General features: G+C 71.5%; 56 protein-coding genes (2 of these 56 running past the window's edge). 36 read left to right on the forward strand and 20 right to left on the reverse strand.

The window, feature by feature from the left end; genetic code table 11:
- Both HUT12_RS04410 and HUT12_RS04415 read left to right on the forward strand, forming a co-directional pair.
- Positions 1-547, forward strand: the end of a protein-coding gene (locus HUT12_RS04410) for a serine/threonine-protein kinase (protein ID WP_131053115.1). The gene continues 1829 nt to the left of window position 1, outside the view; only the last 547 of its 2376 coding nucleotides appear in the window; the start codon falls outside the window, past its left edge; its stop codon occupies positions 545-547.
- Between the two features lie 145 nt (positions 548-692).
- On the forward strand, positions 693-872 hold the full coding sequence (locus HUT12_RS04415; RefSeq protein ID WP_131053114.1) for a hypothetical protein: 180 nt from the start codon (positions 693-695) through the stop codon (positions 870-872).
- 80 nt (positions 873-952) lie between these two features.
- Here HUT12_RS04415 and HUT12_RS04420 read toward each other — a convergent pair whose 3' ends face one another.
- Both HUT12_RS04420 and HUT12_RS04425 read right to left on the reverse strand, forming a co-directional pair.
- Positions 953-1708 carry a GH25 family lysozyme gene (locus tag HUT12_RS04420; protein WP_176092561.1) on the reverse strand — a complete coding sequence of 252 codons (756 nt, stop codon included), beginning with the start codon at positions 1706-1708 and terminating at the stop codon, positions 953-955.
- A gap of 97 nt (positions 1709-1805) precedes the next feature.
- The gene (locus HUT12_RS04425) at positions 1806-2357 is read right to left on the reverse strand and encodes a Uma2 family endonuclease (protein WP_254876715.1); all 552 of its coding nucleotides are present in this window, start codon (positions 2355-2357) and stop codon (positions 1806-1808) included.
- A 131-nt stretch (positions 2358-2488) separates the two neighbouring features.
- Between HUT12_RS04425 and HUT12_RS04430 the strand changes: the two genes are divergently transcribed.
- A complete protein-coding gene (locus HUT12_RS04430) occupies positions 2489-3235 on the forward strand; it encodes a M50 family metallopeptidase (RefSeq protein ID WP_176092562.1) in 747 nt (248 codons plus the stop codon).
- 88 nt (positions 3236-3323) lie between these two features.
- Here the strand turns inward: HUT12_RS04430 and HUT12_RS04435 are convergent, their stop codons facing one another.
- Entirely contained in the window at positions 3324-4907 is a 1584-nt protein-coding gene (locus HUT12_RS04435; protein WP_131053111.1) for an acyl-CoA carboxylase subunit beta, read from the reverse strand.
- Between the two features lie 74 nt (positions 4908-4981).
- Here HUT12_RS04435 and HUT12_RS04440 point away from each other — a divergent pair, with 74 nt between their 5' ends.
- Together HUT12_RS04440 and HUT12_RS04445 are read left to right on the forward strand one after the other, a co-directional pair.
- Positions 4982-5857, forward strand: a complete 876-nt coding sequence (locus tag HUT12_RS04440; RefSeq protein WP_176092563.1) for a biotin--[acetyl-CoA-carboxylase] ligase — start codon at positions 4982-4984, stop codon at positions 5855-5857.
- A gap of 117 nt (positions 5858-5974) precedes the next feature.
- Positions 5975-6535 carry a PH domain-containing protein gene (locus tag HUT12_RS04445; protein WP_176092564.1) on the forward strand — a complete coding sequence of 187 codons (561 nt, stop codon included), beginning with the start codon at positions 5975-5977 and terminating at the stop codon, positions 6533-6535.
- Between the two features lie 80 nt (positions 6536-6615).
- Here HUT12_RS04445 and HUT12_RS04450 read toward each other — a convergent pair whose 3' ends face one another.
- Positions 6616-7335, reverse strand: a complete 720-nt coding sequence (locus tag HUT12_RS04450; RefSeq protein WP_131053564.1) for a GtrA family protein — start codon at positions 7333-7335, stop codon at positions 6616-6618.
- A 101-nt stretch (positions 7336-7436) separates the two neighbouring features.
- Entirely contained in the window at positions 7437-7964 is a 528-nt protein-coding gene (locus tag HUT12_RS04455) for a GtrA family protein (RefSeq protein WP_131053576.1), read from the reverse strand.
- 426 nt (positions 7965-8390) lie between these two features.
- Here HUT12_RS04455 and HUT12_RS04460 point away from each other — a divergent pair, with 426 nt between their 5' ends.
- From HUT12_RS04460 to HUT12_RS04470, 3 genes are all read left to right on the forward strand, one after another.
- Positions 8391-10241 carry a phosphoenolpyruvate carboxykinase (GTP) gene (locus tag HUT12_RS04460; protein WP_131053565.1) on the forward strand — a complete coding sequence of 617 codons (1851 nt, stop codon included), beginning with the start codon at positions 8391-8393 and terminating at the stop codon, positions 10239-10241.
- A 31-nt stretch (positions 10242-10272) separates the two neighbouring features.
- The gene (locus tag HUT12_RS04465; protein ID WP_176092565.1) at positions 10273-11133 is read left to right on the forward strand and encodes a hypothetical protein; all 861 of its coding nucleotides are present in this window, start codon (positions 10273-10275) and stop codon (positions 11131-11133) included.
- A 320-nt stretch (positions 11134-11453) separates the two neighbouring features.
- Positions 11454-12224 (forward strand): isoprenyl transferase, encoded by a 771-nt coding sequence (locus HUT12_RS04470; RefSeq protein WP_176092566.1) that lies wholly within the window; start codon positions 11454-11456, stop codon positions 12222-12224.
- 37 nt (positions 12225-12261) lie between these two features.
- Here HUT12_RS04470 and otsB read toward each other — a convergent pair whose 3' ends face one another.
- The 3 genes from otsB to HUT12_RS04485 all read right to left on the reverse strand — a co-directional run bounded on the left by otsB (position 12262) and on the right by HUT12_RS04485 (position 14128).
- Positions 12262-13086: a trehalose-phosphatase gene (gene otsB / locus HUT12_RS04475; RefSeq protein WP_176092567.1), complete on the reverse strand. Its 825-nt coding sequence runs from the start codon at positions 13084-13086 to the stop codon at positions 12262-12264.
- Between the two features lie 88 nt (positions 13087-13174).
- The gene (locus tag HUT12_RS04480) at positions 13175-13528 is read right to left on the reverse strand and encodes a hypothetical protein (protein WP_131053569.1); all 354 of its coding nucleotides are present in this window, start codon (positions 13526-13528) and stop codon (positions 13175-13177) included.
- 159 nt (positions 13529-13687) lie between these two features.
- The gene (locus HUT12_RS04485) at positions 13688-14128 is read right to left on the reverse strand and encodes a helix-turn-helix transcriptional regulator (RefSeq protein WP_131053570.1); all 441 of its coding nucleotides are present in this window, start codon (positions 14126-14128) and stop codon (positions 13688-13690) included.
- A gap of 264 nt (positions 14129-14392) precedes the next feature.
- Here HUT12_RS04485 and HUT12_RS04490 point away from each other — a divergent pair, with 264 nt between their 5' ends.
- From HUT12_RS04490 to HUT12_RS04510, 5 genes are all read left to right on the forward strand, one after another.
- Positions 14393-14737, forward strand: a complete 345-nt coding sequence (locus HUT12_RS04490) for a hypothetical protein (protein ID WP_131053571.1) — start codon at positions 14393-14395, stop codon at positions 14735-14737.
- Positions 14738-14765: 28 nt separating this feature from the next.
- Positions 14766-15098: a hypothetical protein gene (locus tag HUT12_RS04495; RefSeq protein WP_131053572.1), complete on the forward strand. Its 333-nt coding sequence runs from the start codon at positions 14766-14768 to the stop codon at positions 15096-15098.
- Between the two features lie 281 nt (positions 15099-15379).
- Positions 15380-16795: a PhoH family protein gene (locus tag HUT12_RS04500; protein ID WP_176092568.1), complete on the forward strand. Its 1416-nt coding sequence runs from the start codon at positions 15380-15382 to the stop codon at positions 16793-16795.
- 292 nt (positions 16796-17087) lie between these two features.
- A complete protein-coding gene (locus HUT12_RS04505) occupies positions 17088-17771 on the forward strand; it encodes a lytic transglycosylase domain-containing protein (protein ID WP_176092569.1) in 684 nt (227 codons plus the stop codon).
- Positions 17772-17886: 115 nt separating this feature from the next.
- Entirely contained in the window at positions 17887-18540 is a 654-nt protein-coding gene (locus HUT12_RS04510; protein WP_131053575.1) for a rhomboid family intramembrane serine protease, read from the forward strand.
- Here HUT12_RS04510 and HUT12_RS04515 read toward each other — a convergent pair.
- Together HUT12_RS04515 and glpX are read right to left on the reverse strand one after the other, a co-directional pair.
- A complete protein-coding gene (locus tag HUT12_RS04515) occupies positions 18470-19510 on the reverse strand; it encodes a DMT family transporter (protein ID WP_254877028.1) in 1041 nt (346 codons plus the stop codon). The genes HUT12_RS04510 and HUT12_RS04515 overlap by 71 nt on opposite strands.
- A 29-nt stretch (positions 19511-19539) precedes the next feature.
- Positions 19540-20571 (reverse strand): class II fructose-bisphosphatase, encoded by a 1032-nt coding sequence (gene glpX / locus HUT12_RS04520; protein WP_176092570.1) that lies wholly within the window; start codon positions 20569-20571, stop codon positions 19540-19542.
- 148 nt (positions 20572-20719) lie between these two features.
- Here glpX and HUT12_RS04525 point away from each other — a divergent pair, with 148 nt between their 5' ends.
- Together HUT12_RS04525 and HUT12_RS04530 are read left to right on the forward strand one after the other, a co-directional pair.
- Positions 20720-21382, forward strand: coding sequence for a DUF4245 domain-containing protein (locus HUT12_RS04525; protein WP_131055996.1), 663 nt, complete (start codon positions 20720-20722; stop codon positions 21380-21382).
- A gap of 94 nt (positions 21383-21476) precedes the next feature.
- Positions 21477-22310 (forward strand): hypothetical protein, encoded by an 834-nt coding sequence (locus HUT12_RS04530; protein WP_131055998.1) that lies wholly within the window; start codon positions 21477-21479, stop codon positions 22308-22310.
- Positions 22311-22391: 81 nt separating this feature from the next.
- Here the strand turns inward: HUT12_RS04530 and HUT12_RS04535 are convergent, their stop codons facing one another.
- Positions 22392-22613, reverse strand: coding sequence for an exodeoxyribonuclease VII small subunit (locus HUT12_RS04535; RefSeq protein ID WP_131056000.1), 222 nt, complete (start codon positions 22611-22613; stop codon positions 22392-22394).
- Positions 22614-22644: 31 nt separating this feature from the next.
- The gene (gene xseA, locus HUT12_RS04540; protein WP_131056002.1) at positions 22645-23895 is read right to left on the reverse strand and encodes an exodeoxyribonuclease VII large subunit; all 1251 of its coding nucleotides are present in this window, start codon (positions 23893-23895) and stop codon (positions 22645-22647) included.
- A gap of 120 nt (positions 23896-24015) precedes the next feature.
- On the opposite strand from xseA, the gene HUT12_RS04545 reads away from it, so the two are divergent.
- Both HUT12_RS04545 and HUT12_RS04550 read left to right on the forward strand, forming a co-directional pair.
- A complete protein-coding gene (locus HUT12_RS04545; protein ID WP_131051942.1) occupies positions 24016-25005 on the forward strand; it encodes a 4-hydroxy-3-methylbut-2-enyl diphosphate reductase in 990 nt (329 codons plus the stop codon).
- A 53-nt stretch (positions 25006-25058) separates the two neighbouring features.
- Entirely contained in the window at positions 25059-25514 is a 456-nt protein-coding gene (locus tag HUT12_RS04550) for a hypothetical protein (protein WP_176092571.1), read from the forward strand.
- Between the two features lie 222 nt (positions 25515-25736).
- Here the strand turns inward: HUT12_RS04550 and HUT12_RS04555 are convergent, their stop codons facing one another.
- Positions 25737-29003 carry a S8 family serine peptidase gene (locus HUT12_RS04555; protein WP_176092572.1) on the reverse strand — a complete coding sequence of 1089 codons (3267 nt, stop codon included), beginning with the start codon at positions 29001-29003 and terminating at the stop codon, positions 25737-25739.
- 161 nt (positions 29004-29164) lie between these two features.
- Positions 29165-30337, reverse strand: a complete 1173-nt coding sequence (locus HUT12_RS04560) for a DNA recombination protein RmuC (protein WP_131051945.1) — start codon at positions 30335-30337, stop codon at positions 29165-29167.
- Between the two features lie 109 nt (positions 30338-30446).
- Here HUT12_RS04560 and HUT12_RS04565 point away from each other — a divergent pair, with 109 nt between their 5' ends.
- Complete coding sequence (locus HUT12_RS04565) at positions 30447-31235, forward strand: hypothetical protein (protein ID WP_176092573.1); 789 nt, start codon at positions 30447-30449, stop codon at positions 31233-31235.
- 136 nt (positions 31236-31371) lie between these two features.
- On the opposite strand, the gene ppc is transcribed toward HUT12_RS04565, so the two are convergent.
- Positions 31372-34158 (reverse strand): phosphoenolpyruvate carboxylase, encoded by a 2787-nt coding sequence (gene ppc / locus HUT12_RS04570; protein WP_131051947.1) that lies wholly within the window; start codon positions 34156-34158, stop codon positions 31372-31374.
- Between the two features lie 250 nt (positions 34159-34408).
- On the opposite strand from ppc, the gene HUT12_RS04575 reads away from it, so the two are divergent.
- Positions 34409-35449, forward strand: coding sequence for a S66 peptidase family protein (locus tag HUT12_RS04575; RefSeq protein WP_176092574.1), 1041 nt, complete (start codon positions 34409-34411; stop codon positions 35447-35449).
- A gap of 46 nt (positions 35450-35495) precedes the next feature.
- On the opposite strand, the gene HUT12_RS04580 is transcribed toward HUT12_RS04575, so the two are convergent.
- Both HUT12_RS04580 and HUT12_RS04585 read right to left on the reverse strand, forming a co-directional pair.
- Positions 35496-36065, reverse strand: coding sequence for a hypothetical protein (locus HUT12_RS04580; protein WP_176092575.1), 570 nt, complete (start codon positions 36063-36065; stop codon positions 35496-35498).
- A gap of 141 nt (positions 36066-36206) precedes the next feature.
- On the reverse strand, positions 36207-37118 hold the full coding sequence (locus HUT12_RS04585; RefSeq protein ID WP_176092576.1) for a cyclase family protein: 912 nt from the start codon (positions 37116-37118) through the stop codon (positions 36207-36209).
- Positions 37119-37328: 210 nt separating this feature from the next.
- On the opposite strand from HUT12_RS04585, the gene mfd reads away from it, so the two are divergent.
- From mfd to HUT12_RS04605, 4 genes are all read left to right on the forward strand, one after another.
- Entirely contained in the window at positions 37329-41057 is a 3729-nt protein-coding gene (mfd, locus tag HUT12_RS04590) for a transcription-repair coupling factor (protein ID WP_176092577.1), read from the forward strand.
- Between the two features lie 22 nt (positions 41058-41079).
- Positions 41080-41823, forward strand: a complete 744-nt coding sequence (locus HUT12_RS04595) for a hypothetical protein (RefSeq protein ID WP_176092578.1) — start codon at positions 41080-41082, stop codon at positions 41821-41823.
- Between the two features lie 2 nt (positions 41824-41825).
- Positions 41826-42800, forward strand: a complete 975-nt coding sequence (locus tag HUT12_RS04600; protein ID WP_176092579.1) for a nucleoside triphosphate pyrophosphohydrolase — start codon at positions 41826-41828, stop codon at positions 42798-42800.
- 149 nt (positions 42801-42949) lie between these two features.
- Positions 42950-44569 carry a DUF885 domain-containing protein gene (locus HUT12_RS04605; RefSeq protein WP_176092580.1) on the forward strand — a complete coding sequence of 540 codons (1620 nt, stop codon included), beginning with the start codon at positions 42950-42952 and terminating at the stop codon, positions 44567-44569.
- Between the two features lie 67 nt (positions 44570-44636).
- On the opposite strand, the gene HUT12_RS04610 is transcribed toward HUT12_RS04605, so the two are convergent.
- Both HUT12_RS04610 and HUT12_RS04615 read right to left on the reverse strand, forming a co-directional pair.
- Positions 44637-44993: a hypothetical protein gene (locus HUT12_RS04610; protein WP_131056620.1), complete on the reverse strand. Its 357-nt coding sequence runs from the start codon at positions 44991-44993 to the stop codon at positions 44637-44639.
- Between the two features lie 83 nt (positions 44994-45076).
- The gene (locus HUT12_RS04615; protein ID WP_131056618.1) at positions 45077-45769 is read right to left on the reverse strand and encodes a hypothetical protein; all 693 of its coding nucleotides are present in this window, start codon (positions 45767-45769) and stop codon (positions 45077-45079) included.
- A gap of 221 nt (positions 45770-45990) precedes the next feature.
- On the opposite strand from HUT12_RS04615, the gene eno reads away from it, so the two are divergent.
- The 13 genes from eno to HUT12_RS04680 all read left to right on the forward strand — a co-directional run bounded on the left by eno (position 45991) and on the right by HUT12_RS04680 (position 57404).
- Positions 45991-47274: a phosphopyruvate hydratase gene (gene eno, locus HUT12_RS04620; RefSeq protein WP_131056616.1), complete on the forward strand. Its 1284-nt coding sequence runs from the start codon at positions 45991-45993 to the stop codon at positions 47272-47274.
- Positions 47275-47303: 29 nt separating this feature from the next.
- Positions 47304-47921, forward strand: coding sequence for a septum formation initiator family protein (locus tag HUT12_RS04625; protein WP_176092581.1), 618 nt, complete (start codon positions 47304-47306; stop codon positions 47919-47921).
- 37 nt (positions 47922-47958) lie between these two features.
- Positions 47959-48516 carry a DUF501 domain-containing protein gene (locus HUT12_RS04630; RefSeq protein WP_176092582.1) on the forward strand — a complete coding sequence of 186 codons (558 nt, stop codon included), beginning with the start codon at positions 47959-47961 and terminating at the stop codon, positions 48514-48516.
- Positions 48513-49046 carry an amino-acid N-acetyltransferase gene (locus tag HUT12_RS04635; protein WP_176092583.1) on the forward strand — a complete coding sequence of 178 codons (534 nt, stop codon included), beginning with the start codon at positions 48513-48515 and terminating at the stop codon, positions 49044-49046. The genes HUT12_RS04630 and HUT12_RS04635 overlap by 4 nt, the downstream gene beginning before the upstream one ends.
- Positions 49047-49099: 53 nt before the next feature.
- Positions 49100-50041 carry a Ppx/GppA phosphatase family protein gene (locus tag HUT12_RS04640; RefSeq protein WP_176095650.1) on the forward strand — a complete coding sequence of 314 codons (942 nt, stop codon included), beginning with the start codon at positions 49100-49102 and terminating at the stop codon, positions 50039-50041.
- Positions 50042-50172: 131 nt separating this feature from the next.
- Positions 50173-50859 (forward strand): dienelactone hydrolase family protein, encoded by a 687-nt coding sequence (locus HUT12_RS04645; protein ID WP_131055438.1) that lies wholly within the window; start codon positions 50173-50175, stop codon positions 50857-50859.
- A 19-nt stretch (positions 50860-50878) separates the two neighbouring features.
- On the forward strand, positions 50879-51592 hold the full coding sequence (locus HUT12_RS04650) for a uracil-DNA glycosylase (protein ID WP_176095651.1): 714 nt from the start codon (positions 50879-50881) through the stop codon (positions 51590-51592).
- 84 nt (positions 51593-51676) lie between these two features.
- Positions 51677-52402: a DUF4129 domain-containing protein gene (locus tag HUT12_RS04655; RefSeq protein WP_176095652.1), complete on the forward strand. Its 726-nt coding sequence runs from the start codon at positions 51677-51679 to the stop codon at positions 52400-52402.
- Positions 52399-52989: a hypothetical protein gene (locus HUT12_RS04660; protein ID WP_131055440.1), complete on the forward strand. Its 591-nt coding sequence runs from the start codon at positions 52399-52401 to the stop codon at positions 52987-52989. The genes HUT12_RS04655 and HUT12_RS04660 overlap by 4 nt, the downstream gene beginning before the upstream one ends.
- A complete protein-coding gene (locus HUT12_RS04665; protein ID WP_131055442.1) occupies positions 52989-53996 on the forward strand; it encodes a MoxR family ATPase in 1008 nt (335 codons plus the stop codon). The genes HUT12_RS04660 and HUT12_RS04665 overlap by 1 nt, the downstream gene beginning before the upstream one ends.
- A gap of 6 nt (positions 53997-54002) precedes the next feature.
- On the forward strand, positions 54003-55373 hold the full coding sequence (locus tag HUT12_RS04670; protein WP_176092584.1) for a DUF58 domain-containing protein: 1371 nt from the start codon (positions 54003-54005) through the stop codon (positions 55371-55373).
- Positions 55370-55924 (forward strand): hypothetical protein, encoded by a 555-nt coding sequence (locus HUT12_RS04675; RefSeq protein ID WP_176092585.1) that lies wholly within the window; start codon positions 55370-55372, stop codon positions 55922-55924. The genes HUT12_RS04670 and HUT12_RS04675 overlap by 4 nt, the downstream gene beginning before the upstream one ends.
- A gap of 154 nt (positions 55925-56078) precedes the next feature.
- Positions 56079-57404 carry an NAD(P)/FAD-dependent oxidoreductase gene (locus tag HUT12_RS04680; protein ID WP_131056744.1) on the forward strand — a complete coding sequence of 442 codons (1326 nt, stop codon included), beginning with the start codon at positions 56079-56081 and terminating at the stop codon, positions 57402-57404.
- A 36-nt stretch (positions 57405-57440) separates the two neighbouring features.
- Here the strand turns inward: HUT12_RS04680 and HUT12_RS04685 are convergent, their stop codons facing one another.
- Positions 57441-57442 carry a 2-nt sliver of a hypothetical protein gene (locus HUT12_RS04685; protein WP_176092586.1) on the reverse strand. The gene runs 1825 nt beyond the window's last position, so just 2 of its 1827 coding nucleotides fall inside the window; its start codon lies off the right edge, out of view; its stop codon straddles the right edge of the window (only 2 of its three bases are visible, at positions 57441-57442).

Raw genomic sequence — 57442 nt, forward strand, 5'->3', positions numbered from 1 at the left:
GGAGCCGGCCGCGCCACCACCGACCTCCGCCGCACCGCCCAGCGCCTCCCCGTCGGCGTCCCCGTCACCCACCCCGTCCGAGAGCGCCGCCGGTGGCCTGCCCGAGGGCTGGACGTTGCGGAACGACCCGGTGGGCTTCAAGGTGCCGGTGCCGGAGGGCTGGCGGCGCAGTTCCGGCTCCACCTGGGTCAAGTACCGCGACCCGAACGGCGTCAGCGAGCTGACCATCGACCGCACCTCGTCGCCGCAGCGGGACGCGGCGGCCACCTGGCGGCAGCTCGAACCGGGTCGGAAGAACGTCCGTGGCGTGCAGAACTACCGGTTCATCGACATCTCGACGATCGACTGCAAGTGGCGGACCTGCGCCGACTGGGACTGGAACCAGACCCGCAACGGGGTCGAGCTGCGGGTACGCAACCGGGGCTTCGTCACCGCCAGCAACCGGGGCTTCGCCCTGCGCTGGGAGGTGCCGAACAGCGAGTGGGACGCGCAGTTGCCGAACTTCGAGACGGCGTTCCGCGAGTTCGTGCCGGACCGTCAGGACTGAGGTCCGCCGACAGCAGGGCGGTCGAGACGAGGCATGACCGTCCGTCGTTCGGGGTACCTGATCTCGAAGGACGGAAGGGAGGCCCGAGATGGGTTACCGACCAAGGGATGCCCGAACCCGACTGACACTGTGGACGAGCGCAGTGGTGGGTGTCGGCGTACTACTGTTCGTCACCTTCGGAGTCGCACTGCTGGCCACGTTGCTGAGCGTCGTGACGCTCGCCGGGGCCGCGTACGTGGGGTGGGCCGTCACCCGTCGGGGCACGGTGGCCCGGCACGGCGGTGTCGGCGTACCCGTGGCACTCGCCGCGCGACGGCGGGCCTGAACCGGCGGTGGTCACGCCACGGCGGCGGGCCGACGTCCCGAATCCACTCGGTGGACGTCGACCCGCCGTCGTGACGTGTCTCAGGCGGTGTTGTTGGCCAGAGCGATCAGCCGGTTGCGGTCGCCGTTCCAGTAGTTGCGGTCGACCGCGCCACTGATGCCGGCGACGCTGCCCGAGTCGGTGTACTGCCAGAAGCTCCAGACCGGTGCGCCGGCCGGCAGCGCGCCGACCGAGGAGGACCAGCGGGCGACCCAGACCGGGTGGTTGGTCCATGGGCCGGTCCAACTGCCGGTGCACTGGTTCCAGAAGCTGGTGGTGGTGTAGATGACCGCGTACCGGCCGGTACGCGAGCGGTAGGTGTTCAGGAAGTCCTGCACCCAGTTGCGCATGCCGGTGGTGCTCAGGCCGTAGCAGTAGCCGCCGCTGTACGGGTTCGCCTCCAGGTCCAGCGCGGCGGGGAGCGTACGGCTGTCGGCCGACCACGCGCCGCCGTTCGAGGCCAGGTAGTTCGCCTGAACGGCGCCGGAGGAGATGTTCGGCCGGGCGAAGTGGTACGCGCCCCGGATCACCCCGGCGTTGTACGCGTTGACGTAGTTCGTGTTGAAGTTCGGGTCCTTGTAGCTCGTACCCTCGGTGGCCTTGATGAAGGCGAACTGGATGCCCGCGTTGCGCACGCTCGTCCAGTTGATGGTGCCCTGGTAGCGCGAGACGTCGATGCCGGGCACGGTGGCTGCCGCAGCGGGGGTCGCGGTGGCGACGAGCCCGGCAGCAGCGGTCGCGAGTACGGTGAGCGCGGCGGCGGTCAGCCGGCGCAGCGTTGGTCTGGTCCGACCCATGGCGTCCTCCTGAGACGACTGTCGATAGACAGACATCTTTGAAGGTGAATGCCTGCCAAGGCAAGAGATACTAAGAAAACTTTCAATGCGGAACGAGTCAACGCAGGGTGGCCGGGTCGACCTGCCACTGGAAGGGTTCGGTGAGAGCGAGCGTTTCGCCCGCCTTGGCCACCCGCTCCTCGACGTAATGGCCGCCGTCGAGCCGGTGCAACCGCAGCGAATGCGTCTCGCCGTCCTGCTCGACCAACAGATACCACGGGATGCGCGCGATCGCGTAGAGCTGCATCTTGAGCACGCGGTCCGCAGCGGCGTTGCCGGGCGAGACGAGCTCGCACACGAGCGTCACCTCGGCCGCCTCGATCACCGTGCCCTCGTCGTCGGTGTCCGCCACGACGATGTCCGGGATCGCGATCCGGTCCGGTCCGAGACGAAGGTTGACCGCCTCGAAGACCGTCAGTCCCGTCGGCTCGACCGCCGTGTCGATGCTGTTCGCCAACCGGCGCGACACGAGTTGGTGTCGCTTGCTCGGGGCAGGGCTCACGATCAGGCTCCCGTCGAGCAGCTCGATCCGGTCGTGGGTGTCGCCCATGGCGAAGTACTCGACCTCTGTCCAGAGGCCGACATGGGGTTCCAGAGGGGCCGCGCTCACCGCCGTTCACCTCCTGGTCCGATCGCCACCCGGTCAGTCTCACACGATACGGGCGGGTGCCCCGGCACCGACGCCGAAGGAGACGGCCCGCCCTGGGACCTTCGTGCCCTGCGGGCGTAGGCTGCCGCCCCATGGTGTCGATCGAGGGCATGACCGCGTTCTGGGACCGTCTGCTCGGCGCGCAGCCCGACCCGCTCCCGCTGCTGGTGCTGCTGACCGGCCTGGTCGCGCTGGTGGTGGTCTCCACCCGGATGCCGTGGCGGATCGCCCGCAACGCGATCACCATCGCGCACGAGGGCGGGCACGCGTTGGCGGCCGTACTCACCGGACGCAAGCTGCACGGCATCCGGCTGCACTCGGACACCTCGGGCCTCACGCTCTCGGCCGGGCGTCCCACCGGACCGGGCATGGTGCTCACCCTGCTCGCCGGCTATCTGGCCCCGCCGCTGGTCGGTCTGGGCGGGGCGTGGTTGCTCGCCGGAAACCGGATCACGCTGCTGCTCTGGCTCGCGGTGGTCCTGCTGCTGGCGATGCTGATCATGATCCGCAACGTGTACGGGGCACTGACACTGGTCGTCACGGGTGGCGCCGTGCTTGCGATCTCCTGGTACGCCAGCCCGCAGGTGCAGGCCGCCTTCGCCTGGACCGGCGTGTGGTTCCTGCTGCTCGGCGGCGTACGCCCGGTGGTGGAGTTGCAGCGGCTGCGCACCCGGCGCGGGATGCCGGCCTCCGACGCCGACCAGTTGGCGGGCATCACGCCGCTGCCGCCGTTCTTCTGGGTGCTGCTCTTCGGCATCGTCAACGTCGTCGTGCTGGTGGTGGGCGGCCGGATGCTGGCCGGGCCGCTGCTGACCGACGCCGGCATCGCCTTCTGGTGAGCTACGCCGGTGTGCGGCGCAGTTGTTAGGAGGGGTCCCCTGCTATACGCCAGGCGTTAGCAGGGGACCCCTCCTTGCACGCGACCCCCTACAGCGGGATGTTGCCGTGCTTCTTGGGCGGGAGCGTCTCGCGCTTGGTGCGCAGCACCCGCAGGGCACGGACGATCTGGAGCCGCGTCTCGTGCGGCGGGATGACCGCGTCCACGTACCCGCGTTCGGCCGCGACGTACGGGTTGGCCAGGGTGTCCTCGTACTCGGCGATCTTCTCGGCCCGGACCGCGGCCGGGTCCTCGGCGGCGGCCAGTTCCTGGCGGTAGAGGATGTTCACCGCGCCCTGGGCGCCCATCACCGCGATCTGCGCGGTCGGCCAGGCGAAGTTGAGGTCCGCGCCCAGGTGCTTGGAACCCATCACGTCGTACGCGCCGCCGTACGCCTTGCGGGTGATCACGGTGACCTTCGGCACGGTGGCCTCGGCGTACGCGTAGATGAGCTTGGCGCCCCGGCGGATGATGCCGTCCCATTCCTGACCGGTGCCGGGCAGGAACCCGGGTACGTCCACGAAGGTCAGCACCGGGATGTTGAAGGCGTCGCAGGTACGCACGAACCGGGCCGCCTTCTCGCTGGCCGCGATGTCCAGCGTGCCGGCGAAGTGCATCGGCTGGTTGGCGACCACGCCCACCGGACGCCCCTCGACCCGCCCGAAGCCGACCACGATGTTCTGCGCGTAGAGCGGCTGGACCTCCAGGAACTCCCCGTCGTCGAGGACGTGTTCGAGCACCCGGTGCATGTCGTACGGCTGGTTGGCCGAGTCGGGGACGAGGGTGTCCAGCTCCCGGTCGGCGTCGGTGACGGTCAGCTCCGCCGGGGCGTCGAAGACCGGCGGCTCGTCCAGGTTGTTGGCGGGCAGGTGGGACAGCAGCGCCTTGACGTAGTCGACCGCGTCGGACTCGTCGGAGGCGAGGTAGTGGGCGTTGCCGCTGCGGGTGTTGTGGGTGCGCGCCCCGCCGAGGTCCTCCATGCCCACGTCCTCGCCGGTGACCGTCTTGATCACGTCCGGGCCGGTGATGAACATGTGCGAGGTCTGGTCGACCATGACGGTGAAGTCGGTGACCGCCGGGGAGTAGACCGCCCCACCGGCGCACGGGCCCATGATGAGCGAGATCTGCGGGATGACGCCGCTGGCGCGTACGTTGCGGAAGAAGATCTCGCCGTAGAGGCCGAGCGACACCACCCCCTCCTGGATGCGGGCGCCGCCGGAGTCGTTGATGCCGACGACCGGGCAGCCGATCTTCATGGCCAGGTCCATCACCTTGACGATCTTCTGCCCGAAGACCTCGCCGAGGGAGCCGCCGAAGACCGTGAAGTCCTGGGCGAAGACACAGATCTGCCGGCCGTCGACGGTGCCGTAGCCGGTGATCACGCCGTCGCCGTACGGGCGGGAGCGGTCCAGGCCGAAGTTGGTGGACCGGTGCCGGGCGAACTCGTCCAGCTCGACGAAGGAGCCCTCGTCGAGCAGCATCTCGATCCGCTCCCGGGCGGTCTTCTTGCCTCGCGCGTGCTGTTTCTCGACCGCGCGGGCCGACCCGGCGTTCACTGCCTCGTCGACCCGTCGTGCCAGGTCCGCCAGCTTGCCCGCGGTGCTGTGGATGTTGGTCCCGGTCTCGGTAGTCACCCTGGGAATATAACGATGGTTCAGGTCGCCGCCGCTGTGCAGTTCGCCTCACCCGTGGCCCGTAGGCTGGCCGGATGCCGGATTCGCCGTACACCGACCTCGATCGTCCGCCGCTGTCGGCGACCCGGTTGCGCCGGGCGCTGGTGGCGCCGTACGGCCCGTGGACGCGTCTGGATCTGAGGGCCGAGACCGGTTCCACGAACGCCGACGTCGTCGAGGCGGCCCGGACGGGGGAGCCGGAGGGCCTCGTCGTGGTCGCCGAGCGGCAGAGCGCCGGGCGGGGGCGGCGGGGGCGGGCCTGGCAGTCACCGCCGCGCGCGGGCATCGCGACCAGCGTGCTGCTGCGGCCCGGCCAGGCCGTGCCGGACCGTGCCTGGTCGCCGGCACCACCGTCCGGGTACGGCTGGCTGCCGCTGTTGGCCGGTGTCGCGCTGGTCGAGGCGGTGACTCTGTTGGCGGAACTGGACGCCACCCTCAAGTGGCCCAACGACCTGCTGCTCGGGGACGCCAAGTGCGCCGGGATCCTCGCCGAGGCGGTGCCCGGACCGGGTCCGGAGGATCCGCCCGCGATCGTGCTCGGTGTCGGGTTGAACGTCACGCTGCGCGCCGACGAGCTACCGGAACATCCGACCGGACTGCCGGCCACCTCCCTGCAACTGGCCGGTGCGGTGGCCACCGACCGGGACCCCCTGCTGCGGGCACTGCTCCGGGCGGTCGCCGACTGGTACGCCCGCTGGCGTGCCGCCGGAGGGGACGCGGCCGCCTGCGGCCTGCGGGACGCGTACCTGGCGGTGTGCGGGACCGTGGGCCGCGAGGTGCGGGCCTTCCTGCCCGACGGCACGGAGCTCACCGGCACCGCCACCGGGGTCGACCTCGACGGTCGGCTTCTGGTCACCACCGCCGCCGGGGAACGCTCCCTGGCCGCCGCCGACGTCCTCCACCTGCGCTGACCCCGGCCGGGCCGAATCGTCGGCGGGGTACGCCGCCGAGGTCGGCCGCGTGGCGGATGTGAGGGGGTGGCACTGGGGGGTTACGGTCTGCGCGTCCGTTCCTGCGAGGAGGTTTCCGTGGCGTTCCCCGAGGACGTGCTCACCGAAGACGAGCATGTCGTGCTGCACCTGCATCCGCACTGGAAGACCATGGTCCGTCCGGTCGTGGTGCTGGTGTTCGCCATCGCCGCGGTGGCGGTCGGTGTGCTGTTCCTGCCCGCCGGTGGGGGCGGCTCGATCACGCTCGCCGTGATCGGCGGCCTGGCGTTGCTGGCCGTACTGGTGCTGACCGTCTGGCCGTGGATCGGTTGGCGCACCACGCACTTCCTGTTCACCAACGAGCGGGTGGTGCTCCAGCACGGCGTCTTCTCCCGCGAGCGGCGGGACATCCCGCTCAGCCGGGTCAACGACCACTCCATGAACCAGCAGTTCGTCGGCCGGCTGCTCGGCTACGGCACGCTCACCATCGAGTCGGCCGGCGAACGCGGCCAGTCCGTGCTTCCCGACGTGCCGAAGGTGGACCGGGTGCAGACGAAGCTCTACGAGCTGGTCGAGGCCTTCCACGACAAGCACTCGCTCGGCGACGGCGAACTGCGCGAGATCCTCGCCGAACGGGACACCAAGGGTGGCGGCCTCTGAGGCTGCCCCACCCGGTCCACGACCGGACGGCATGGGAAACGCCCGTCGGCGAGTGCCGGCGGGCGTTTTCGTCGTCCGGGTCAGCGGCGCCGGAACCGGCGCGGCGCGGGAGCCGGCTGGAGTTGGGCGGCCAACTCCTCCTCCAGTTCCTTGTCCAGCCCCGCCAACTCGGCCTGCGGGGCCGTCGGCGTCGGCCGGGGCTGCACCGCCAGCGGCGGCGGCACTGGTGGCGGAGTGGCTGGTGGCTCCTCCTCCTCCAGCTCCGTCATGGCCTCGGCGAGTTCGGCGACCGGGTCCATCCCGGCCATTGTGTCCCACTCGTCGCGGGGCAGCCCGGCCCAGGTGGTCTGGGTGGGCTCGACCGCCGGTGCGGGCTGGAAGACGAACGTGCGGTACGACCAGAAGCGGAAGAGTGTCGCCAGCAGCACACCAACCGTCTTGGCGACGTTCAGGGCCAGCAGGCCGGTGACGCCCAGCCCGTATTTGGCGGCTGCCAGCACGCCCAGCTCGATCAGCAGACCCACGCCGTTGAAGAGGAAGAACAGGGCGTATTCGCGCTGCATGGCCGACTTGGGCCGATCGCGATACGTCCAGTGTCGATTCATCAGATATGACGTGATCGTCGCCACCACGGTGGCCACGACCGTCGCCTTCAACTGCCCATCGACGAAGACGGTGAGTGCGAGCGCGTTGAACACGGCGTAGTTGATGACCGTGTTGACGCCGCCGACCAGGCCGAACTTGAGAGCCTCGTGGATGAACTTCTGCCAGCGCTCAGGCAGCAGACGGACGAGAGGCATGGGCAACACCTTAGGGCAGTGGGCGGGGTACGGCTGGCTTCGGACGGGACCGGCTGACTGTGACGGGACCAGGTGGCTCTGACGGGACCGGAGGCGGCAGGTCACGCGTCCCGGTCCGGGTCCGCTTCCGCACCGGTCGGGGTTCCCGCTTCGACGAAGACGAACCGTCGGTACGACCAGAAACGGAACAGCGTCCCGAGCCCGGTGCCGACGACGAAGCTGGCGATGTTGTCGGCCAGGCGGGTCTGGAAGATCTCCGGCCAGATGCTGCCCAGCCCGTACCTGCTGATGGCCAGGCACCCCACCGCGATGCCCAGGCCCACCGCGTTGAAGAAGAAGAACAGCGCGTACTCGCGGGCCGGGTTGGAGCGCTTGCGGTGCCGCCAGGTCCAGAACCGGTTGCCCAGGAAGGCGAAGGTCGCCGCGATCACCGTAGCGATGGTCTTGGCGGTGACCTGCTCGACGTTCTGCGGCCCGATCAGGTAGTTGAACAGGGCGAAGTCGATGACGAAGGCGATGCCGCCCACGGTCGCGAACTTGCTCATCTCCCGCACGAGGTGACCGAACCGGTCGACCAGGGAGTGGACCAGACCCGTGCGGGTCTGCGGGGAGCCTGGCTCCCCGGTCATTGTGGCGGCCACGAAGCGAGCGTACCGGTTGCCGGGGTCGCGATCGGGTAGCAACGGCCACCGGGGCCCGCCGGGGCGGTGGTACGGACAGGCACGAACGGAGCGTAACCGGGCGGCTGCGATTCGGTGTTGTTTCGCACTTCCGCTCACGAGGTCGAAAAGTGACCTGTGACTCTTTGGCGTAGCGCCGTTGACCTGAGGTCCGCCGCAGGATTTGCGTGAAACTGCGCGTGAAAGCGGGTAAAGGCTCGTGATGCCGCAGCGTGGCCGCACCTTGTGCAGTTCTTCACAACCAGTACCACTGACTGGGGCTGTACATCGGTTTACGCTGAGCCCAATCCCATGTTTCCACGAAGGCGACGCATCGCGGCGCCGAGACTCGTGCACTCCATAGACCGGTCAGCGTCGACCACAAGGAGATGTGTCATGGTTGCTCCGGCCACCGTCAGGGGAATCGATCAGGCCCCGACGTCCCACCCCAAACTTCTCGCCTGGGTCCGTGAGGTCGCTGAACTGACCACCCCTGAGCAAATCGTCTGGGTGGACGGCTCCGATCAGGAATGGCGTCGCCTCACCGACGAACTCGTCGATGCCGGCACGCTCATCCGGTTGAACCCCGAGAAGAAACCAAACTCGTTCTACGCCCGTACGGACCCGACGGATGTCGCGCGGGTCGAGGAGCGCACCTTCATCTGCTCCGCGGACGAAGCGGATGCCGGGCCCACCAACAACTGGATGGCCCCCGCTGAGATGAAGCGGACCATGACCCCGCTCTACCGCGGTTCGATGCGCGGACGGACGATGTACGTCATCCCGTTCGTCATGGGCCCGGTCGAGGCCGAGAAGCCCATGTTCGGTGTCGAGATCACCGACAGCCCGTACGTGGTCGCGTCCATGCGGATCATGACCCGGATGGGCGCCAGGATCCTGGAGGCGATGGGCGACGACGCGGACTTCGTCCGCGCGCTGCACTCGATCGGCGCGCCGCTCGCGCCGGGTCAGCAGGACGTCGCCTGGCCGTGCAACGAGACCAAGTACATCTCGCACTTCCCGGAGAGCCGGGAGATCTGGTCGTACGGCTCCGGTTACGGCGGCAACTCGCTGCTCGGCAAGAAGTGCTACTCGCTGCGGATCGCCAGCGTGATGGGGCGGGACGAGGGCTGGCTCGCCGAGCACATGCTGATCCTCAAGATCACCTCGCCGGAGGGTCGGGTCTACCACATCGCGGGTGCGTTCCCGTCCGCCTGTGGCAAGACCAACCTGGCCATGCTGGAGCCGACCATCCCGGGCTGGAAGGTCGAGACGATCGGCGACGACATCGCCTGGATGCGCTTCGGTCCGGACGGCCGGCTCTACGCGGTCAACCCCGAGTACGGGTTGTTCGGCGTCGCGCCCGGCACGGACTGGAAGACCAACGCCAACGCGATGCGGACGCTGGAGCAGGGCAACTCCGTCTTCACCAACGTCGCCCTGACCGACGACGGCGACATCTGGTGGGAGGGCCTCGGCGAGCCGCCGGCGCACCTGATCGACTGGAAGGGCAACGACTGGACGCCGGAGAGCGAGAACCTCTCCTCACACGCGAACAGCCGGTTCTGCACGCCGATCACCCAGTGCCCGATCCTCGCCGACGACTACTTCGACCCGAACGGCGTCCCGATCGACGCCATCCTGTTCGGTGGCCGGCGGCGGGACACCGTCCCGCTGGTGACCGAGGCGCGGGACTGGGTGCACGGCGTCTACATGGGGGCCACGCTCTCCTCGGAGACCACCGCCGCCGCCTCCGGTGCGGTCGGCGTGGTGCGGCGTGACCCGATGGCCATGCTGCCGTTCATCGGCTACCACGCCGGTGACTACTTCCGGCACTGGATCGAGATGGGCAAGGGCACCGACGGCGACGAGTCGAAGCTGCCCCGCGTCTACTACGTCAACTGGTTCCGCAAGGACCCGGAGGGCAACTTCCTCTGGCCCGGCTTCGGCGAGAACTCCCGCGTGCTCAAGTGGGTCATCGAGCGGATCGAGGGTCGCGCCGAGGCCGTGGAGACGCCGATCGGCATGGTCCCGACGCCGGACGCGCTCGACGTCGACGGCCTGGACATGACGCCGGAGGACGTCCGGATCGCGCTGAAGGTCGACCCGGCGGAGTGGCGCGACGAGTTGCCGCTGGTCACCGAGTGGTTCGAGAAGTTCGGCGACAAGCTGCCCGGTGTCCTCTGGGCGGAGCTGGACGCTCTGCGCGCCCGACTCGACGCGGAGCAACCGCAGCGCGGGGTGTGATCGACGCCGGATCCGGGCATCATCGGATCTCATGAGGACGGCCGCCGAGACCGAGGTCCGGCGGCCGTCCGCCGTCCGGGCGCTGACCGCACTGCTCGCCGTGACCGCTGCGGCCACCGTCGTGGTCGAGGTGCTCAACTGGTGGTACGCGCCGGAGCAGGGCTTCGGCCTGGCGGTGCGTACCGGTTGGGCGATGCTGCGCTCGTTCGGCTTCCTGCTGCTGATCGGCCACGTGCGCCGGGGCCGGACGGTGGCCCGCCCGCTCGGCCTGATCCTGGCGATCACCACGGTCTTCGCGGTGGGCCGGCTGATCGTGCCCCGGCAGGGCGTGCCGTCCCTGCCGGGCCTGCTCGGCTTCGCCCTGCTCACCGCGCTCTGCGCGACCGTGGTCTGGCTGCTGTACCGGTCCCCGGCGATCGCCGGGCACCTGGTGCGACACCGGTCCCGGCTGGTGATCGACCGGTCCGGCATCTCCTGGCGGGAGACACCGCCGCGCCGGCCGGAGACGAACGCCTGGCTGCTGACCAGCCGGGTCGCCGCGTTCACCTACAGCCCGCTGATGCTGGTGCCCGCCCTGGTCGCCACCGCCGGGATCGTCGACGGTCGACTGATCGCCGTGCCGGCGGTGCTGTTCTGGCTGGGCGCCGGCATCGCGACCAGCTACCTGGTGCTGTTCTGCACGGCCTTCCTGCTGCGGGGCAAACGCTGGGCGGGCACCCTGCTCGTGGTGGTCAGCGTCGCCGTACTCGCGGTCGACCTGCCGCTGTGCTGGTGGCTGCTCGGCGTCGACGGTCTGGTCCGGGACGGCGCCCCACTGGTCGCCGCCGCCGTCCTCGCCGTCTACGGCGTGCGCCGGGCCGCCCGAGTCCCCACCCCGGCGTCCCCGGCCTGATCCCGCCGCGCGTCCGCACCCGACCACCGCGCCCGGCGTGTCGGCGGGCCGGATGGGAGGTGTTGCTCGGGCCCTTTGCTCTGCTTCACCCGACGCAACAGAATTCATGCGTCTTCGGTGCGTGGGGTGAAGCAGAGCAAAGGGCGCTCCGGGGGTGACCGGCAACCCACGTGACAGCCCGTGGGAGAGGCGCGGCGACGGCGTGGTAGCGGCGTCGGCGCAGGTGGTGGGCGGGGTGCGGGGGCGGTGCGGAAGGGCCACGGCGTGGTGTCGGCCACCGGCACCCGGATCCGGGTGGGGGCTCGCTACCCTGCAAGGTGATGACTCTGCGGAAAATTCTCTACTCCGTCTACGAGCGGCGGTTGACCGCCAAGCTCGCGGGCCGCCCCGTGCCCCAGCACGTGGGTGTGATGTGCGACGGCAACCGCAGGTGGGCCCGGGAGATGGGGCTCGTCGACCCCAACGACGGGCACCGGATGGGCGCCGAGCGCATCAAGGAGCTGCTGCGGTGGTGCGACGCCGCCGGCGTCGGGCACGTGACGCTCTGGCTGCTCTCCACCGACAACCTGTCGCGGCCGGCGGAGCAGCTCGACCCGCTGCTCCAGATCATCGAGGACCTGACGACCGAGCTGGCCGAGCAGGGCAACCCGTGGCGGCTGCGGATGGTCGGGGCACTGGACGTGCTCCCCGCGCAGCATGCCGCCGCGCTCAAGGCAGCCGAGGAGCGCACCCGGGAGCGCAGCGGCGGCGCCCAGGTCAACATCGCGGTCGGGTACGGCGGCCGGCGGGAGATCATCGACGCGGTGCGCTCACTGCTGCTGGAGCAGGCGGCCAACGGCGGCACGCTGGAGGACCTGGCCGGCTCGCTGGACGTCGACGACATCTCCGAGCACCTCTACACCCGGGGGCTGCCGGACCCGGATCTGATCATCCGGACCAGCGGCGAGCAGCGCATGTCGGGCTTCATGCTCTGGCAGTCGGCGCACTCGGAGTTCTATTTCTGCGAACTCAACTGGCCGGACTTCCGTCGCGTCGACTTCCTCCGCGCCCTGCGCTCGTACGCCACCCGCCAGCGCCGCTACGGCGTCTGACCGTCGCATCGGCCTGAGGCGACACCGCCGTACCGCCTCAGGTGAGGTGGTGCGTGGCCTCGGTGAGGAAGTCGCCCAGCGCGGCGGGGGAGTCGATGGTGAGGTCGGCGGCCTCGGCGACCTCGTCACCGGTCTCCGGGTTGGCCACCGCGACGCAGACGCCCAGGAAGTCGGGGTCGGTGGCGGCGCGGGCCCGCAACGCGGCGAAGGCCTTGATGTCGGAGACGTCGTCGCCGAAATACCAGGCACCGCCGACGCCCTGCACCAGCTCGCCGATCACCATGCCCTTGTCCCGGTCGACCGGCGGCTTGACCTCCAGCACCATCCGCCCGACCTGCAACCGCAGGCCGAGGCGCTCGGCCTGCGCGCGACCCCACTCCTCGATGGTGGCGGCCAACTGCGGGGCGGTACGCCAGTGCAGCGCCACGGAGAGCCGCTTGTACTCGACGAGGGCACCCGGCGGCAGCTCGGCACGGGCCAGGTCGGCGAGTTCGGCCATGGTCGGCACCCAGGGCAGCGCGGCCGGCTCGGTGACGGTCTCGCCGCCCGAGTGGCTGTGCTCCAGGCCGTAGAGCCCGTAGAGGTCGACGCCGGTGAGCCCGCCGAAGTGCTCGCGCAGGAATTCCACCGGACGCGCGGAGACGATCGCGATCCGCCGGACGACCGGGGCGAGTGTCTCGATCGCGGCCAGCACCTTCGGCGCGGGTTGCACCTGCGTGGGATCGTCGGCCACTGGCGCGAGTGTGCCGTCGAAGTCGAAGAAGAGGATGGTCTCGGCTGCCCGGTCGGCGGTTGTCTGCCAGGCCTGGTCGGCGTTCAACGGGGTCTTCGGCGGCTGGTTGCCCAGATTCAACGGCGGCACGCGCGTCAGCGTACCCCGGCTTCGGCCGGTCATTCCTGGCGTGGAGCCGGCGCGGTCGTCGGGCGGGGTCAGCGTTCGGCGCGCGGGGTCAGCGTTCGGCGGCTCCCCGGCCCCGACGTACGAAGGGCACCACGGCCGCTTCCTGGCCGTGGCTGAGCAGGTAGCCCTCCACGAAACCGGTGTTCCGGTCGCCGGTGTGGGCCTCGATGTCCCGGAGCCGCTCGACCAGGAACTCGGTGAGCGCGGTAAGCCGGTCGTCGAGCCGGTCGTGCAGCTCGGCGAGGACGGCCAGGACGATCGCGGTGGCCGCGGTGGTGAGCGCGAGAAGGTTCACGAGCAGGGGAAGCTGCCCGCCGTTCAGAGCCAGGGTGACCGCGTTCCCGGTGACGCAGAGCGTCAACGAGACCGTCGCGACCACGACCGCCATCCATTTCAGGGTCATGACAGACCCCCTTCTGTCCCGCAGGGCTGGGTTCGGCCTTGTCCCGTCCCCCCGCCGACGACGAGCCCAAGCAGTACGAATACGGACGCTAGCGCGCCCGTTCCGACCCCGTAGCGAAACGAATGAGGCTGACCTGCCGTTCTTTCGCCATCTGAGGAACTAACTGGCGGCGTCGCCTCGTTTTCGGACACCGGCCGGCAGGGTCGGGCGATATGCGAGATAACGAATGGTTTCTCTAATGTGGAACTTCTCCGCGTCGGAGACCTCCGGGTCGACCAGTCGGCGCAGGAGCGCCTCGACGTCGGGGTCCATCGGCGGTGGCGGCGGGGCGGACCGGCGCGACGCCGTACGGTCCCAGCCGAGCGCCGCGAAGGCCGCAGCCGGGTCGAGCCCGAGCCCCTCGCAGAACGCGACCACCCGTTCCGCCTCCGGGTCGCTGGCCCAGTCGCCGCGGACCCAGCGGTTGATGGTCTGGCGTGAGACGCCGGTGCGTCGGGAGACCTCGGTGCCGCTCCACGCCCGGGTGGCCCGGGCCTCATCGATGGCGCGTCGGACGAAGGTGGCGAAGGCGATCTTCCGCGCGTTGGCCGTCTCGGTCACGTGGTGACCGTACGGCGAATGCGCCTCATGAGAAGTCCCGGGCACGCCTTTGTCACGCTTGCGTGACGCTGATCCTGGCCTGGCAATTCGGGATGAAGCGCTGTTCTTGAGGGGTGTCACCTGGGCAGGATAGATGTCCGTGGGGGTCGGGGCAAACAAACGAAAAGCTGATACTGTCACGCCCATGGGACAACCTACGGTGTGTCACGTGAATGAGACGATAGGTGCTCAGCTGCGTCACGCGCTCGGTGCAAGGGGGGAGTGGTGACCGAACTCGCGACCCGTGCCCAGGCATTCGGTCTGATCGCGGAGGGCGTCGCCGCCGGCCTGATCGCGCCGTGGCGGCTCTATCTCGCCCGGGGCTGTCGCTACCTGTCGCTGTCCGTCGGTGACCGGGCCGAGTGGAACGCCTGGCGTACCCACCTCGGCTGCCCGGAACTCAGCGTCCGGGTCTACGACGCCGGCGGGGAGATCCGCCGCTCCTCGGTGGCCGAGGTGGTGGTGGACGGCTGCCGGATCAGCGTCGAGCTGGTCGAGGAGATCGGCACCGACGATCTCGACCGGTTGCTGATCGCCGACCCCACCACGGTCGAACCGGAGGAGAAGTGACGAGCGGGCGAGGAACCGGGGCCGCCGGATGAGCCCGTTCCTCGCGATCTTCCTCGTCCTGGTGCTGGCCGCCACGAGCTATGCCGCCGGTCGGCTGCACGGGCAGCTCAGCTACCGGATCGGCTACCGCTTCGGCTACCGCCAGGGGTACTTCGACGGTGACCGGGGAGCGTGGAACCGGCGTCGTCGGGACGCGCAGGCGGCCATCGCCACCGCACTCGCGGTGACCGCGCCCGCCAAGCGGGTCTCCGCCGGGGTGGTCCGACCCGGCACCACGTACACCGGATCGTCGTTCACGGAGCCGGCCGCCTCGGTTGTGGGGCGGCACCCGACCAGCACCCTGGTCCGGCGGACCGGCTGAGTCCGGTGACGGTGGGTCCACCGGCCGGGATGCGCGCAGGGGGCATGCATCCCGGCCGGTCCGCCGCCTGATCCGCCGGTGGCACCAGCAGTTAACGAAAGGCCACTAGCCGGGACGGGTGCGGGCGGCTAGCGTCTAGGCATGGCGCGGGATTGTCCCGAGCCAGCCGGCCCGCCCGGCCTGCGACCTCGCACACGGGGCCCGCATCCGACCCCGTGTCAGCCGGGCACCGGAGGAGGCGGACCGCGGGTGGCCGGGTGCCCATCCGCCGGAGCAGGCCTGTGACGACTCGCCGTACTACCCCCGGTGCCGACCAGAGCCCGGCCTCGACTGCCACGACTCGCCGCACCACCCGTAGCCGCCGGACCGCCGCGGCCGGGTCGGCGGACACCAGGGAGCCCCGACCAGCGGGCCAATCCTTCGTCCTGGACACCTCCGTGCTACTCAGCGACCCGGCGGCGTTCCACCGCTTCGCCGAGCACGAGGTGGTGCTGCCGCTGGTGGTGATCTCCGAGCTGGAGGGCAAACGACACCATCCCGAGCTGGGCTGGTTCGCCCGACAGTCGCTGCGCACGCTGGACGAGTTGCGGGTACGCCACGGCCGGCTGGACCGGCCGATACCCGCCAACGACGTCGGCGGCACGCTGCGGGTGGAGCTGAACCACACCGACGACGGGGTGCTGCCGCCCGGTTTCCGCAACGAGTCCAACGACGCCCGGATCCTCTCCGTCGCGTTGAACCTCGCCGCCGAGGGGCGGGAGGTGACACTGGTCAGCAAGGACATGCCGTTGCGGGTCAAGGCCGCCTCGGTCGGGCTGCGGGCCGACGAGTACCGGCACGGCCAGGCGAGCGACCCGACCTGGACCGGGATGGCGGATCTGGAGTTGGGCGAGGAGGACATCTCCCGGCTCTACGGCGGCGAGACCATCGACGTGGACGCCGCCGCCGGCCTGCCCTGCCACACCGGTCTGGTGCTGCACTCCGCCCGGGGCTCGGCGCTCGCCCGGGTGTTGCCGGACAAGACCGTACGGCTGGTGCGCGGCGACCGGGAGGCGTTCGGGGTGCACGGGCGCTCGGCGGAGCAGCGGATCGCCCTGGACCTGTTGCTCGACGAGTCGATCGGCATCGTCTCGCTCGGCGGCCGGGCCGGCACCGGCAAGTCCGCGCTGGCGCTCTGCGCCGGGTTGGAGGCGGTGATGGAGCGTCGCCGGCACAAGAAGGTGATCGTCTTCCGCCCCCTGTACGCCGTCGGCGGCCAGGAACTGGGCTACCTGCCGGGGTCGGAGTCGGAGAAGATGTCGCCCTGGGCGCAGGCGGTCTTCGACACGCTCGGCGCGGTGGTGCACGAGAACGTCCTGGAGGAGGTCACCTCCCGGGGGCTGCTCGAGGTGCTGCCGCTGACCCACATCCGGGGTCGGAGCCTGCACGACGCGTTCGTCATCGTGGACGAGGCGCAGTCGTTGGAGCGGGGCGTCCTGTTGACCGTGCTGTCCCGGATCGGCCAGGGCTCCCGGGTGGTGCTGACGCACGACGTCGCGCAGCGGGACAACCTGCGGGTGGGTCGGCACGACGGCGTCACCGCCGTGATCGAGGCACTCAAGGGTCATCACCTGTTCGCGCACGTCACGCTCAGCCGATCGGAGCGATCTCCGATCGCCGCCATGGTGACCGACCTGTTGGAGGATGTTCCCCAATGATGCCCGTTTAGGGCGTTTTAGAGCTGTTATTTGCCGTGACCCATGTCACAATCGAGGCTGGCGGTTTCCCATCAGCCTCACCGTGCGCGATGGTGTCCAGCGGGCGCCCACGCACCTGACGCATCGTTGGTGATCGTTCGTCACTCCACGAGGGGGTCGGCCGATTCGCCGGGAAGCGGACGGGGTGCGTCTTCGGCCACCGGCCTCACCGGTGGCGGGCGCTCGCGGCACGCCTCGGCCCGGTATGGCCGTGGTCACGCCGCGTCCCTGACCCCGACGAAGGGATCACCACGTGAGTCGGCCATGGAGCCGGTTCACCGCCCGCGCCACAGCCGTAGCGCTGCTGAGCATGGGCGTGGCCGGCGGTTTCTACCTCAGCGAGGACCGCCAGTCTCAGCGCCAGGGCCCAGGCGCGCAGGTGGCCGGAAGTGTCACCGAGATCGACGTCGAGTACCGACAGGAGTCGCAGCGGGTCTCCCGTCAGGTTCGCGCCGCTCGGGAACAGGCCACCGAGACCAGGAAGCGGGCCCGTGCCGCCGCCGAGAAGGCCCGCAAGGCCGAAGAGGCAGCGCGCAAGAAGAAGGCCGAGCAGGAGCGGAAGGCCCGAGAAGAGGCCGCGGCGCGTGCCGCCTCCCGGCCGTACGACGGCCCGATCCCCGCCTCCTGCGCGGAGTACGGCGGCAACCGCAAGATCGGTTGCGCCATGATGATCGACGCAGGATTCAATATCGACCAGTTCCCCTGCCTCGACAAGCTGTGGAACAAGGAGAGCGGCTGGAACCACAAGGCCCGCAACCCCTCCTCCGGCGCCTACGGCATCCCACAGGCGTACCCGGGCAACAAGATGGCCTCGGTCGGCGCCGACTGGCAGACCAACCCGGCCACCCAGATCACCTGGGGGCTCGGTTACATCAAGGGCCGGTACAGCAATCCCTGCGGCGCGTGGGCGAAGTCGCAGAGTTCGGGCTACTACTGAGTCCCACCTGAGCACCTTGACGACGGCGGTACGCGGCACTCGCGTACCGCCGTCTTCGTCCCCGGTGGTGGGCGAAAAGTGGCGGCTGCCCGCGATTGCTGATAGCTCTTGACGGGTGACCCTGCAGCCCGGAAGCGGCGACCCCCACCGGTTCGGCACCGATGCGTTCTACGCCTCCATCGGCCGGGCCTTCGTCGCCATGTGCGCGGTGGTGCCGGTCCTCTTCCTGATCGAGGGTCTCGACCAGTGGCTCGGCGCCGGCTTCGACGCCGCCGCCGGCATCATCCCGCAGCGCATCGACGGGCTGGACGGCGTCTTCTTCTCACCGTTCCTGCACCACGGCTTCGACCACCTCTACAGCAACAGCATCCCGCTGATCCTGCTCGGCACCTTCGTGCTGGCCGCGGGCGCCCGCCGGTTCCTCTGGTCGACCCTGGTGATCGTGCTGGTCAGCGGGCTGGGTGTGTGGTTCACCGGCTCGCCCAACACGATCGTGGTGGGCGCCAGCGGTGTCATCTTCGGCTACCTCGGCATCCTGCTGACCCGGGGCATCTTCGAGCGGAGCTGGTGGAACTTCGCCGTCTTCCTGCTGGTCGGCCTCCTCTACGGCGGCCAGTTGGTCGGCGTCCTGCCCACCGACGAGCGGATCTCCTGGCAGGGACACCTGTTCGGGCTGCTCGGCGGCATCGTGGCCGCGATCATCTTCCGGCGTCGCCGGACCGACCTCGACGGGCCGTACCGCTCCGAGTCCCCGATGACGATGCCCTGACCCCGTCGCCGTCACGCCGCCGGGCCCGAGCGGCCGCGCCGATCCGGCCACCGAGCGCGGCGACAGCCACCGCCACCAGCGTCAGCGCCGCGCCGAGCACCGTACTCGTCGCCGGGCGGGTCTGCGCGGAGGGAAGCAGCACGTCCAGCAGCACCGCGCCGACGACCTGACCGGCGACGGTGGCCAGGCCGAGCAGCAGCACGCCGGTGAGGCGGACCACCGCCGCCGCCACCGCGATGAAGGTCACCCCGATCGGCCCGCCCAGATAGAGCCACGGCTCGGCGGGCAGGTCACCGGCGGGCACACCGCGTACGGCGAGGCTGACCACGAAGACGGCCAGCAGGGCGGCCGTACCGACGGCGAAGTTGACCAGCGTGGCGGTCACCGTGCTCCGGGTGGCCTCGCGGACCCGCCCGTTCACCGCCTGCTGCCAGGCCACCCCGACGCCGGCCAGCAGCGGCAGCAGGGCCAGACCGATGGTGGCCGGTTCGGCCAGCCGATCTCCGACGGCCAACAGCACCGCGGCCACGGTGAGGACCGCACCGGCGAGCCGGGCGAGGGTCACCGGCTGCGGCCCGCTCGGGCCGACCCCGGCCCGGTCCACGACGAGACTGCTGCCGGACTGTCCGGCGACCACCGCCACGGTGAACACGGCGACGCCGAGCGTACCGACGGTGGCGCTCTGGGTGAAGACGAGGAACGCTCCGCAGACCCCGCCGAGGCACTGCCAGAGCCGCAACCTGCCGGTGCCGAGCGCGGCGCGCAGCGCGGTCAGGCCCCGACGCCCGTTCCCGGTGGCGACGCCGAGCACCACCAGCACCAGCAGCCCCAGGCCGAACGAGACCAACGCGGCGGCGACCCCGTCGTCGAGCCGTACGCCCAACTCGCCGTTGATCCGCGACTGGGTGGCGACGGCGACCCCGGCGACGGCTCCCAGCGCCACGGCACCGGCCCGCCGACCGGCCGACACCGTCGGCCCGGTCGCCGTCGCGCCCTGACTCAAGCCTGTTGGTCCAGGGGGCGGCCGTCGAAGTCCACCGCCGAATAGAGCGCCAGCTTCTCCAACTTGTGGAACGAGTCGATCACCCGGATCGTGCCGCTCTTGGACCGCATCACGATCGACTGCGTGTACGCCCCACCCGAGCGGTAGCGCACACCCTTCAGCAGGTCACCGGAGGTGACACCGGTCGCCACGAAGAAGCAGTTGTCCCCGGTGACCAGGTCGTCGGTGGTGAGCACCCGGTCCAGGTCGTGCCCGGCGGCGAGCGCCTTCTCCCGCTCGGCGTCGTCGCGTGGCCAGAGCTTGGCCTGCATCATCCCGCCCATGCACTTGAGCGCGCAGGCGGCGGTGATCCCCTCCGGGGTCCCGCCGATGCCCATCAGCACGTCGACGTCGGACTCGCCCCGGGCGGCGGCGATGACACCGGCGATGTCGCCGTCGGAGATGAACCGGATGCCCGCCCCGGTACGCCGGATCTCCTCCACCAGCCCGTCGTGCCGGGACCGGTCGAGTACGCAGACCGTCACCTCGTCGAGGCCGGTGCCCTTGACCTTGGCGATGCGGCGCAGGTTGTCGGCCACCCCGGCGTTGATGTCGACCACGTCCGCGTACGCCGGGCCGACCGCGAGCTTCTCCATGTAGAACACGGCGCTCGGGTCGAACATCGCACCCCGTTCGGCGACCGCCAGCACCGCGAGCGCGTTCGGCATGCCCTTGCTCATCAGCGTGGTGCCGTCGATCGGGTCGACCGCGACGTCCACCTCCGGGCCGGTGCCGTCGCCGACCTCCTCGCCGTTGAAGAGCATCGGGGCGTTGTCCTTCTCGCCCTCGCCGATCACCACGACACCCTTCATCGGGATCGAGTTGATCAGCTTGCGCATGGCGTCGACGGCGGCGCCGTCGCCGCCCTCCTTGTTACCCCGGCCGACCCAGCGACCGGCGGCCATCGCCGCGGCCTCGGTCACCCGGACCAGGTCGAGGGCGATGTTGCGGTCGAGGTTCTGTGGGGTACGCGTCCTGGCGGTTGTCATGAACGGCTCCTCCTCGCGGCGGTGCGGGGTTGACCGGGCCGGGTCCTGCCGGCTTCGTTCCTGATCCTCACACGATGGCGGACCCGCGACCGGGGCGGGGCGGTGATGGGCCGGATACCGCCGGTCGGGCGGCTGCGAGAATGGCCCGGTGGAACCCGCACAGCCTGCCGACCGCGCAACCGCAGACCAGCCGTCGACGGCCGAGCAGCCGACCGTCGACCGGGCCGCCGGACCGGACGTACCCGAGGACCGGCCGGAGCCGACGCGGACCGCCGGGGAACCGGCGGCCGAGACCGCCCCGGGACGCTCCGAGCGCAGACCCCGCGACATGGCCATCTCGCTGCTGGTGCTGCTGGTCCCGATCGCCCTGCTGATCGCCTTCTCCCGGGGTTTCCTCGGTGGGGACGCGCCGAGCACGGTGAACCCGACCCCCGCCTTCGATCAGGCGCGCTCGGCCGCCGCCTTCCCGGTCTCCGAGCCGTCCGGGCTGCCCGACGGGTGGAAGACCGTACGTGCGGCGTACCGGACCACGGAGGAGGGCGCGACCCTGCGGGTGGGCTATCTCACTCCCGAGGGGCGTGGTCTGCAACTCGTGCAGAGCAACGTTCCGCCGGAGCGGCTGCTGCCCACCGAGCTGACCGAGCAGGGGCGACCGCAGGGGCAGGCCGACCTCGGGTCGGGCGCCTGGCAGCGGTACACCGGGCGGGGCAACGAGCAGGCATTGGTGTTGCTCGAACCGGAGCGGACCGTGATCGTCGTCGGGGACGCCCGGGACAACGAACTGCGCGAGATGGCCACCGCCGTCGACTGAGCCTGCTTCGTGGTGATTGCGGGCGGCGTCGGCAGGGAACAGGAGAGGCGAGCCACCGGCGCGGGAAGCGTCGGGTGACCGCTGGGAGACACCGATGACCATTCGCAGACTGAGCGCCGGTCTCATGGCCGCCGCCTTGCTCACGCCTGGAGTCGCCGCCTGCACAACCTCCGGTGACACCGCGCCCACCACCACCGCCACACCGTCCGCCACCGGCTCCGGCGCACCCGCCGCGGACTCCGAGGCCAAGCAGGCGCTGCTGGACTCGACCAAGGAGATCAGCAACGGCAACTTCCGGTTCACCATGTCCGGCGTCGGCTCGGTCGCCGAGGGCCAGGTGCACCAGCCGAGCCAGAGCGCCGAGATCCGGGTACGCCTGGGCGAGCCGACCGACGACCTGGCGATCAGCCTCGACCTGATCCACGCCAAGCCGGACAGCTGGGTCAAGGTGGACCTCAAGGGCGGCGCCGCGACCAGCGTGCCCGGCCTCGACCGGCTGAACCTCGGCAAGTTCCAGCACCTCGACCAGAGCCGGATCCAGGGTGACCGCAACCTCGGCTTCGACTTCGACAAGGTCGACCCGGCCGGGAGCGCCGCGCTCACCCAGGCGGTCACCGAGGTGCAGCGTACCGGTGACGGCACCTTCTCCGGCACCATCGACGTCTCCAAGGCCGCCGAGGCAGGCTCGCTGGACCAGGGCGTGGTCACCGCGCTCGGCCCGGAGGCCAACGCGGTGCCCTTCACCGCCACCACCGACGCGCAGGGCCGCCTCACCGAACTGGTGCTGCGGATGCCGCCGACGGGGGCCGCCGCCGGCCAGGAGATCAAGATGACGTACAGCGACTACGGCAACGCGACCGCCGCGCAGAAGCCCCCGGCCGACCAGGTCGTCGAGGCGCCGCCGGAGTTGTACAACCTGTTCAAGTAAGCGGTCCCTCGCGGGGCGGCGACGAGACGCGGCGGGAGCCTTCCGGCTCCCGCCGCGTCGTGTCCGGGGTACGTCCAGGCGTCAGGTCGTCGACTCCTGGCGGGCGGCGTCGATCCGGGCACGGGCGCCGTCGAGGCGACTCTGGCAGATCACCGCCAACGCCTCACCGCGCTCCCACAGGGCCAGCGACTCCTCCAGCGACGTCCCGCCGGCCTCCAGCCGCTCCACCACCGACGCCAGTTCGGCACGAGCCTGTTCGTAGCTGAGCCGCTCGTCCGACCCGTCGGTCTTCTCGTCAGTCATCGCTTGCCTCTCCCACAACAGGGCCGACAGGTCAGGGGTTCACGGTGGCCGACAGTTCGCCGTCGGCGACGCGTACCCGCAGCGGGTCGCCGGGTGCCACGTCGCCGGCGGCGCGGACCACGTGGCCGTCGGCGCGCTGCACGATGGCGTACCCCCGGTCCAGGGTGGCGGCCGGTGAGAGCGCGCGCAGCCGGGCCAGGGTGTGCCGCAGGTCGTCGTCGGCGGCGGCGATGCGGTGGTCCAGGCAGCGCACGGCCCGCTGGCGCAGGGCGGCCAGGTCACCGGCCCGCTGCTCCACCATCACCTGCGGGCGGGCCAGCGCCGGACGGGAGCGCAGCGCCTCGATCCGGTGCGACTCGCGGTCGACCAGGTGGTGCACCGCGCGCCGCAGCCGGTGGCGGGCCTGCCCGATCAGGCGTACCTCCTCGGCCAGGTCGGGCACCACCCGCTTGGCCGCGTCGGTCGGGGTCGACGCGCGGACGTCGGCCACGTAGTCGACCAGCGGCGCGTCCGTCTCGTGGCCGATCGCGCTGACCACCGGCGTACGGCAGGCGAACACCGCCCGGCAGAGGGCCTCGTCGGAGAAGGGCAGCAGGTCCTCGATGCCGCCACCGCCCCGGGCCAGGATGATCACATCGATGCTCGGGTCGCCGTCCAGCACCTTGAGCGCGTCCACGATCTGCGGCACGGCACCGGGGCCCTGCACGGCCACGTTCACCGTCCGGAACTCCACCGCCGGCCAGCGGCGACGGGCGTTGGTGAGCACGTCCCGCTCGGCGGCGCTGGCCCGGCCGGTGATCAGCCCGATCCGCTGCGGCAGGAACGGCGGCCGGCGCTTGCGGGCCCGGTCGAACAGCCCCTCGGCGGCGAGCAGCTTCTTGAGCTTCTCCAGCCGTGCCAGCAGCTCACCGAGACCCACCTGCCGGATCTCGTCGGCCCGCAGGCTGAGCGTGCCCCGGGCGGCATAGAACTCCGGCTTGGCGTGCAGCACGACGCGGGCGCCCTCGCGCAGCTCCGGCGCGCCGGTGTCGAGCACGTCGCGGTTGGTGGTGACGGTCAGGCTCAGATCCGCCGACGGGTCACGCAACGTGAGGAACACGGTGCTGGCGCCGGGCCGCCGGCTGATCTGCGCCACCTGCCCGTCGACCCAGACCCAGCCCAGGCGCGCCACCCAGGCGCCGATCTTCTGACTGACCACGCGCACCGGCCACGGCTCCTCCGCCGTGCTGGCGCCTGTGCCGGCAGCCGTCCCGCTCCCGGTCGCCGTCCCACCCGTACTCACCCGCCCACCCTAAGCCCACCCACCGACCGCCTCGCTGATCACGACCGGGGCGGCGGCCGACGGGGTCGGCGGCGGGGCGCGCGCGGTGCCGGGGGCGCGGGCGGCACGTACGATGGGGGCGTGACTGAGGGCGAGAGGACTTCCGGGACCGGTAAGCGCGTGCTGCTCGCGAAGCCCCGTGGATACTGCGCGGGCGTCGACCGGGCGGTGCAGACCGTCGAGGAGGCGCTCAAGCTCTACGGTGCCCCGATCTACGTCCGCAAGGAGATCGTGCACAACAAGCACGTGGTGCGGACCCTGGAGGCCCAGGGCGCGATCTTCGTCGAGGAGAACGAGGAGGTCCCCGAGGGGTCCACCGTCATCTTCTCCGCGCACGGCGTGGCGCCCGAGGTCTACGAGCAGGCGAAGGAGCGGTCGCTCAAGGCGATCGACGCGACCTGCCCGCTGGTGACCAAGGTGCACCACGAGGCCAAGCGGTTCGCCGCCGAGGACTACGACATCCTGCTCATCGGCCACGAGGGTCACGAGGAGGTGATCGGCACCTCCGGCGAGGCCCCCGACCACATCCAGTTGGTGGACGGCCCCGAGGACGCCGACCGCGTCACCGTGCGCGACCCGAGCAAGGTCGTCTGGCTGTCGCAGACCACGCTCTCGGTCGACGAGACCCTGGAGACCGTGGCCCGGCTCAAGAAGCGGCTGCCACTGCTCCAGTCCCCGCCCAGCGACGACATCTGCTACGCCACCAGCAACCGGCAGCACGTGGTCAAGGAGATCGCGGCCGAGTGCGACGTGGTGCTCGTGGTGGGGTCGCGCAACTCCTCCAACTCCGTACGGCTGGTCGAGGTGGCCCTGGACGCCGGTGCCCGCGCCGGACACCTGGTCGACTTCGCCCACGAGATCGACGACGCCTGGCTGACCGACGCCCGGACGGTGGGCCTCACCTCCGGCGCGAGCGTGCCGGAGGAACTGGTGCAGCAGGTGCTCGCGCACCTCGCCGAGCGCGGCTTCGCCGACGTCGAGGAGGTGGTGACCGCCAACGAGCGCCTCACCTTCTCGCTGCCGCAGGAACTCAAGCGCGACATGAAGGCCGCTGCGGCGGCCCAGAGCTGATCCGTCGGCACGCGCCGATGGAACGGTTGACCTTCCGGACACGTCAGACCGGCATGAGGACCCTTCGGATCGCCGCCACCGCGCTGATCGTCTGCACGGCGCTCGTCGCCTGCGGCGGTCAGGACGCCGGGACCGGCCCCACCACCGCCCCGACCCCGACGGGAGCGTCACCCGTGACCGAGCTGCCGACCCCGGATCCGACCGGCCCCGTGCCCCCGCCCTCCGACCCGGTGGACCCGACCGCCCCGGTCAGCCCGCCGCCGGCCGGCACGACCCGGGGCGTGCCGACCTCGCCGCCGGTCACCGGTGAGATGACGCTCACCGGTCGGGTCGAGGCCGGCGTGGAGCCCGGCTGCCTGCTGCTCGACGGCTACCTGCTGTTGGGCGGGCCACGTGACGTACTCACCTCCGGTGCCTCGGTGACGGTGACCGGTCGGCCCAACCCGAGCCTGATGACGACGTGCCAGCAGGGCACCCCCTTCCAGGTCGCCACCGCCAAGCGCGGCTGACCCACCCCACCCGCGCTGCGGTACGCGCCCCCGGGCGCGCACCGCAGCGCCCTGTCGATCATGGAGTTGCGGCAGCGGCAGAAGGCGCGTATCACCCCCAACTGCTCGCCAAAAGTCCATGATCGGCGGGCGTGTCCGGCGGTGGTGGAGAGGACAGCGAAAAGGCGGAAGCCCGCCTCCGGGTGGACCGGAGACGGGCTTCCTGGTGGTGCGGTGGTGGTGTCAGTTCACTGCGCCGACGGAGACCGCGCCGCGGCCGACGACTGCGCCTTCGGTGGTCACCACGGTCAGCTCACCGTAGAGCGCCCGACCCGCCGACGGGGTGGACTGGGCGGTCACCGAACCCGAGAGGTTGCCGGTGGCGCCGTTGGCCAGGGTGAGCGTGCCACCCGAGGCCGTCAGGGTGCCGAGCGACGGGGACGAGAACGAGTCCCGGTAGTCGTACTGGGTGCTGCCACCCGCACCGTCCACCGCGTACGCGTCCACGACGACCCGGTAGGTGCCCGCGACCGGGTTGGTCAGGGTCACCGCCTCCTCCGAGTCACCGTCGGCCTGCTGCCCGACCAGGGTGGTGCCCCGGTAGATGAACAGGTCGAGGTCGGCGCTTGCGTTGGACGGGTTGCCGATGCGGGCGGTGAAGCTGGTGGCGCCCGCCGGCACCTCGACGGTGAACTCCTGCTTGGCCAGCTCGACGATGGTCGGCCGCTCGGTGTGCACGCTGGACAGCGGGCCACCCTGGCCGGTCACCGAGACCGGGCCGAAGGTGTTCTTCAGCGACCAGGTCACCGGGGTCGGGACACCGGCGGTGACCGCCGGCAGCTCGACCACGGCCGGCTCGACCGCGACGCCCTGTACCCGTGCCTGGAGCTGGTACGGGTTGTTCAGGGCCGGCGAGGTCCGCCGCGACTCCACCTCGATCTCCCAGACACCCGGCAGTGGGTTCTGGTAGTCACGCTCGAACGCGTTGCAGACGACCGTGCTGGCGAAGTTGGTGTAGCAGGCCAGGCTGGAGGTGCTCTCCACCGGGACGCCGTACGGGTTGAAGGCGATGAAGCGGGTCTGCGACCCGGTGGCGATGCCGGAGAGGTTCACCTGCAACGCCCCGGCACCCGGCGGCACCGTCACGAAGTACGACGTGGTGCTGTTGCGCTCCACGGTGCCCCGCGCCGAGTAGGCGAAGGCGGGCTTGCTGACGTCGTTCGAGGCCACCACGACGGCGGAGAACTCGAAGTCGATCGTGTTGGTGCGCGGGTCGTCGACCGTGACGATCGTGCCGTGGGCACCGGCGGTCTTCGGCTTCGCGGTGACCGTGATGGTCACGGTCTTGTTCAGCGGCAGCGTGACGTTCTTCGGCGCCGAGAAGGTGCCGTTGTTGCCGCGCAGGCCGATGTTGTGCTTCACGTTGCCGGTCGGGCCGCTGGTCCGGGTCAGCTTGACCTGGTACGACTTCGACTGGTTGACCTTGTGTCCGCCGTTGGCGGCGTCACACCGGTTGTAGACGCCGGTGCCGCTGTTCGGCGTGGCGAGCTGGCCGGAGAGGACGGTGCAGACCGGAGCCTCGGCGGTGTAGTCGTTCGGCTCGCTGCTCTTGCGCAGCAGCTTCCAGGCACCCGGCACGTCGAACATGCCGTAGCCCTGACCGAAGGTGGCGGTGTTCGCGATCGGCTTGGCCGAGCTGTAGATCGCCCGGCGCAGCGCGGCCGGGGTCACGCCCTGGTCAGTGGCCTTGGCGGCCGAGAGCAGCAGCGCGGCACCACCGGCGGCCTGCGGGGAGGCCATCGACGTACCGTTGGACATGCCGTAACCCGACGGGAGCGGGTAGCCGGCCTCGGCGACCGGGTTGCCGGCCTGCCAGACCGGGGTGGTGGAGATGGCAGAGCCCGGAGCGGCGATGTTCGGCTTGGCGCCACCGTCCTCACGCGGGCCGCGCGAGGAGAAGTTGAACAGGGCGTTCTTCTGCTTGACCACCGAGCCGTAGTTGGCCAGCCAGGTGTCCTTGCTGATGCTGGCCGCGACGCTGACCACGTTGGTGGACGCGGACGGGTCGCCGATGGTGTTCACACCCGGGCCGGAGTTGCCGGCCGAGATGAACATCTGCACACCGTAGGTGGTGATCAGGTTGTTGTAGAGGACGGCGCGGGCGTTGTTGCCGTCGTTGAGCGCCGGCAGGCCGCCGATCGACATGTTGATGACGTCGACGCCCCGGTTGATCACCAGGTCGGCCATGCCGGTGGTGAGCGCCGCGTACGTGCAGCCGCCGCCCCAGGAGCAGGCGCGCGAGGAGACGACCTTGGCGCCGGGGGCGGCGCCGTTGAACGCCTTGTTGCCCAGCATGCCGTACGCGGCGGTGATGCCGGCGACGTGCGTGCCGTGCGAGCCCTCGACGATGCCGATGTTGACGTAGTCGACCAGGCCGGGGCCGCCGAGCGGGGTGGTGTCGACGTTCTTGCGGTACTCGACCACGAACGACATCCGTTCGGTGATCGGAGTCGCCGGGTTGTCGGTGCCGAAGTGGTTGACGTCGAACTTCTCCTTGTAGGGCCGCATCAGGGCCTCGTCGGTGAAGTCGCCGTCCTGGTCGGTGTCCACCCAGATGTTGTTGGTCACCGGGTCGAAGAGCACGCCGAACTGGTCGGTGGTGTCCCCGTCGCGGTTGACGTCACCGCCCGGCTCGCTGTTGGCGGTGATGTTCTCGCTGAACAGGTTGAACCGGTAGGTGCCGGCCGGCGCGGTCCAGGTGCGGCCCGCGACGGTGAACGTGGGCCCGGTGACCTGCGTGATCATCGGCCGCCAGGTGGGGTCCTCGAACGGGTCGGTGGCGGTGACCCAGTCGACGATCTTGCGCTCGCCGGTGGTGGTCTTCTGCAGCGCCGGGTGGTCCAGGTCCACACCGGAGTCCATCACGCCGATGGTGACGCCGCGCCCGTCCCACTTGGGGTTCTGCTTGACGAACTTGGCCGCACCGATCTCGCCGGTCGGCATGTAGGGGTTGTCGGCGGGCGTCTTGGCACCGGGGCCGCTGAGCGTGGAGCCCTGCTTCTCGGCCTTCTTCGCGCCCGGGACGACCTCCGGCTTCGGGTCGGGGAGCTGGATCTTCTCGTCCAGGTCCACGGCGGCGACGCCGGGCAGGGTGGCGGCCGTGACCGCCTTGCCGGTCGGCACCTTCGCCAGCACGTAGCCGATGGTGTCGTAGCGCTCGGTGACGGCGGCACCGAGGTCCTTGAGGTCGTCCGCGACGTCCTTCGCCTTGCCCTTCTCGGTGGCGACGATCATCGTGACGGTGGGGGCCTTCTTCGCCTCCGCCTCGGAGAGCAGCTTGGCGTCGTGCTCGCCGAGCGCCTCGGCGGGGGTGGCCTGCGCGGCGTCGGGTCCGGCAGGAGCGGCGCTCGCGGTGGCGGTACCGCTGACCACGGTCACGGCGCCCGCCGCCATGACCGAGGCGAAGAGCGCGGCGGAGGTACGCCGGCTCAGGATTCGGGGTTTACTCACGTTCTCTTTCCTCCAGAGAACAGGGCGCCCTCAGATGCAGGGCACGCGTGAGGCGAATCCTTCGTGGTGCCGACCATCGATGTCACTACCGGCAGGTACGTTGTGACCATCTCGTGATACGCGAGACGCGCAATGTCACATCGAAGGTGGTAAGGGTCTGATTAGTCCGGCCGAATTCGACCATCCGTTGTGGAAAGACCATCGACCAGTTCCGGTGCCTGCGGCTGGCGAGGGGCGATCTCGACCTGGTTCGGCACCGCCAACTCCTGGTCGGAAACGCCCAGTTCGGCGAGCTTACGCGCGCTGACCAGCACCCGCGCCTCCAACGAACCCACCGCCCGGTTGTACGCGGTCACCGCACCGCCCAGCGACGCGCCGAGCTTGCCGACGTGGTCGCCGAGCGTCGACAACCGTCCGTACAGCTCCCGGGCCAGCGTGTGGACCGCCAGGGCGTTCCGGGCGAGCTGCTCCTGCCGCCACGACCACGCCACCGTACGCAGCAACGCGACCAGGGTGGCCGGCGTGGCCAACACGACGTTGCGGGTGAACGCGTGCTCCAGCAGCGTCGGATCGCGCTGCAGCGCCACGTCCAGGAACGGGTCGGCCGGCACGAAGAGGACCACGAACTCCGGGGTGGACTCGAAGGCCGTCCAGTACGACTTGGCGGCCAGCGCGTCCACGTGCCCCCGCAGGTGCTTGGCGTGCAGGTCGAGGTGCGTGTCCCGCCCCCGCTCGTCGCGCGCCTCCATCGCGGTCAGGTACGCGTCGAACGGCGCCTTCGCGTCCACCACCACACTGCGCCCCCCGTGCAGCCGGACCACCAGGTCGGGGCGGACCGTCTGCTGGTCGGTGGCGGCGGTGACCTGCTCGGAGAAGTCACAGTGCTCCAGCATCCCGGCGGCTTCCACGATTCGCCGCAACTGGTGCTCGCCCCACCGGCCGCGTACCTGGGGAGCGCGCAGCGCCGCCACCAACTGCTTGGTCTCGGTACGCAGCTCACCCGAGACCGTGCTCATCGACCGCACCTGTTCGCGCAGCTCCGCGTACGCGTCGACGCGGTCCCGCTCCAACTCGGCCACCCGCTGCTCGTAGCGGCGCAACGTGTCGTGCAGCGGCGCCACCGCCCGGGCCACCGCCTCCTGGGACTGGGCCGTCGCCTCGTAACTCAACGCCCGCATCGACTGCTCCAGCCGCCCCTCGCCCTCACGGGTGGCGCGCAGGGTGGCGTCCAGCCGGGCGATCTCGGTCGCCGCGCGGGCCCGCGCGGCGAACCAGCCCACCGCACCGCCGGCACCGAGACAGACGACGACGACCGCCAGAGTCGAGAGCTCCATTCCGACGAGCTTGCCAAAGATGAGCGCTTCGCGCCTCGATCGGCACCGCGTGCCGCGTCCGACCTCGTCAGGAGGTGGGCCGCTGGCAGATGGTGGGTACGTTGGAGTGGTGGAACTTCTGCTGGTCGTACTCCTTGTCGCAGGTCTCGTCGGTGCGTTCGTCTGGTGGCAGCGGGAGCGCGCCGCGCGTGAGGCCCGGAAACTCGCCGATGTCCAAGCCGACGCCCGACGCTGGTACGAACGCCTCGGTGGGCAGGTGATGACGCTCAGCGGTGACGATCCGGCGGTGCGTCAGGCGCTGGCCGACGCCGCCGAGCGGTACCACGCGGCCGGGTCGCAGATGGAGCAGGCCAGGAGCATCACGCAGTTCACGTTGGCCCGGGAGACCGCGGTGGAGGGGCTGACCTACATCCGGGCGGCCCGGACGGCACTCGGCATCGACCCCGGGCCACCCCTGCCACCGCTGGCCGCCGCGAGTGGTGCCGGCGAACTGACCGTGCCGCGCGAGGTCCAGGTGCAGGGCCAGACGTTCAAGGCCGGTCCGCAGCCGGGCCGGGACACGCCGTACTACTACCCGGGCGGGCGGATGCAGGGCCGACCGGTGCCGTCCGGCTGGTACTCCACTCCCTGGTGGAAGACGGCGCTGGGGGCCGGAGTCGGCGTACTCGGCGGCATGCTGATCGCCGACGCCCTCTTCTCGCCCTCGTTCGGCGACCCCGGCTACGACGCCGGTGCGGCGGCGGGCCTGGACGACCAGGGCGGCGACTTCGGCGGCGACGCGGGCGACCTGGGCGGTGGTGACTACGGGGGCGGCGACTACGGCGGTGGCGACTTCGGCGGCGGTGATTTCGGCGGTGGCGACTTCGGCGGCGGTGATTTCGGCGGTGGCGACTTCTGACGTCGCGTTCTGACGTCGGCGGCAGCGCCCGCAGATGTGTCGCGGCAGCGCCCGCAGATGTTAGGAAGGGTCCCCTCCTATACGCCAGGCGTTAGGAGGGGACCCTTCCTTGCAGTGCTTCCGAACCTCGCCGCGGTCAGCCGGTGTTGCGCATCCCGGCAGCGATGCCGTTCACGGTGGTGAGTAGCGCGCGCTCCAGAGCCGTACCGTCGCTCGGGGCCCGTCGGCCGCCCGGTGCGGTGGCCACCGCCCGACCGGCGGCACCGGAGTCGCGGTACTGCCGCAGCAACGCCACCTGGAGGTGGTGCAGCGGCTCCAGGTAGGTGTCGCGTACCGCCAGGGTGCGTTGCAGCACGGGGGAGTTCTCCAGCAGGTCCGGCGAGTCGGTGACCGCCAGCACCTCCCGCCGGGTCAACTCGTACTCCTCCTCGATCTTGGTGAAGATCGGGTGCAGCTTCTTCGGTACGAGGGTCTCCACGTACCGGCGGGCGATGTCGAGGTCGGTCTTGGTCAGCATCATCTCCACGTTCGACAGGAACGTGCGGAAGAAGTGCCAGTTGCGGTTCATCTCGGAGAGCACGTCGGCCAACCCGGCCTCGCGGGCGGCGGCCAGACCGGACCCCACCCCGAACCAGCCGGGCACGATCTGCCGCGTCTGGGTCCAGCCGAACACCCACGGGATGGCTCGTAGCCCGCCCAGGCCGGCGCCGGTGTTCGGTCGCTTCGCCGGCCGGGAGCCGATGTTCAACGCGCCGAGCAGCTCCGTCGGGGTGGACGCCCAGAAGTACGCCGGCAGGTCCGGGTCCTCCACCAGCGACCGGTACGACCGGAACGCCGACTCGGACACCACGTCCATCGCCGCGTCCCATCGCTCCAGCATCTCGGCGGGCTGCCGGGGCGCGGTGTGCAGCAGCGTCGCCTGGAGCGCGGCGGCCACGGTCAGCTCCAGGTTCTCCCGGGCCAGCGCGGGCAGCGTGTACTTGTCGGAGATGACCTCGCCCTGCTCGGTCACCTTGATCGCGCCGTCGAGCGTGCCGTACGGCTGGGCCAGGATCGCGTCGTGCGTCGGTCCGCCGCCGCGCCCCACCGTGCCGCCCCGGCCGTGGAACAGCCGCAGGTGCACCCCGTGTCGGGCGGCTACGTCCCGCAGCGCCCGCTGTGCCCGGTGGATGGACCACTGGCTGGTGGTGATGCCGGCCTCCTTGTTGGAGTCGGAGTAGCCCAGCATCACCTCCTGCACGTCGCCCCGGGCGGCCACCAGCGTCCGGTACGCGGGCAGCGACAGCAGCTCGTCGAGGAGTTCGCCCCCGGAGTTCAGCTCGGCCGGGGTCTCCAGCAGCGGTACGAACCCGACCCGCGCCCGACCGCTGTGCACGTCGACCAGGCCGGCCTCGCGGGCGAGCACCACCGCGGCGAGCACGTCGTCCACGCCGAGGGTCATCGAGATGATGTACGACTCGATCACCTCGCCGCCGAACCGGTCCTGCGCCTCGCGGATGGCGCTGAACACGTCGAACGTCTTGCGCGCCGCCTCGGTCAACGGGGTGTCGGCGGTGGAGAGCGGCCGACGACCGGTCAACTCGTCGGCGAGCAGCTTGGTGCGCTCCAGCCTGGTCAACGCCGGGTAGTCCTCGACCTCGCCGACCGCCCGGTAGAGCTGGATCAGCACCTCGTGGTGCTTCTCGGCGTGCTCCCGGACGTCCATGGTCGCCAGGTGCAGGCCGAACGCGGAGACGGTCCGGATGGTCGAGGCGAGCCGGCCGACGGCGGTGAGCTGCCCGGAGTTGCGGGCCAGCGAGGCGCGCAGCAGATCCAGGTCGGCGATCAGCTCGGCGGAACCCCGGTAGTCGCGCCCCGGCACGTGCGGAGTGCCCTGACGCAACCGGGCCCGCGTGTTGGCCAGCTTGGCGCGGACGCAGCGGGCCTTGAGACGGTACGGCTCCTCGGCGTTGACCCGGCGGAACCGGGGCGCCACCTCGGGCAGCGCGTCCAGGTCGGCGGCGAGGCTGGCGGAGAGGTCCAGCGACACGTTGCGCAGCCGGCGGGAGACGGAGACCTCGTTGATCAGCTCATCCATCGCCGCCTCGGTGGCGGTCAGCCCGTGCTCGTGCTGGATGGCCAGCACCTCACGGGTCACCGTCGGGGTGACGAAGGGGTTGCCGTCGCGGTCGCCGCCGATCCAGGTGCCGAAGGTCAGCGGACGGGCGGTCGGCGAGGTCTCCACACCGAGGGTGCGCAGCGTCTCGGCGAGGTCGTCGAGCACCTGCGGGGCCGCCTCGGCGTACAGGTCGCGCAGGTAGTAGATGGCGTTGCGCGCCTCGTCGGTCGGGTCCGGCCGGTCCAGCCGCAGCTCGTCGGTCTGCCACATCAGGTCGAGCAGCTCGGCCAGCCGGCGGTTGGCCGGGCCCTCGTCACTGGCCCCGTAGAGGATCGCGTTGGCCGTCTCGGTGTCCAGCTCGTCGGCGATGGCGCGGAGCTTGGACAGGATCGAGCGGCGGGCCGCCTCGGTCGGGTGGGCGGTGAAGACCGGGCGTACCGCCAGCCGGCGGGCCACCGACGCGATCTCCTCGGCCGGTACCCCGCGCTCGGCGATCATCTTGGCCGCCTGGTCCAGCCAGCCACCCTGCACAGCGCGCCGACGCCGCAGGTCCCGGGCCCGGTGCACCTGCTCGGTGATGTTGGCCAGGTGGAAGTAGGTGGAGAAGGCGCGGGCCAGTTTGGTGCCGGTGGTCACGTCGAGCCCACCCAACCGCCGGGCGGCGGCGGGGGCGTCGGTGCGTACCTGGGCGCGGATCTCCTCGACGAGGTCGAGCAGGGGGCGGCCCTCCTGGCGGGCCAGGGTCTGCCCGAGCAGGGTGCCCAGCCGGCGGATGTCGGCGCGTAGGGCGGCGTCGGGCCCGTCGTGATCGTGCTGGTCGGTCACCGTGCGCTCCTTACGTGAGTACGAAGGACAGCGCTGTCCGACTTCCCCGATCGTATCCGCGCGCACCCGGTTGTAAGGAGGGGCCCCTTGTTATCGCCTTTTGTATAGGAGGGGTCCCCTCCTTTCACCCGGAAGGAGGAGTGAGGGACGTCCGCGCTGGTGGCGCCCCATGCAGCGGGCAGATCCGGGGTCGAGCCCGCCCACCCGCGGTGATCAAGGCCACGCCGCCGATGGGCGGTACCGTCGGCCCATGCCGTCGTTGCGCTACCCACCGAAGCCCCGCCCGGGGGACCGGGTCGCGGTCGTCTCGCCCTCCGCCGGACTGCCGGGCCTCTTCCCGCACGTGTACGAGTTGGGCCTGCGCCGACTGCGCGAGGAGTTCGGGCTGGAGCCGGTGGAGTACCCGACCACCCGCGTCATGGGTGCCGACCCGCGGGACCGGGCCCGCGACCTGACCGAGGCGTTCGCCGACCCGACGATCACCGCCGTGCTGGCCACCATCGGCGGCGACGACCAGATCACCGTCACCCCGCACCTCGACGACGACGTGCTTCGCGCCAACCCGAAGCCCTACTTCGGCTACTCCGACAACACCAACCTGCTCCATCACCTGCACCGCTTGGGGATCGTCGGCTACCACGGCGGGTCGGTGCTGGTGCACCTCGGCCGCCCCGGCGCGCTGCACCCGATGACCGCCGACTCGCTGCGCGCGGCGCTGTTCGGCTCCGACTGGTACGACCTGTCGGCGGCGCCGGAGTGGGGCGACGAACCGGCCGACTGGAACGACCCGGGCTGCCTGGCGGCGGAGCCGGTGATGTTCGCCGGTGCGGGCTGGCGCTGGCAGGGACCGGCCACGACGGTGACCGGCCGCACCTGGGGCGGCAACCTGGAGGTGCTGCACTGGCTGCTCGCCGCCGACCGGGTCGCCCCGGCGGAGTCGTTGCGGGGGTCGGTCTTCCTGATCGAGACCTCGGAGGAGTTGCCGCCCGCCGTCGAGGTCTACCGCATGTTGCGCAACCTCGGCGAGCGCGGCCTGCTCGCCGGCTTTCCCGCCGCACTGGTCGGCCGCGCCAAGGCGTGGAACTTCGACCGCCGGCTCACCCCCGACGAGAAGGCCGGCTACGCCCGGGAGCAGCGCGCCGCCGTGACCCGGGCGTTCGCCGAGTACGCCCCCGACGCGGTGCTGGTCTTCGACGTCGACCTCGGTCACACCGATCCGCAGTTGATCGTCCCGTACGGCGGGGAGGTGCGGGTCGACGCGGTCGACCGCCGCATCTCGGTCCGCTACTGACGGCCCGTGTCCCGGGGCGGCGGCCGGACCACCACCCCGGGGGCGCTCAGGTGAGCTGGCAGCGGCCGGCGCTGTAGTGGGCGACGGCCGCCAGGATCTCCGCCTCGGGCTTGTCCGCGAAGTTGAGGGTGGCGACCAGGCCGGAGCCGTACAGGACGTTCAGCGGCGCGCTGTCGAACGCCGTGTAGCCGCCCAGGTTCGGCATCGTCGCCGGATTGTGCGGCTTGACCACCAGCATCTTCTCCAGGCTCCACCGGCGGCGGGAGATCTGCGCGACGGCCTCCCACGGCAGCCAGATCGCCTGACCACGGGTGGGCCGGCTGCGGATCCAGAGGCCCTCGTGGCTCAGTGCGAGCACCGGCCCGCCGGAGCCGATCAGCCAGAGCTGGAGGCCGACTGGCAGGGCGACCAGGAGGAGCAGACAGCCCAGCGCGATCGCCAGGCCGAGTCCGGCGCTGCCGCGTTCCGCCGAGTTCATGGAGCCGAGAACGAGGAAGCCGGCACAGCAGGCGAGCGGGCCGAGGGCGGCCAGCAGGACGCCACCGATGACCAGACCGCGCTTGGCGAGGTTGGGGCGTACGACGAAGGGCTGGTCCTCGGGGATGCGCTTGACCACGGGGGTCGGGTGCGGACCCGACGGCCAACCGCCGTGCGAAGACTGGGCGGGTTGACCGCCGTACGGCGGCTGGGCGGGTTGACCGCCGTACGGCGGCTGGGGCGGGTGTCCGGGCGGCGGGTAGGTCACGGTTCTCCGGTCTCAGTCGATACGGGCGTAGGCGCGGACGGGGAAGGTACCCATACCGGCGACCTTCGGCGGGGCGGCGGTGAATCGGAAGCCGTCGGGCGGAAGCTGGTCCAGTCCGGTCAGATGCTCCACGATCGGGACACCGGCGGCCAGCAGGATGCTGTGCGCGGGACGCGTACCGCCCGCCGCCGGGCTCATGTCGTCGATGTTGATCGAGTCGATGCCGACCAGGGCGACACCGGCGTCGACAAGCGCCCGGGCGCCGTCGCCGGTCAGGTGGGGTGCCTCCGGTGCGCCGTACCGGGCGGTGCCGAAGTGCGCGTCCCAGCCGGTGTGCAGCAGCACTGCCTTCCCGGCGACGTCGTACGGCGCCAGCAGCAGGCGGTCCACCGCACGGGTGCCGACGGGCAGGCGCACCACGAGCGCGGGCAGCTCGGCCAGGCGGTCCAGTCCGACGCCGGCCAGGTCGCTGCCGTCGGCGTAGCGGTGCGCGGGGGTGTCCAGGTACGTCCCGGTGTTGGCGATCATGTCGATCCGCCCGACCTGGAACTCGGTGCCCGGGGCGTAGGCGCTCCGGGAGTCCTCCCGGGTCAGCCACTCGGTGATCCGGGGCGTCGGCCAGCCGGGCAGGGTGGTCATCCCGTCGGTGACGACATGACTCAGCTCGACGAACCGGTGGCCGGTGCCCGGGGCGGTGGCCGCGACGCCGCGACCGCCCTTGTGCGGCTCCTCGACGATCGTCGTGCCGGTGATGCGGACCTCGGCCACCATCAGCAGCCCGAGGTGCCGGACGAAGAGCGCCGCCAGGTCCTCGTCGGTGATGCTCCGGCCGGGGATGTCCAGCCGGAAGCCCTCGGTGCGCAGACCGCCGCCGTTGGCGAAGGTGACGTCCGCGTCGAACTGTGCGCGAAACTCCCCGTTCATGCCGGGCAGCCGACCACAGCGCCCGGCAGTCGTCAAGATCCTGCTGGTGGCCCCGACCGTACGCGCGGACCGGCAGGCCGCGGGCGTGCCGGAGCCCGGACGTCGTGGACGGCGGTGGATCGTCCGACCGGAGAGATAGTGTCGACCGGTGGAACCCCCCGTCCGGACGGACGCGGGGCGATCGTCGTGTCCTCACCCGCGGAAGTGATCATGACTGCGCTCACCGGACTGTTCGCCGCCGCCCTGGCCGACCCGGGGCTGGCCCGTGTGCGTGACCTGGCGCGCTCGGGTGCGGCCCAGGTCGACGGCCTCGACCTGACCGCGCCACCGGCGTTGCGCCCGTTCGCGGTCGCCGCCGTCGCCGCGGACCCCGCCGAACAGGGGCGGGACGCGACGGTCGGCGGTGCCGGGCGGCCGGTGCTGGCGGTCACCGCCACCAGCCGTGAGGCGGAGGACCTGGTGGCGGCGCTGGGTGGGCTGCTCCCCGCCGAGCAGGTGGCGATCTTCCCGAGCTGGGAGACGCTGCCGCACGAGCGGCTCTCGCCGCGCTCCGACACGGTCGGTCGACGGCTGGCGGTGCTGCGCCGGCTGGCCCACCCGGACTCGGCGGACGCGCACGGGCGCACCGGGCCGCTGCGGGTGGTCGTGGCGCCGGTCCGGTCGATGCTGCAACCGCAGCTCAAGGGACTCGGCGACCTGGAGCCGGTGCGGCTGTCCGCCGGGGACGAGGCCGACCTGGAGCAGGTGGCGCGCCGGTTGACCGACATGGCGTACGCGCGGGTCGACCTGGTCACCAAACGGGGCGAGTTCGCCGTCCGTGGCGGCATCCTGGACGTCTTCCCGCCCACCGACGAGCACCCGTCGCGGGTCGAGTTCTGGGGCGACGAGGTGGAGGAGATCCGCACCTTCGCCGTGGCCGACCAGCGCACCATCGAACAGGTGCCGCAACTCTGGGCACCGCCCTGCCGGGAGCTGCTGCTCACCCCGGCCGTCCGGGAGCGGGCCGCCGAGCTGGCCGGGCAGCACCCCGAGCTGGCCGAGATCCTGGACAAGCTGGCCGGCGGCATACCGGTGGAGGGCATGGAGTCCCTCGCCCCGGCGCTGATCGGCGACGACTCGATGGAGTTGCTGCTGGACTGCATGCCCGAGGGCACGCATGTCCTGCTCTGCGACCCGGAGCGGATCCGCACCCGGGCGCACGACCTGGTGCGTACCTCTGAGGAGTTCCTCCAGGCCAGCTGGGCCGCCGCGGCCGTCGGCGGCCAGGCCCCGATCGACCTCGGCGCCGCCGCCTTCCGCACCCTGGCCGACGTCCGCGCGGCCGCCGCCACGCGGCGCCGGCCCTGGTGGACACTGTCCCCGTTCGGGATGGCCGACGACCTTCATTCGGTCCGGAGTGCCGGCCACCGGCGCGGAGGCCGAATTATGGCCGAGCCGGACGCCGCCCCGGAGCGGCAGCCGTGGGAGGACGCGCCGGAGGCGGTCGACGTCACCCCCGACGACGCCATCGCGGTGAGCCTGAGCGCCCAGCCCGCGCCGCTCTATCACGGCGAGACCGACCGGGTGGTGGCCGACCTGACGCGCTGGACCGGTGAGGGCTGGTCGGTCGCGCTGGTCTTCGAGGGGCACGGCCCCGCCCACCGGGCCGTCGAGGTGCTCCGCGACGGTGGCCTGGGCGCCCGGATGACCGAGCAGGTCCCGGACGCGCCCGTGTCGGGCGAGGTCCTGGTCACCTGCGGCAGCCTCACCGGCGGCTTCGTCGACGAGGCGGCCCGGTTCGTGCTGCTCACCGGCAGCGACGTCACCGGTGGCCGGGGCGTCTCCACCCGGGACATGCGCAAGATGCCGAGCCGGCGGCGCAACACGATCGACCCGTTGGAGCTGCGGGCCGGCGACCACGTGGTGCACGAGCAGCACGGCATCGGCCGGTACGTGGAGCTGGTGCAGCGTACGGTCAACGGCGCGTCGCGGGAGTACCTGGTCATCGAGTACGCCGCGAGCAAGCGCGGCCAGCCCGGCGACCGTCTCTTCGTCCCCACCGACCAGCTCGACCAGCTCAGCCGGTACGTCGGTGGTGAGCAGCCGACGCTGCACAAGATGGGCGGCTCGGACTGGCAGAAGTCCAAGGCGCGGGCCCGCAAGGCGGTCAAGGAGATCGCCGCCCAGCTCATCCAGCTCTACGCCGCCCGCAAGGCGTCCAAGGGGCACACCTTCGGCCCGGACACCCCGTGGCAGCGGGAACTGGAGGACGCCTTCCCCTGGCAGGAGACGCCCGACCAGCTCGCCGCCATCGAGGAGGTCAAGCGGGACATGGAGCAGAGCGTCCCGATGGACCGGCTGATCTGCGGCGACGTCGGCTACGGCAAGACCGAGATCGCGGTACGCGCGGCGTTCAAGGCGGTGCAGGACGGCAAGCAGGTGGCCGTGCTGGTGCCCACCACCCTGCTGGTGCAGCAGCACTACAACACGTTCGCCGAGCGGATGAGCCAGTTCCCGGTGACGATCCGGCAGCTCTCCCGGTTCCAGACGCCGAAGGAGGCCGAGCAGACGCTCGCGATGGTCGCCGACGGCACCTCCGACATCGTCATCGGCACCCACCGACTACTGGCGGCTGCCACCCGCTTCAAGTCGCTCGGGCTGGTCATCGTCGACGAGGAGCAGCGGTTCGGTGTCGAGCACAAGGAGCACCTGAAGTCGATGCGGGCCGCCGTCGACGTGCTGAGCATGTCGGCGACCCCGATCCCGCGCACCCTGGAGATGGCGATCACCGGCATCCGGGAGATGTCCACCATCGCCACCCCGCCGGAGGAGCGGCATCCGGTGCTCACCGCCGTCGGGGCGCAGGACGACCGGCAGGTGGCCGCCGCCATCCACCGCGAGTTGCTCCGTGACGGACAGGTCTTCTACCTGCACAACCGGGTCGAGTCGATCGAGCGGGCGGCCCGCCGGCTGCGCGAGCTGGTGCCCGAGTCCCGGGTCGCGGTGGCGCACGGCCAGATGGGCGAGGACGCCCTGGAGAAGGTCATGGTCGGCTTCTGGGAGAAGGAGTTCGACGTCCTGGTCTGCACCACGATCGTGGAGTCCGGCATCGACATCCCGAACGCCAACACCCTGATCGTGGAGCGGGCCGATCTGCTCGGCCTGGCCCAGTTGCACCAGATCCGGGGCCGGGTGGGCCGGGGCCGGGAGCGGGCGTACGCGTACTTCCTCTATCCGCCGGAGAAGCCGCTCACCGAGCACGCGCACGAGCGGCTGGCCACCATCGCCCAGCACACCGAGTTGGGTGCCGGCATGTACGTGGCGATGAAGGACCTGGAGATCCGGGGTGCCGGCAACCTGCTCGGCGGCGAGCAGTCCGGGCACATCGAGGGCGTCGGGTTCGACCTCTACGTCCGGATGGTCGGCGAGGCGGTGCAGGCGTTCAAGGGCGAGCGTCCCGAGGAGGAGACGGACGTCAAGATCGACCTTCCGGTGGACGCGCACCTGCCGCACGACTACGTCGGCGTGGAACGGCTGCGCCTGGAGATGTACCGCAAGCTCGCCGAGGCGCGCGACGAGGAACGGCTGCGCGAGGTGGCGGCCGAGATGACCGACCGCTACGGCGAGCCGCCCGCACCGGTGCAGAACCTGATCGCGGTGGCGCGGTTCCGGCTGCTGGCCCGCCGGTACGGCCTCACCGACGTCAGCGTGCAGGGCAAGCACCTGCGCTTCGGCCCGCTGCCGCTGCCCGACTCGAAGCAGATGCGGCTCAAGCGCTACCACCCGGACTCGGTCTACAAGTCCGCGCTCGACCAGGTCAGTGTGCCCCGGCCGACGACCCGCCGGATCGGTGGCGAGCCGTTGCGCGACCAGGCTCTGCTGGAGTGGTGCGCGCAGCTGCTCTCCGACGTCCTCGGCGCCCCGGCGGTGCCTGCGGGTGCGGGTGCCACCGGTGGGTAGGGGGCATGAGAGAGTGACGGGCATGCGTGCTCGCCGTCTTGTCGCCGTCGCCAGCGTGGCGGTCGGCCTCGTCGCCCTCTCCGGTTGCCGTTCCGAGCCCGGTGTCGCCGCGTACGTCGGTGACCACCGGATCACCGAGGACGCCGTCACCGAGGTCATCGACGACGCCCGGGCCAAGAACCCGGAGCCGACCGAGGCGGCCGAGCAGGTGCCCGGCCAGCAGCAGGTACGCCTGCCCGGGCGCAGCGAGGTGGTGAGCACCCTGGTGCTCGGCCAGGTCTGCGAGCGGATCTCCGCCGCCGAGGGTTACCGCCCCCAGGGGCAGGCCGAGGCGGCGCAGGTGGCCCAGCAGCTCGGCATCAGCCCCGAGGCCACGTACGCGCGGCAGGTCGCCGAGCTGTACACCTGTCTCTCCGGCATCCCGGTCGGCTCGCCGGTGGCGCCGACCGAGCAGGATCTGACCGAATTGGTCGCGGCGGGCAAGCGGGCCGGTGCGGTACCCGCCGACGTGACCGTCGAGCAGGCCGCCCCGCAGCTCGACGGTGAACAGCTCCGGCAGGCGCTGGCGACCCGCAACGCCCTCTCCGAGGCGGTCGACACGTACGACGTGACGGTCAACCCGCGCTACCGTCCGCTGCAGTTCCCGGTGCTCAGCTTCGCCGGCCAGGCGGTGGCGGTGGGTGTGCCGCTGGGTGAGCCCGGTTCCGACGCGGTCACCGACGTCTCCACCCCGAGGCCGGTGCAGACCGGCCCGGCAGACAGCTGACCGTGCCTCGGATCGTCCTGCTGGTTACCTCACCCCGGTTGCCGGCCGGTCTGCTGACGGCGACCGCCTGGGACGTCGTACGCGCCGCACCGGTGCTCGCCGGAGCGGAGAGCGAGCTGACCACGGCCCTGCGGGTGGCGGGCGCCGATCTGCGGGTCCTCGACGGGCCGGCGGTGCCCGCGTTGCTGGAGGCGTCGGCGACGCACGAGACCGTGGTGTGGTTGGCCGGTCCCGCCGGCGACGAGTCGCTGGCCCGGGAGCTGGGGTTGCGGCTGGCCCGCGAGCCGGGGCTGGCGGAGCTGGAGCTGATGTACGGCTCGTGGGATCCGCCGGGTGCCCGGCTGCTCGACGCGGTTGCGGTGCTGGACCGGCTGCTCTCGCCGGGCGGCGATCCGTGGAAGCGGGCGCAGACCCATCAGAGTCTGGCCGGTTTCCTGCTGGAGGAGTGCTACGAGGCGTACGACGCGATCGGCGCCGGGGACACCGACGCGCTGCGCGAGGAACTGGGTGACGTGCTGCTCCAGGTGGTGCTGCACGCCCGGTTGGCCGAGGAACTGCCCGAGGGTGAGCGGTGGACCGTCGACGACGTGGCCGGTGGCCTGGTCGACAAGATGGTCCGGCGTAACCCGCACGTCTTCGCGGACGCCCAGGCGGGCAGCCTGGAGGAGATCACCGCGAGCTGGGAGCGGATCAAGCAGGCCGAGAAGTCCCGCGACTCGGTGCTCGACGGCATCGCGGTGAGTCAGCCCGCGCTGGCGCTGGCCGCCCAGATCCTGGAACGCGCCGCCCGAGCCGGGCTCGGTGTCGCGCTGCCGTCGCCGGACGCCCAGCCGGATGCCGAGGCCGCCCTGGGTGCCGCCCTGCTGACCGCCGTCGCCGAGGCCCGTGACGCCGGGCTGGACCCGGAGACCGCCCTGCGTCGCGTCACCCTCGCCCACGCCGAGTCCATCCGCAAGGCCGAGTCCCCCTCCCGCTGAGGCACCGGCACTCCCCGGATCGTGGCAGTGTGGCTGGCGCTGCCCCGGCGTGTCGAACAGCTACGCTGCCACGCTCCTCTTGAGGGAAGGCATGGCGCGGACGAGGGCGGGCGGAGGCTGGGGGTGGGTCGGGTGGTTAGGGTCGGGGGGTGGAGAAGTTCGAGGTGGTGGCGGAGCGGATCGTCGAGGCGTTGCTGGTCAGTCGGCCGGGGGTGGCCACCTCGGTCGGGGACCACCGGTACGACGACCGGTTGCCGGATCTCTCCGCCGACGCGGTGGCGGCCGACCGGGCCATGCTCGTGGACGCGGCCAGCGTGCTGTGCGAGATCGACCCGGACCCGGGTGACGTCGAGGAGCAGGTGGATCACGCACTGCTCGCGGCGGCTGTCGACCGGGAACTCTTCGAGCTGACCGAGATCCGGGCACACGAGTGGGACCCGCTCGCGCACAATCCCGGTCCGTTGCTGCACGCCCTCGTCGCCCGGCCGTACGCGCCGATCGAGGAGCGGCTGACCGCGCTCGCCGGCCGGCTCGGCGCCGTACCGGACGCGTTGGCGACCGCGCGGGCGACGCTGCGCGACATGCCCCGGATCCACGCCGAGACGGCGGTCGGGCAGTTCACCGGTGCCGCCGCGCTGGTCCGGGACGAGGTGCCGGAACTGCTCGCGCAGGCTCCGGCACTGGCCGACCGGATCGAGCCGGCGGCGACTGCGGCGATCGCCGCGCTGGAGGAGTTCGTCGCCTGGCTGCGTCTCGGGTTGGCCGCCGACGACGGGTCGGGGCGGGATCCCCGGTTGGGGCGGCGGCGCTGGGAGGCGCGCCTGTGGCACACGCTCGACACCGAGTTGGGCGCGGCCGAGATCCAGCGGCGGGCCTGGGCAAACCTGGACCGGGTCGGCGAGGAGATCCGCGCGGCGGCGGTCGAGCTAGTCGGTGGTCCGGCCGACGACGAGACGGTACGCCGCGCGTTGGACCTGCTCGCCGCCGAGCACCCGGACGACCACACCATCGTCGACCTGGCCTCGATCACGATGGACGAGGCGAGTGACTTCGTCCGCGCGTACGACCTGGTGAGCGTGCCGGAGGACCCCTGCGTGATCCAGGTGATGCCGCAGTTCGCGCGCGGCGTGGCGGTGGCCTACTGCGACGCGCCGGGCGCGCTGGAGATCGCCGACCTGCCCACGTTCTACTGCATCGCGCCGGCTCCGACGGACTGGTCGGCGCACCGGGTGGAGTCGTTCTACCGCGAGTACAACGATCACATGATCAGGAACCTGACCGTGCACGAGGCGATGCCGGGTCACTTCCTCCAGCTCGCCCACGCCCGTCGGCACCGGGGCACGACCCGGGTCCGGGCGCTGACCCGGTCGGGTCCGTTCGTCGAGGGTTGGGCGGTCTACGCCGAGGAGCTGATGGCCGGGCACGGGTTCGGCGGGCTACCGGTGCGGTTGCAGCAGCTCAAGATGCAGTTGCGGATGACCCTCAACGCGTTGCTGGACCAGTTGGTGCACGCCGAGGAGGTGCCCGAGGCGGAGGCGATGGCGCTGCTGACCGGGCGGGGCTTCCAGGAGGAGGGTGAGGCGGCCGGCAAGTGGCGCCGCTCGCTGCTCACCTCGGCCCAGCTCTCCACCTACTTCGTCGGGTACGCGGAGGTCGCCGACATCGCCGGGGCCCGCCCGTCCGAGGTGCCCCTGCGGGACTGGCACGACGAGATGCTGGCGCACAACTGCCCGCCGCCGCGCCACCTGCGTACCCTCCTGGGGGTGTGAGGCCGCCGTTGGTGGGACCAGCCGAGCTGTCACCGCTCAGCCCGTCCGCAGCAGCCCACCCGGCGGATCATCGATCCAGGAGCCGGATGGCCAGGGCGACCAGGGCGCAGCCGGCCAGCCCGATCACCGCGGCGACGGTACCGGAGAGGATCGGGCCGGCGGTCCACGCGGCGCTGCGTACCCGGATCGCCATGGTCCCCATGCCGATCGCGCTGCTCAGGACGAACACGAGCGCCCCGAAAGCGATGGCGGCGAAGAGGATCAGGTCTTCCCAACCGTCCACGCCGGTTCGGGACTGCCAGGCGACCCAGCCGACGAAGGCGATGTAGAGCACCGCGTACCACGCTGGCACGGTGACGATCGCGACGACCCGGTCGCGGCGGCTGCGGAGCTGGCCGGGGGCCGGACGCTGAGTTTCGGTCATGGTGTCACTGTGGCCACCGCGGGCCGGTCGGCGCGTGAGTAGCACTACTCAGGCGCGCTTCTGGGGTGAGAAGTGCGAAATGCTTAGGAATCGCTCGGTCGGCGGTCCACCACGCCGGCGCCCGGCGGCAGCTCGAACGCCGCGCCGTCGACCTGCTCCTGGTAGCGGCTCAACGCCAGCTCCACCGGTACGCCGTCGATCTGGCCGGTGAAGCTGCCGAGCACGCCCTCTCCGGTCACGCAGGCGTTGAAGCTCCCGGCCGTCTGGCGGACGTCGACGCAGGTGGCGTGGTGTCCGGCGACGGTGGTCTCGCTCTGGGTGATGACCGCTCCGGGGTCCAGCGCGGCACTGGTCAGCAGGCCCATCACCAGCGGCGGCGTGACCAGGCCCTCGCGTTCGGCGGCGGCGAAGACGACCACCGGCGGCTTGCTGTTCGGGGCGGGCGGCGCTTCGAGCGTGCAGACCGTGCGCCCGTCGTCGGCCTCGCAGCGGGTGGTCGCCTCGGCGGTGGCGGTCAGCTTGCCGTCCGGCCACTCGTACGCGGACCGGGCCGGGTCCTGGGACTGGTTGATCGACGCGGTGCGTCCGCCCGCGAGTTGGTACTGCGCCGAGTAGGTCAACTCCAGCGCCCGGTCGATCCGGGCGGCGAGGTCGTTGACCACGTCGGCCCGTCCCATGGCCCGTCCGGCGTCGTCCAGAGCCTGACAGCCGGTGACGGTGAGCAACGCAATGACCGACACGGCGAGCGTACGGAGGGTGGTCGAAGCGGCGGGCATGGCGCCAAGCCTGATCGATCAGGTCCCGCTCGTGCAAACCCGTTGCCGGTTGACGCACGAGAATTCGGGAATGTCCGACCCGTCGGCGCTCACGGAGCGGGTCGCGGCCCGCCCGGTCGCGGTGCGGCGGAACGGGGACCGATACGCTGCGTTCAACACCTGCCTCAGCCGCACCGTCGCGGCCCATACCGCACGAGACGACACGAACGAGGAGCGACTCAGTGGCAACCATCGAGGTAATCGAGGCTCGGGAGATCCTGGACTCGCGGGGTAACCCGACGGTCGAGGTCGAGGTCGGGCTGGACGACGGCACGATCTCCCGAGCGGCGGTGCCCTCCGGCGCCTCCACCGGCGCCTTCGAGGCGGTCGAGCTGCGCGACGGTGACAAGGGCCGCTACCTGGGCAAGGGAGTGGAGAAGGCGGTCGCCAACATCGAGGACCGCATCGTCGACCAGCTCATCGGGTACGACGCCAGCGAGCAGCGGGTGATCGACCAGAAGATGCTGGACATCGACGGCTCCGACAACAAGGGCGAGCTGGGCGCGAACGCCATCCTCGGCGTCTCGCTGGCGGTGGCCAAGGCGGCGGCCGGCAGTGCCGGGCTGAGCCTCTTCCGTTACCTGGGCGGGCCGAACGCGCACCTGCTCCCGGTGCCGATGATGAACATCCTCAACGGCGGGGCGCACGCCGACAGCAACGTCGACATCCAGGAGTTCATGATCGCGCCGATCGGCGCGCCGAGCTTCCGGGAGGCGCTGCGCTCGGGTGCCGAGGTCTACCACGCGCTCAAGACCGTGCTGAAGAAGAAGGACCTGTCGACCGGGCTCGGTGACGAGGGCGGCTTCGCCCCGAACCTGCCCACCAACGCCGCCGCGCTCGACCTGATCGCCGAGGCGGTGGAGAAGGCCGGCTACACGCTCGGCACCGACATCGTCTTCGCCCTGGACGTGGCCGCCACCGAGTTCTTCTCCGACGGGCGGTACACGTTCGAGGGTGTCGCCAAGAGCGCCGAGGAGATGAGCGAGTACTACACCAAGCTCGCCGACGCGTACCCGATCGTGTCGATCGAGGACCCGCTGGCCGAGGACGACTGGACCGGCTGGCAGACGCTGACCACCGCGATCGGTGACCGGGTCCAGATCGTCGGCGACGACCTGTTCGTCACCAACCCGCAGCGCATCGCCCGGGGCATCGCCGAGCGGGCGGCGAACGCGGTGCTGGTGAAGGTCAACCAGATCGGCTCGCTGACCGAGACCCTGGACGCGGTCGACCTGGCCCACCGGGCCGGCTTCATGTGCATGATGAGCCACCGGTCCGGCGAGACCGAGGACACCACCATCGCCGACCTCGCGGTGGCCACCGGCTGCGGCCAGATCAAGACCGGTGCCCCGGCCCGCTCCGACCGGGTGGCCAAGTACAACCAGCTCCTGCGCATCGAGGAGGAGCTGGGCGACGCGGCGCGGTACGCCGGTGCGGGCGCCTTCCCGCGTTACCGTTCCGCCTGACGGGTGGTGAACCTCGGGGGAGGGGTGTGATGCAGCAGCGCCGCACGCCGGGTGGTCAACGTCCGGCCCGCCGGCCGGGACGCACCGGTCGGCCCGGCGTCGGCCGGGAGGGCGGAGGTGTCCGCGCCGAGTCGCGTACCACCGCCGGCCGGTCGCCGTCGGCTGCCCGCGGTGCCGAGGGCGTACGCTCCGCGAAGCGGCCCGCCGCCGCCCGGCGTACCGCCGCAGGCGGCGTCACCCGGCTCTCCGCACCCCGATCCCGAGGTCTCACCGGCCGGGCCACCGTGCTCGTCGCGGTGCTGATCGCGCTCGCCCTCGCCTACACGTATCCGGTCCGGGTCTATCTCGACCAGCAGGCCGACATCGAGCGGATGGAGTCCTCGCAGGATGCCCAGCGCAAGCTGATCGCCGAGCTGACCGAGGAGGCCGAGAAGTGGCAGGACGACGCGTTCATCGAGGCCAAGGCGCGGGAGCGGTTCTTCATGACCCGGCCCGGTGAGAAGTTGGTGGTGCTGCTCGACGACCCGGCCGGCGCCGCCCGGGACGCCGGCACCGCCGAGCCCGGCACCCCGTCCGTGCCGGACCGCTGGTACGACACGCTCTGGTCGAGCGTGCGCGCCGCCGACGCGACCCCGACCGCCGACTGAGCACCGACCCACCCCGCACGAACGAGAGATGGCACCCGTGACTGTCGTACCACCGCAGGAGCCGGCGGCGGCCTCCGTACCCCCACCGAAGCGGGAACCGGCCACGGAGGCCGACCTCGCCGCGGTGGCCGCGCAGCTCGGACGCCCGCCGCGCGGCACCCGGGCGGTGGCGCACCGCTGCCCGTGCGGCCTGCCCGACGTGGTGGAGACGACGCCCCGACTGGCCGACGGCACTCCCTTCCCGACGCTGTACTACCTCACCTGCCCCCGCGCGACCGCAGCGTGCAGCCGGCTGGAGTCGGCCGGGTTGATGCGGGAGATGGCCGACCGGCTGGCCGACGACCCGGAGCTGGCCGACCGCTACCGGGCCGCGCACGAGGACTACCTCGCCCGGCGGGAGTCGATCGGCCAGGTCCCCGAGATCGCCGGCATCTCGGCCGGCGGGATGCCCGGCCGGGTGAAGTGCCTGCACGTCCATCTCGGTCACGCGCTCGGCGCCGGGTCCGGCGTGAACCCGTTCGGTGACGAGACGCTGGACCTGGTCGAGCCCTGGTGGGCGGCCGGCCGGTGCGTCGACGTGCCGGACGCCGAGTGAGCGGCGCGCCCGCTCCGGACGGGTCCGACGACATCCTGGTCCGGCCCGCCCGCACCGCCGACGTACGCGCCATCCGCCGGCTGGTGGACACCTACACCGACGACCGGCGGCTGCTCAGCAAGGCCACCGTCACGCTCTACGAACACGTGCAGGAGTTCCGGGTCGCCAGCCGGGTCGCCGACGGCGCGGTGGTGGGCTGCGGCGCGCTGCACGTGATGTGGGAGGACCTGGCCGAGATCCGGACGGTGGCGGTCGACCCGACCTGTCGGGGCCGCCGGATCGGGCACCGGATCGTGGCCGAGCTGATCGAGGCGGCGCGGGACCTGGGCATCGCCCGGATCTTCGTCCTCACCTTCGAGACCCGGTTCTTCGGCTCGTTCGGCTTCACCGAGATCGACGGCGCCCCGGTGCCGAACCCGGTCTACGAGCAGTTGCTGCGCTCGTACGACGAGGGGGTCGCCGAGTTCCTCGACCTGGAACGGGTCAAGCCGAACACGCTGGGCAACACCCGGATGCTGCTGCGCCTCTGAGGCCGGGTGCCCGGTCGGCACGCCACTGTAGGGTGACCGTCGTGACGACGCGTGTGGCCGCCATCGACTGTGGCACCAACTCGATCCGGTTGCTGGTCGCCGAACTGCCCGACCCGTCGGACGGGTCGTCCGCGCCGCTGCGCGACGTGTCCCGGCGGATGGAGATCGTCCGGCTGGGTCAGGGTGTCGACGCCACCGGCCGGCTCGCCCCCGAGGCGATCGAGCGGACCCGGGTCGCGCTCGCCGACTACGCCGCCGAGATCGAGAAGCTCGGTGTGGAGCGGGTGCGGATGTGCGCCACCTCGGCCAGTCGGGACGCGGAGAACGCCGCCGAGTTCCGGGACATGGTGCAGCAGACGCTGGGCGTGGCGCCGGAGGTGGTCAGCGGCGACGAGGAAGCCCGGCTCTCCTTCACCGGCGCCGTACGCGGCCTGCCCTCCGACGCCCGGTCGCCGTTCCTCGTGGTGGACATCGGCGGCGGCTCCACCGAGTTCGTGGTGGGCAGCCGGGAGGGCGGCGTCGACGCGGCGATCTCGATGGACATCGGCTGCGTCCGGATGACCGAGCGGCACCTGCACGGTGACCCGCCCGGGCTGGACGAGATCGCCGCCGCGCAGGCCGACATCGCGGTGGCGGTCGACCGCGCGCTGACGGTGGTGCCGGGACGTGGGGCGGCCACGCTGGTCGGGCTCGCCGGGTCGGTCACCACCGTGGTCGCGATCGCCCAGGGCCTCACCGGGTACGACCCGACCCGCATCCACCACGCCCGGGTGTCCTACGACCGGGTGGCGCAGGTGACCGCCGAGCTGCTGGCGGCGGATCGGGAGCAGCGGTTGGCGATCCCGGTGATGCATCCGGGCCGGGCCGACGTGATCGATGCGGGCGCGCTCGTCCTCCGAGTGATCATGGAACGGGCCGGCATGGACTCGGTCGTCGCCTCCGAGCACGACATCCTCGACGGCATCGCGTGGAGCCTGGCGCAGCCCACGACCTGAGGCACGCGAACGGGAGGTGAACACCACTGCTCCCGCATCTTCCTAGCGACGGTCACCGCGTGGCAGGCTACCGACACGTACGACCACTGGGCGACCAGCCAGCGTTGACTGACCGCTAGGAGGATGGGCCGATGGGCGAGATGGTTACTTATCGTGGCGACGGAGGTACCGGCGAGGGGTACCTCGCGGTGCCCGCCAGTGGCACGGCCAGCCCTGCGGTCATCGTCATCCAGGACTGGTGGGGCCTGGTGCCGCAGATCCGGTCGGTGGTGGACCGCTTCGCCGAGGCGGGTTTCGTCGCGCTGGCGCCGGACTTCCGGCACGGCGAGCCGGCGGGCAAGCCGAGCGAGCCCCGACGGCTGTTGAACGGCCCGCAGATGGACGAGGCGGCACGCGAGATCGCGGTGGCCGCCGAGTACCTCGCCGGGCGTTCCGAGGTGACCGGGAAGGTCGGCTGCGCGGGTTTCTGCGCCGGGGCGAGCCTGGCGCTCTGGGCGGCCAGCCACTCCGAGCGGATCGTCGCCGCCGCCGCGTTCTATCCCCGGCTGCCCTGGGAGGGCATGCGTCCGGAGTGGACCGACTACGCCGGCAAGGACGCCCTCGTGCACTGCTCCGAGGCGGACGGCACCTCCACCGACCCGGGGGTCCAGACGGTACGCCGGGCGATCGAGAACGCCGGTGGCACCTGCCAGTTGCACGACTACCCGGGCACCGCGCACGCCTTCTTCAACGAGGACCGGCCGGAGAAGTTCGACCTGCGTGCCGCCACCAGCGCCTGGGCCCGCACCCTCGAACTGTTCCGGGCCAAGCTTGGCTGAGTCGCGTACCCCGGCCGACGTGGTCGCCCGCGCCGCGCGGGCGACCGATCTCGCCGACCTCGACGCGGCCGTCGCCGACTGCTTCGCCTGCCCCCGGCTGGTCGACTGGCGGGAGGAGGTGGCGCGGACCAGACGTGCCGCCTTCCGCGACCAGGAGTACTGGGGTCGACCGGTGCCCGGTTTCGGCGCCCCCGAGGCCCGGATCGCCGTGCTCGGGCTCGCGCCGGCGGCGCACGGCGGCAACCGCACCGGCCGGGTCTTCACCGGCGACCGCTCCGGCGACGTGCTCTTCGCCGCGCTGCACCGCGCCGGCCTGGCCAACCAGCCGACCAGCGTGTCCGCCGACGACGGACTGACCCTGCGGGACACCCGGATCTTCGCGGCGGTGCGGTGCGCCCCGCCGGAGAACAAGCCGAGCCCGGCCGAGCGGGACACCTGCGCGCCCTGGTCGTACCGGGAGGTCGACCTGATCCGGCCGACGCTGCGGGTGGTGGTCGCGTTGGGTGCCTTCGCCTGGGCCGCGTGGTGGCCGATGTTGCGCCACGTGTACGGCGTCCGTCCGCCCAGCCCGCGACCGTCGTTCGGCCATGGGGCACACTGGTCCGGCACGGCCGTACCGGAACTGCTCGGTTGCTACCACGTCAGCCAGCAGAACACCTTCACCGGACGGCTGACACCAGGAATGCTTGACGATGTGTTCGCCCGGGCGAGACAACTGGCCGGGCTGGACTGACGCTGCGGGGTGGTGGAGATGGCGGACGTGACGCAGACGAGCCCGCCGTACGCCCTGGTGGAGCGAAGGTAGGTCGGAGTGGACCTGCTGCGCAAGTGGTGGCCCGTCACCGCGGTGATCGGCCTGCTCGCCCTCGTCACGCTGGCCGCCGCGCACTCGTCGATCGGCGCGAGCCGGGTCCCGCCGGCCGTGCAGGACGCCCCGTTCGTCCTGGAGTACCCGACCGACGATCCGCGTCCCTCGATCCCGGCCGAGCCGCGCGAGGCCGCCGAGCAGACCCGGACCGAGATCCCGCCCTGGCTCGGCACGGTGGCGTTGGCGCTGCTCGGCGTCGTCCTGCTCGTGGTCATCGGCTATCTCGCCTGGACGGTGATCCGTGGCATGGCGCGCCGGGTCACCCGGCGACTGCCCGCCCGTCCGGCTCGCCGCAGCGCCGCAGGCACCGCCCGCGAGGTGGTCGCCGCAGTCGACGCCGGCCTGGTCGACCTGGACGACCGCGCCACCGACCCGAGGACCGCGGTGATCGCCTGTTGGGTCCGCCTCGAAGAGGCCGCCGCCGGTGTCGGGGTGCCCCGGCTGGCCGGCGACACCCCGACCGACCTGGTCACCCGGCTGCTGCGCGGCGACTCCGCGAACGGGGTGCCGGCTATCGTCAGCGCCGACGTGCTGGCCGAGTTGGCACACGTCTACCGCGAGGCGCGGTACGCGACCCGCCCGGTCGACGAGCGCACCCGCGACCAGGCCCGCGCCGCCCTGCGCCGGTTGCGCGGCGAACTCGCGGCCACCGTCGAGCGGGACGTGATGGCATGAGCAAGACCAGTATCGACGACCTGCTCAGTTTCGAGGAGGAACGGCCGGTCCAGCAGGAGGCGCCCCGGGGTGGGCGGCTGCGGAGCGTCGTCGGGTTCCTCGCCGTCACCGCCGCCGCGACCGTGGTCCTGATCGCCGGGCTACGGGCGGTCGGGTTGCGGGTGTCCCTGGTGGTGCTGGTCGCCGGAGTCGTCACCGTGTTCGCGGTACGCCGTATCGTCGCCACGCTCGCCCCGCCGTCGCGCTCCGGACAGACGGGGGCGCGACCGCAGCAGCACGGGGAGGAGGACGGGATGTACAACTGGGACGCCCGGGACGCGTTGCGGACCGCGATCAACGGTTGGGAGATTCCGCTGGAGTGGTCCAAGGGCCAGCCGGAACGCTTCTCCCACATGATCCTGCCCCGCCTCGCCGAGCTGGCCGACGAGCGGCTCCGGCTCAAGCACGGCATGACCCGCGAGTCGGATCCGGGCCGGGCCCGGGCCCTGCTGGGTGAGCGACTGTCGACGTTCCTGGACACCCCGCCCCGCCGTACCCCTTCGCCGCGCGATCTCGCGGCGATCGTCGCCGAACTGGAGAAGATCTGATGAACGACGCCGGCCAGACGATGCCCCCTGCCGAGGTCGGCCGCCTCGCCCGGGCGGTGCTGGACGCGGTGGGCCAGGTCGTCGTCGGCAAGCGGGATTCGCTGGAACTCGTCCTCGCCGGCATCCTCGCCGGTGGACACGTGCTGCTGGAGGATCTGCCCGGCCTGGGCAAGACGCTCACCGCGCGGTCCTTCGCCCAGGCGCTCGGGCTGGACTTCCGTCGTCTCCAGTTCACCCCGGACCTGTTGCCCGCCGACGTCACCGGCTCGTTCCTCTACGACCAGCGCAGCGGCGACTTCACCTTCCGGGCCGGCCCGGTCTTCACCAACCTGCTGCTGGCCGACGAGATCAACCGGACCCCGCCGAAGACCCAGTCCGCCCTGCTGGAGGCGATGCAGGAGAAGCAGGTCTCGGTGGAGGGGGTCACCTACCGTCTGGACGAGCCCTTCCACGTGCTCGCCACCGCCAACCCGATCGAGTACGAGGGCACCTACCCGCTGCCGGAGGCGCAGCTGGACCGTTTCCTGCTGCGCGTGTCGTTCGGGTATCCCGATCACGAGGAGGAGTGGGAGGTGCTGCGTCGGCGGATGGCCCGCCGCCGCGAGGAGGCCGAGATCAAACCGGTCGTGGACGCCGCCACCCTGCGCTCCATGCAGGCGGCGTTGGAGGACGTGGTGGTGGAGGACTCGGTCGGCCGGTACATCGTGTCGCTGACGGCGGCCACCCGGGAGCACCCGTCGGTGCTGGTCGGTGCCTCGCCGCGTGGTTCGTTGGCCCTGCTGCTGCTGGCCCGGGTACGGGCCGTGCTCTCCGGCCGGGACTACGTGGTGCCGGAGGACGTCAAGGACGTCGCGGCACCGGCGCTCTCGCACCGGATCACGTTGCGGCCGGAGATGTGGCTGCGGCGGGTCGACCCGTCCTTCGTGGTCGGCGAGGTCCTGGACGCCACCCCCGCCCCGGCCAGTGGTGCGCTGCCCAGTTACGCCGCCGGTGGACCGGGACACTGACCCGTCGTGACCGCTCCGGACCGACCGGCCCCGCCCAGCTGGACGCCCACCGCGGCGCTCGGCCGAGCGGTGCTGCTCACCGGCCTGCTGCTGGCCGCCGCAGTGTTGTTGGGCCGGGTCGACCTGGTCGTGCTGGCGGTGCCGTTCGCGCTCGGCACCGCGTACGCGTTGCGCCGCCGACCGACCGAGCTGCCGCAGGTGTGGATCAGTGCCGACGAGGCGCACCTGGTGGAGGGCGGTGAGGTGAGCGGCACGGTCAGCGTCGGCAACCCGGGCACCGTGCCGTACGACGTGGCGGTGCTGCGTACCCGGGTCTCGCCGTGGTTGCGGGTGACCCGCGCGGCCCTCGCCGGTGGCGACGCGCCCACCGGCCGCCGCGCCTCGCCGACCGACCGGCCCTTCGTCACCTCGGTCAGCCCGGACACCGCAGTCGACCTGGAACTCTCCGGCACCGCGCTGCGGTGGGGGCGGCACCGGATCGGGCCGGCCGGTGCCCGGGTCGCCGCCGGGCAGGGTCTGCTGACGTCCCGCGCGGTGTACGCCGAGCCGATCAGGTCCAGGGTGTACCCGAAGACCGAGCCGTTCGACGCCGTCGAGGCGATGCCCCGGGCCGCAGGCCTGGTCGGCGCGCACCATTCGCGCCGGCCCGGCGAGGGCGGCGAGCTGGCCGGTGTCCGTGTGTTCGCCCCCGGTGACCGGCTGCGTCGCATCGACTGGCGGGTGTCGCTGCGGGCCCGGCAACTGCACGTGGCGTCCACCCTCTCCGACCGGGACGCCGAGGTGGTCGTGCTGCTCGACGTGCTCGCCGAGGCGGGACGTTCCGGCGGGGTCGCCGGCACCGCCTCGGTGCTGGACACGACGGTGCGGGCCGCCGCCGCCATCGCCGAGCACTACCTGCACCGGGGCGACCGGGTGGCGTTGCTGGAGTACGGCCCGAGCGCCCGGCGCCTGCGTCCGGCCACCGGACGCCGCCAGTACCTGACGGTCCTGGAGTGGCTGCTGGACGTGAAGGCGCAGTCCTCTCCGCACGAGCCCTACGACCAGGTGTTCGGGCCGCAGGTGCTCTCCGCCGACGCACTGGTGGTGGTGCTCACGCCGCTGCTGGAGGAGCGGTCGGCGCAGATGCTGGCCCGGCTGGCCCGCTCGGGCCGGTTCGTGGTCGCGGTGGACACCCTGCCGTCCGACCTCACCCCGCCGACCGACCGGGGCTGGGCCGAGGTGGCGTACCGGCTGTGGCGGCTGGACCGGGACACGATGATCGCCCAGCTTCGCGAGCACGGGGTGCCGGTGGTGCCCTGGGCCGGTGCGGGCAGCCTCGACCAGGTGCTGCGGGACGTGGCCCGGCTGGCCACCGCACCCCGGGTGGGTGGCCGGTGATCGCACGGCTCAAGGCGGTACGAACGGCGGCCGTCCGGATCACCCTGGCCCCCGTCCTGGTGCGTCTCGGCGTCTTCCTCGTCACCTTCGCCGGACTGCTGCTGTCGTACCCCGTCCAGATGCTCCAGGGGCCGACGCTCGGTGCGTTGGCCGTGGTCGCGGTGGCGCCCGCGCTCTCGCCGCACCGGTTCTGGCCGAGTTTCGCCGCGCTGGTCACGGTCGCCGGCTGGGTGCTCGCCACCGACCTGCACGGGCGACCGATCGCGTTGTGGCGGCTGCTGACCGTGGCGGCGCTGCTCTACCTCGCGCACACGGTGACCGCCCTGGCGGCGCTGCTGCCGTACGACGCCGCAGTGGACCCGGACCTGATCGTGCGTTGGCTCACACGGGCGGGCGTAGTGGTGCTCGCCACGTCGGTCCTCGGGGTGCTGCTCGTCGAATTGGCCCGGGTCGGCGGCGACGGCACCGGCCGGATTCCCGTCACCATCGCCGGTCTGCTGGTGGTAACCGGGTTGACCGCGATGCTGGCCTGGCTGCTGCGACGCAGGTGAACGGCGGTTCTGCCGGGGCCGCCGGGGCCTGTGGGGCCGCAGTGATACGTCCGGTTTCGTCCCTGCGGTAGCGCGGGTCACACTCAGGTTGTGCTCGGTCACAGAAGGGTGCCGCGAGCGGGGTTACCGGGGCTGGCGCGGGAAAGATGTAAGTGTGAATCCGAAGCGGATCCTTGTGGTGGGTGCCGGGCACGTCGGGCTCTACGCGGCCCTGCGCCTGTCGAAGAAGCTCAGCTCTCGTGAGGCCGAGGTCATCGTCGTCGACCCGCAGCCGCACATGACCTACCAGCCGTTCCTCCCCGAGGCGTCGGGAGGGAACATCTCTCCGCGGCACTCCGTGGTGCCGCTGCGTCGCGAGCTGCGCAAGTGCACGGTGGTGGCCGGTGCGGTGACCCGTATCGAGCACGACCGCAAGACCGCCACCGTGCAGCCGATCATCGGCCCGCCGCGCGAGATCGCGTACGACCACGTCGTGGTCGCACCGGGTTCGGTCTCCCGGACCCTGCCCATCCCGGGCCTGCACGAGCACGGCATCGGGTTCAAGACCATCGGTGAGGCCATCTATCTGCGCAACCACGTGTTGGAGCAGTTGGACGTGGCGGCCGCGACGACCGACCCGGAGGTACGGCGCCGCGCCCTCACCTTCGTCTTCGTCGGTGGCGGGTACGCCGGCATCGAGGCGCTCGCCGAGATGGAGGACATGGCCCGGCACGCGCTGAAGTACTACCCGGAGCTGACGGCGTCGGACATGCGGTGGGTGCTGGTCGAGGCCACCCAACGGGTGCTTCCCGAGGTCGACCGGGACATGGGTGCCTACACCGTGCAGCAGTTGCTGAAGCGGGACATGGACATCCGGCTGGACACCCGCCTGGAGTCCTGCGTCGACGGGGTGGTCACGCTCTCCGACGGGGACAGCTTCCCCTCGGACACCATCGTGTGGACGGCGGGCGTGAAGCCGGCACCGATGCTGGACGCCACCGACTTCCCCCGCGACGAGCGGCGTCGGGTCACCTGCCGACCCACCCTCCAGGTGGTCGACGGGGACCGGGTCCTCGATGGCGCCTGGAGCGCCGGTGACTGCGCCGCCGTACCGGACCTGACCAAGCCGCCGGGCAACTTCTGCTCGCCCAGCGCCCAGCACGCGGTACGCCAGGCCCAGCGGATGGCCGACAACATCGTCGCCGTGGTCCGTGGCGAGCAGCCGGTCGACTACAAGCACAAGCACGCCGGCAGCGTGGCGAGCCTCGGCCTGCACAAGGGCGTGGCCCAGGTCTACGGCATCAAGATGACCGGCTGGCCGGCGTGGTTCATGCACCGGACGTACCACATGAGCCGGATCCCCTCGTTCAACCGCAAGGTCCGGGTGGTGGTCGACTGGACGTTGGCGTTCTTCCTCAAGCGTGAGGTGGTCGCCCTCGGTCAGTTGCACGACCCGCGCGAGGAGTTCGCCGAGGCGTCCTACCCGGGCTCCAAGGCGTAGTGGTCCGAGCCCGCGCGGCCCACCGGCCGCGCGGGCTC

This window comes from Verrucosispora sp. NA02020, assembly GCF_013364215.1.
Taxonomy (GTDB): Bacteria; Actinomycetota; Actinomycetes; order Mycobacteriales; family Micromonosporaceae; genus Micromonospora.

Coding starts and splice junctions, on each gene's coding strand:
- HUT12_RS04420 (WP_176092561.1), bottom strand. CDS start 1,708: ATGGGTCGGACCAGACCAACGCTGCGCCGGCTGACCGCCGCCGCGCTC.
- HUT12_RS04430 (WP_176092562.1), top strand. CDS start 2,489: ATGGTGTCGATCGAGGGCATGACCGCGTTCTGGGACCGTCTGCTCGGC.
- HUT12_RS04440 (WP_176092563.1), top strand. CDS start 4,982: ATGCCGGATTCGCCGTACACCGACCTCGATCGTCCGCCGCTGTCGGCG.
- HUT12_RS04450 (WP_131053564.1), bottom strand. CDS start 7,335: ATGCCTCTCGTCCGTCTGCTGCCTGAGCGCTGGCAGAAGTTCATCCAC.
- HUT12_RS04455 (WP_131053576.1), bottom strand. CDS start 7,964: ATGACCGGGGAGCCAGGCTCCCCGCAGACCCGCACGGGTCTGGTCCAC.
- HUT12_RS04460 (WP_131053565.1), top strand. CDS start 8,391: ATGGTTGCTCCGGCCACCGTCAGGGGAATCGATCAGGCCCCGACGTCC.
- HUT12_RS04465 (WP_176092565.1), top strand. CDS start 10,273: ATGAGGACGGCCGCCGAGACCGAGGTCCGGCGGCCGTCCGCCGTCCGG.
- HUT12_RS04470 (WP_176092566.1), top strand. CDS start 11,454: ATGACTCTGCGGAAAATTCTCTACTCCGTCTACGAGCGGCGGTTGACC.
- HUT12_RS04480 (WP_131053569.1), bottom strand. CDS start 13,528: ATGACCCTGAAATGGATGGCGGTCGTGGTCGCGACGGTCTCGTTGACG.
- HUT12_RS04495 (WP_131053572.1), top strand. CDS start 14,766: ATGAGCCCGTTCCTCGCGATCTTCCTCGTCCTGGTGCTGGCCGCCACG.
- glpX (WP_176092570.1), bottom strand. CDS start 20,571: ATGACAACCGCCAGGACGCGTACCCCACAGAACCTCGACCGCAACATC.
- HUT12_RS04530 (WP_131055998.1), top strand. CDS start 21,477: ATGACCATTCGCAGACTGAGCGCCGGTCTCATGGCCGCCGCCTTGCTC.
- HUT12_RS04535 (WP_131056000.1), bottom strand. CDS start 22,613: ATGACTGACGAGAAGACCGACGGGTCGGACGAGCGGCTCAGCTACGAA.
- HUT12_RS04550 (WP_176092571.1), top strand. CDS start 25,059: ATGAGGACCCTTCGGATCGCCGCCACCGCGCTGATCGTCTGCACGGCG.
- HUT12_RS04560 (WP_131051945.1), bottom strand. CDS start 30,337: ATGGAGCTCTCGACTCTGGCGGTCGTCGTCGTCTGTCTCGGTGCCGGC.
- HUT12_RS04575 (WP_176092574.1), top strand. CDS start 34,409: ATGCCGTCGTTGCGCTACCCACCGAAGCCCCGCCCGGGGGACCGGGTC.
- HUT12_RS04585 (WP_176092576.1), bottom strand. CDS start 37,118: ATGAACGGGGAGTTTCGCGCACAGTTCGACGCGGACGTCACCTTCGCC.
- mfd (WP_176092577.1), top strand. CDS start 37,329: ATGACTGCGCTCACCGGACTGTTCGCCGCCGCCCTGGCCGACCCGGGG.
- HUT12_RS04595 (WP_176092578.1), top strand. CDS start 41,080: ATGCGTGCTCGCCGTCTTGTCGCCGTCGCCAGCGTGGCGGTCGGCCTC.
- HUT12_RS04610 (WP_131056620.1), bottom strand. CDS start 44,993: ATGACCGAAACTCAGCGTCCGGCCCCCGGCCAGCTCCGCAGCCGCCGC.
- HUT12_RS04615 (WP_131056618.1), bottom strand. CDS start 45,769: ATGCCCGCCGCTTCGACCACCCTCCGTACGCTCGCCGTGTCGGTCATT.
- HUT12_RS04625 (WP_176092581.1), top strand. CDS start 47,304: ATGCAGCAGCGCCGCACGCCGGGTGGTCAACGTCCGGCCCGCCGGCCG.
- HUT12_RS04645 (WP_131055438.1), top strand. CDS start 50,173: ATGGGCGAGATGGTTACTTATCGTGGCGACGGAGGTACCGGCGAGGGG.
- HUT12_RS04660 (WP_131055440.1), top strand. CDS start 52,399: ATGAGCAAGACCAGTATCGACGACCTGCTCAGTTTCGAGGAGGAACGG.
- HUT12_RS04665 (WP_131055442.1), top strand. CDS start 52,989: ATGAACGACGCCGGCCAGACGATGCCCCCTGCCGAGGTCGGCCGCCTC.